The sequence below is a fragment of the Variovorax sp. DXTD-1 genome (genome assembly GCF_003984625.1).
In the GTDB taxonomy this organism is placed as follows: Bacteria; Pseudomonadota; Gammaproteobacteria; order Burkholderiales; family Burkholderiaceae_C; genus Variovorax.
The window spans coordinates 1-48,682 of the sequence record NZ_RWKH01000032.1 but is presented as its reverse complement, the minus strand read 5'-3'; the positions used below and the strand labels follow the sequence as shown (position 1 = coordinate 48,682).

Genomic DNA, 48,682 nt, shown 5'->3' with positions numbered 1-48,682 from the left:
TCTAGCCCTCCTCGCGAATCTGCCGGCCGGTGAGCTTGAGAAAAAGGTCTTCGAGGTTCGCCGGTCGATGAAAGGTGCGCAGCCGGCCGTGGTGCGTCAGCGCATCGAGCAGGCGGCGCGCATCCTGCGTGTAGAAGAACACGGTCTCGCCGCTCACCTCCACACGCGCGGCCATGGTCTTGAGTTCGGGCGACTCGGCCAGCGAGAGCGCGCCGTTGCCGTACACCTCGACCACGTCGGGCTCCAGGTGCTCGGCAATCAGGTCGCGCGGGCGTCCTTCGGCAATCTTGCGGCCATGGTCGAGCACCAGCAGGCGGGAGCACAAGCGCTCGGCCTCGTCCATGAAGTGCGTGGTCAGCAGGATCGACTTGCCCTGTTGCAGCAGCACCTGCAGCCGTTCCCACATCAGGTGGCGGGCCTGCGGGTCGAGCCCGGTGGTGGGCTCGTCGAGCAGCAGCAGCCTCGGGTCGTTCACCAGCGCGCGCGCCAGCGAAAGGCGCCGCCGCATGCCGCCCGACAGTTCGCCGGGCTTTGCGTCGGCCTTGTGCGAAAGCGCCGCGAACTCCAGCAACTGCGGCACGCGCTCGCGCACCTGCGCCTTGCTGAAGCCGAAGTAGCGGCCGTACACCACCAGGTTCTCGGCGCAGCTGAAATCGGGGTCGAGCGTGTCGAACTGCGAGACCACGCCAAGCTGCGCCTTGATGGCCAGCGCGTCGCGCGGCATCTGCAGGCCCAGTGCCGAGATTTCGCCGCCGTCGGGCGTGGTCAGGCCCAGGCACATCCGGATGGTGGTGGTCTTGCCCGCGCCGTTCGGACCGATCACGCCCAGGCACTCGCCTGGCGCGATCTCGAACGACAGGTCGTCGACGACCGTGGTGTTGCCATAGCGCTTGAGGAGATGGCTGGCTTGGAAGAGGGGGGTGGAAGATGAGGAGGATTGCACGCGGCCATTCTGGCCCAGGCGCGTGAAATTTGCCGGCATCGCTTCAACCGATGGCCAAGCCCCGCGCGTTCGTAGCAGCCTGCCGCACTACATCCGCAAACCGTTGAACTCGGCCTTCATCCAGTCGATGAAAGCCCGTGTGCGGGCCGGCAGCAGGCGCGCGCTCGGATAGATCACGCTCACCGGCCGCGGCGGCGGTTCGTAGTCTTCGAGCACCAGCTTCAGGCGCCCTTGCGCCACATACGGCAGCACCTGGTACGAAAAGAAAGTGCCAAAGCCCATGCCCGCCGCGCAAGCTTCCACGGCCGGCGCGAGGTGGTTGAACTCCAAGCGGTTGCTCGGCGTCACGTTCACGGTCTTGCCGCCTTCGTGAAACTGCCATTGCGGCGGCGCGTCGATGCGGCCGCGCACGCAGGGAGCGCCGGCAAGATCGCGCGGATGCCGCGGCGTGCCGTGCTGCGCAAGAAATTCGGGGCTCGCAGCCACCACGCGCCGGATGGTGCCGAGCGTCTGGGCAACCAGCGACGAATCCTGCAGCGGGCTGATGCGGATGCCGATGTCGATGTTTTCTTCCAGCAGGTTCACCGTGCGGTCGTACAGCAGCACGCTGCACCGCACCTTGTCGTAGCGCTTCATGAAGCGCGTGATGGCGGGCCCCACATACATGTGGCCGAACAGCACGGGAGCGGTAATGGTGAGCTGGCCTGCCGGCTCGTGGGCTTCGGCCTTGAGCGCGAGGTCCGCGGCGTCGGCCGCGAGCAGCACTTCGCGCGCGCTCATCAGGTAGTGGCGGCCCTCCTCGGTGAGCGACAGGCGGCGCGTGGTGCGGTGAAAAAGCCGCACACCCAGGTGCGCCTCCAACGCCGCCAGCGAGCGCACCACGGCGGGCAACGAGCTGCCCAACGAGTCGGCGGCGCGGGTGAGGCTGCCCTGTTCGGCAATCTCCACGAGGGTCTGCATGGCTTTGAAGCGGTCCATGGCGCGATTATTAAACCGGAAAACGCAGCAGTGAAATCCTCGAAAGGGTATTCATTCACTTATCGGATTAGAAAAGAATGCAGGCATCCCATAGCCATTCGAGGAAATTCCATGAACGCAAGCACAGCCGCCGCCCGCCTTCCCGCACAGCCCATCAAGCTCTATGGCACGCCGATCTCGGGCCACGTGCACCGTGTGCGGCTCTTTCTCTCGATGCTCGAACTGCCTTTTGAATTCGTCGAACTCGACCTGCGCAAGAAGGCCACGCGCACGCCGGAGTTCCTCGCGCGCAATCCCTTCGGCCAGGTTCCGGTGATCGAAGACGGAGACATCACGCTGGCCGATTCGAATGCGATCCTGGTGTATCTGAACGAGCGCTACGCGGCCGATCCGGTGCGCTGGATGCCGCGGGATCCGGTCGGCGCTGCGCGCGTGCAGCGCTGGTTCTCCGTGGCCGCGGGTCCGCTGGCCTACGGACCGGCCGCGGCCCGAGTCATGGCGCTGTTCGGCCTGCCGGTGGACCCGGCTGAAACAGTGTCGCGCTCCCACTTTCTGCTGTCGGTCATGGAGACACACCTGGAGCGCGAGGCTTTTCTCGCAGGCCCGTCGGTCACGCTGGCCGACCTCTCGAACTATGCCTATGTGGCGCATGCCCCCGAAGGCAGCGTGTCGCTCGAGCCGTATCCGCAGCTGCGTGGTTGGCTCGAGCGCATCGAGGCGCTGCCCGGCTTCGTGCCCATGGTGCGTACGCCCATCGGGCTTGCGGCGGCCGCATGATCGCCGCGCCGTTCCACGCCGGCGAACGCGCGCTGCAAACCCTGGCGGGCTCGCGCGAGGTCATGGCCGCGGCCGGCTCCCGCGTGATTCGCGACTTCATGCCCGACCAGCATCGCGACTTCTTCGCGCAGCTGCCGTTCCTCGTCGTCGGCAGCATCGATGCACGGCTGCAGCCCTGGGCCAGCGTGCTGGCGGCGCCGACTGGCTTCGCGCATTCGCCGGACCCGACGCACTTGCGCATCGACGCGTTGCCTATGGTGGACGATCCACTGGCAGGGCAACTGGTGCAAGGCGCATCACTGGGCCTGCTCGGCATCCAGCCACACACGCGCCGGCGCAATCGCATGAACGGCAATGTCGAGGCGATCGATGCCACCGGCTTCATGGTGGAGGTGCAGCAGAGCTTCGGCAATTGCCCCAAGTACATCCAGGCGCGCGAGCCGTTGTTTGCAGCGGGCCAGGCGGCAGCGCCGGCGCAGCGGCTCGATGGCCTCGATGACGCGGCGCGCGCACTCATTGCACGGGCCGACACCTTCTTCATCGCCTCCGCGTTTCCCCAGCACGCTGCGGACGGCGACGAGGCCGACCCGGCGGCGCAGGGTGTGGATGTATCGCATCGCGGCGGACTGCCGGGCTTCGTCCGCGTCGGTAAAGACGGCGTGCTCACCGTGCCCGACTTCACCGGCAACCGCTTCTTCAATACGCTGGGCAACCTGTCGGTTCATCCGCGCGCGGGGCTGCTGTTCATCGACTTCGAGAACGGTGAACTGCTGCACCTGGCGGCCGCTGCGGAGATCGTGTGGGACGGTCCCGAGGTCGCCGCCTTCGAAGGCGCAGAGCGGCTGCTGCGCCTGCGTGTCGAGCAGGTGTTGCGGCGTCCGGCCGCGCTGCCGTTGCGGTGGGGAGAAGCCGAACTGTCTCCGCACCTGGCCCGCATGGGCCATTGAGTGGACTGAGCGGCATCCGGCATGGCGCCGGCTTGAAGGGACGGGGCTTCAATCGAAGACCGGAATGCGCGCGTTGACCGAAGGCCTGTAGTGCCAGCCGCGCTCGCGCAGTGCGTCCAGGTCGGGTCTTCGCGCAAGCAGCGCTTCGAGCCCGGCGGCCGCGAGCATGCAGGCCAGTGCCTGGCCAGGGCAGGCGTGTACCCCATGTCCGAAGCCGAACATGCGCCGCTGTGCGCGAACCGGCATGAAGCGGTCGGGCTCGGCATTGGCTGCCGGATCGCGGTTGGCGGACGCCAGCACCAGCAGCACCGCATCGCCTGGTGCCAGCGGTACGCCCGCGATGGTGACGGGCTGCGCCACGAAGCGCCGTGTGTTCTGCACCGAGGGATCGTGCCGCGCCGTCTCCTCGACGATGGCATGCAGGCCGTTGCGTGTGCGTGCGATAGCGCGCAACGCGGGCTCTCGCAGCAGGGCGACGAGGCTGTTGCCCAAGAGGCCGGCCGTTGCGTCGCAGGTCTGCGACAGCAGCCCGACCAAGTTGGCGAGCAGGGCGCGCGAGAGCGGAGCACCTACCGCGCTGTCCGCAAGCACGGCCGCAAGCAGTGTGCCGTGCCGCGGCGGCGTGCCCGCGGCCAAGGCCTCGAAGCGCGTCATCAGCGCGCCGGCTGCGCTGCTGGCGCGCTGCAATTGCGCCTCGGTCGACAGCGGCGAGAGGCACGCGACAAAGTCACGCATCCACAGGTCGACCTGAGGCAACGCCTCGGGCGCAAAGCCGAGCAGGTGGGCGACCGCCTGGATGGGCATGGCAAACAAGGTGTCCGACAGCGATTGCTCCGGCACCTGCCGTGCGACCTGCAGCGCCGCGGCATGCGCGGCGCCAAGATCCAGCCCCGCCAGCGCGCGCTGCAGTGCCGGCTTGTGTGCGGCATGCGCCGGACCGTCGTTCATCCGCACCAGGTGGCCGAACACCTCGCCCGCCGGGCTGCCGGCAATCACGCGCGGCACCGGTTCTGCAACCGGGCGCACCCGCAAGGCGCCCGGGGCCATCAGCAGCGCCTCGATGACTTCGGCGCGGCTCGCAATCCAGAGGCGCAGGCTTTCGTTCCACGCAAGCGGCGGCCCTGCCCGCAGGGTTTCGTAGAAGGGATAGGGATCGGCATGCGTGACGGCCGCCACCGGGTCGACGGGCATGGATGGGAGAGAAAGGCTTGGATTCATGCCGCGCAGTGTGCAGTTGCAGTCGCCGGCACACTTCGCCCGCGAACGAAGTGTCGGTTGCGTGGGCGCCTTACGATAAAGGGATGAGCACTAATTCATCGCCCCGCGGAGCGGTGTCCGAAAACGCGGATGTCCAACTCGCTCGCCTGGCCGGCGCCATTGCAGAACCGGCGCGCGCACGCATGCTGAGTTGCCTGATGGACGGCCATGCGCGCACCGCGACCGAGTTGGCCTCGGTGGCTGAAGTGGCCGCATCCACGGCCAGCGCGCACTTGGCGCGGCTGAAGGAAGAGCGGCTGGTCGAACTGCTGGTGCAAGGCAAGCACCGTTACTTCCGCCTGGCCGACGACAACGTGGCCGCCGCACTCGAAAGCCTCATGGTCGTGGCGGGCACGCCGCGCGCCGCGGCGTTCGAGCCGAGCACGCCGAGCCGGCTGCGCACCGCGCGCACCTGCTACGACCACATGGCCGGCACCGCGGGCGTTGCGCTGCACGACCGGCTGCATGCGCAGGGCTGGCTCAGCGGATTGCAGAGCGGGTCGTACGAGCTCACGCCCGAAGGCGCGGTGGCACTGGAGAGCCTGGGTGTGGAGATCGACGCGGTGCGCCGATCGCGGCGGCGCTTTGCCTGCGCCTGCCTCGACTGGAGCGAGCGCCGCCCGCACCTGGGCGGTGCGCTCGGCGCGGCGTGGCTCCAGCTGTCGCTGCGCCGCGGCTGGGTGCGCCAGGCACTCGACAGCCGCGAGCTGGCGCTCACGCCCAGGGCGCTGCGCGAGATGCCGGAGCTCTTCGCCTGAACTCTTTGCCTGAGGCGCCGCGTCAGGCCTTCAGCTTGAGCAGATAGATCATCGGCCCGGCCATGGCCAGGTCCAGCTCGAGGAAGCTCTCGAAGTCCTTGCCGGCCATCCAGAACGAATCCCAGTTGTTGCGCTTGATGGTCTTGTTCCAAACGTCGGCGGTGGTGGCGCGGTGCACGGCTTCGAGCAGCACGGCCTTGCGGTCGGGCGGCACCTTTTTGCCGGTGAGCACGCCGCGCCAGTTGGCCAGGTCGGCGTCCACGCCCTGCTCGCGCACCGACGGAATGCCGAGGAAGGGCCGCTTCGACGACACACCGATCGCGCGCAGCTTGCCGCTCGAGAGACCTTCGCTGAATTCGCTGAAGCCCGAAATGCCCGCCACCGCCTTGCCGGTGATGAGTGCCTCGACCACCTGCGCGCCTCCGGGGTACGGCTGGTAGACCAGGCCCGCGGTGTTGCCGGCCACGCGCGCCAGCATGCCGGCGTACATGTGGTCCACGCCGCCGGCCGAACCGCCGGCGATGATGGTCTTGGCCGCATCGGCGCGCAGCTGTGCGATCAGGTCCTTGGGTGTCTTGATGGGCGAATCGGCCTTGACCGCCACCACTTCGTAGTCGCTGGTGAGGCGCGCCACAGGCGCGACCTGCGCCATGGTGACGGGCGGCTTTTGCAGCGCCACCGCGCCCACCATGACCATGCCGCTCATCAGCAGGGTGTCGGCGTCGGCATCGTATTTCTCGACGTACTTGGCCAGCCCGATGGTGCCGCCCTTGCCGCCGATGTTTTCATAGATCACTTCGCCCGCGGCGCCAGAGGCGACCAGCGCGGCGCCGAGCGCGCGGCCGGTCTGGTCCCAGCCGCCGCCTTCGTTGGCCGGAATGACGATGCGCAGCTTGGAAATGAGCTGCGGCTCGGCGGCGCCCGCCGGGCGGGACCACAGCGCGGCGTGGCCGGCACCCGCAACCGCGGCTGCGCTCGCCATCCATGCATTGAAGTTGCGGCGAGAAAGACTCGCGGGCGACGAACTAGGCATTTCGTTTCCATTTGTTGGCAGAAGTAACCAATGATGTCCGCGAAATGAGTCTGTCACCTGCCTGTCGAAGTAAGTAAAAACCCTAATGAGTGTTAAATATTACTGAAAAGCGACCTCGGCGAAGCTTCGGAGCTTGCGGCTGTGCAGCCGCGTCGACCCCTGCTCGCGAAGGATGTCGATGGCTCGCATGCCAATGCGAAGGTGCTGCTCCACTCGCTCGCGGTAGAAGTGGTTGGCCATGCCCGGCAGCTTGATCTCGCCGTGCAGCGGTTTGTCGCTCACGCACAACAGCGTGCCGTAGGGCACCCGAAAACGGAAGCCGTTGGCGGCGATGGTGGCGCTTTCCATGTCCAGCGCCACCGCACGGCTCTGGCTGAAGCGGCGCTGCGGCTGATTGCCGGGCAGCAGCTCCCAGTTGCGGTTGTCGGTGCTCGCCACCGTGCCGGTGCGCATGATCTTCTTCAGATCGGGCCCGGTGTAGCGGGTGACGTCGGCCACCGCTTTTTCGAGGGCGAGCTGGATTTCGGACAGCGCCGGAATCGGCACCCACAGCGGCAGCTCTTCGTCGAGCACGTGGTCCTCGCGCACGTAGGCGTGGGCCAGCACGTAGTCGCCGAGCTGCTGCGCATTGCGCAGGCCCGCGCAGTGGCCCAGCATCATCCAGGCGTGGGGGCGCAGCACGGCGATGTGGTCGGTAATGGTCTTGGCATTGGCCGGCCCCACGCCGATGTTCACCATGCTGATGCCGCTGCAGTCTTCGCGCACCAGGTGGTAGGCCGGCATTTGCGGCAGGCGCGGGGGCGCGGTGCCCTGGCTGCCGTCGAGCAGGGCGCCAAAGTTGGTGCTCGCGCCCGCGGGCAGGCCGCGGCGGCGCGTGATCACGTTGCCGGGCTCGATGAAGGCGATGTACTCGCTCTTCTCGTCGGCCATGGCCTCGTGGCCCAGCCGCACGAACTCGTCGATGTAGAACTGGTAGTTGGTGAACAGCACGAAATTCTGGAACCACTCGGGCGCCGTGCCGGTGTAGTGCCGCAGGCGGTGCAGCGAATAGTCCACCCGCGCCGCCGTGAAGAGCGACAGCGGCTGCGCTTCGCCGGCCTGCGCTTCGTAGGTGCCGTTGGCAATGCCGTCGTCCATCACGCCCAGGTCGGGCAGGTCGAACACGTCGCGCATGAGTGCGCGCCGCTCGTCGCTCATCGTGCCTTCGATGTGGTCGTTCTCGGCGAAGGAGAAGTGGATGGGAATAGGCTGCGTGCTGGTGCCGACTTCGATCTCGACCTGGTGGTTTTCGAGCAGCAGCCGAAACTGGTCGAGGTAGTAGCGCGAAAAAAGATCGGGCCGCGTCAGCGTGGTTTCATAGCGGCCCGGCCCTGCGACAAAGCCGTAGCTCAGGCCGGCATTGGCCGGCGGCGTGTGGCGCGACACCGTGTGCGTGTGCACCCGCACAAAGGGGTAGCAGGCGCGGACCCGGCCGGGCAATGCCTCGCCGGCGACGAAGCGAAGCATCGATTCCCTCAGGTGCGCAAGGCCGCCTTGGTAGATGGACTTGACCTGGTCCAGCGCCGCGGTGGCGTCGTTGAAGCGGGCGGGAGCAACGAAAGTGGGCATGTGGGGCATGACGGCATTGTGCAATGTCCGTGCGCGCGGGGCCCGGGCGAGAAAGGGGCAAGCGAAGCGATTACCCTCGGCCGATCTCCACAGACATCCCGAAAGGTGAAGCAATGAAGGTCGCAGTGATGGGCGCCGGCGCGGTCGGCTGCTACTACGGTGCCATGCTGGCGCGCGGGGGCCACGAAGTGGTGCTGATCGGGCGGCCGTCGCATGTGGAGGCCGTGCGCGCCAACGGGCTGCGGCTGGAAACCAAGGCTTTCGATGAGCATGTGAGGCTCGACGCAAGCACCGAAGCCAGCGCGGTGCAGGGCGCCGGCCTGGTGCTGTTCTGCGTGAAATCCACCGACACCGAACTGGCCGCGGCGCAGATCGAGCCGCATCTTGCCGCCGATGCGCTGGTGCTCACATTGCAGAACGGCGTCGACAACGACGAGCGCGTGCGCTCGGTGCTGCCGCGCCACGAGGTGGCCGCCGCCGTGGTCTACGTGGCCACCGAGATGGCAGGGCCGGGCCATGTGAAGCACCACGGCCGGGGCGAACTGGTGATCGCGCCGTCGCGCGCCAGCGAGCAGGTGGCGCAGCATCTTGCAGCCGCCGGCGTGCCGACGCAGATCTCCGGCAACGTGCGCGGCGCGCTCTGGGCCAAGCTGGTATTGAACTGTGCGTACAACGCGCTCTCGGCCATCACCCAGCTGCCGTACGGCGAACTCGCAAAAGGCCAAGGCGTGGACGATGTCATTCGCGACGTGGTCGATGAGTGCCTTGCCGTCGCCAAGGCCGAAGGCATCGTCATACCCGGCGATACCGGTGCCGCCGTGCGTGGCATCGTGCAGTCGATGCCCTCGCAATACTCGTCGACCGCACAGGACCTTGCGCGCGGCAAGCCGAGCGAAATAGATCACCTCAACGGCCTTGTGGTGCGGCGCGGCGAGGCGCTGGGCGTGCCCGCGCCGGCGAACCGCGTACTGCTGGTGCTGGTGAAGCTGCTCGAAGGCAAGCAGCAGCAGAGGCCAGGGGCCTAGCCGGGCATCGGTTCGCGCATGGTCACGAACTCTTCGGCCGCCGTGGGGTGGATGCCCACGGTGCCGTCGAAGAGCGCCTTGGTGGCGCCCGCGCGCATGGCGACAGCAAAGCCCTGCACGATTTCGCCCGCATCGGCGCCCACCATGTGCAGGCCGACCACGCGGTCGTTCGACTTCTGCACCACCAGCTTCATGAAGGTGCGCTCGCTTCGGCCGGAGAGCGTGTGGCGCAGCGACTTGAACTCGCTCGAGAACACCGTCACCTCGCCGAACCTGGCGCGCGCATCGATCTCGGTGTAGCCGCAGGTGCCGATGTTCGGGTGCGTGAAGACGGCGGTCGGAATGTATTCGTACTCGAGCTTGCGCTTGCCCTGGCCGAACAGCGCATCGACCACCACCATGGCCTCGGCCAGCGCGACCGGCGTGAGGTGCACGCGGGTGGAAACGTCGCCCACCGCGTAGATCGACGGCACCGAGCTGCGGTAGTTCGCATCGACCGCGATCGCGCCGCGCTTGTCGACAGCAACGCCCGCCGCCTCCAGGCCGAGGCTCTGGGTGTTCGGCACTCGGCCGGTGGCAAAGAGGACCGCGTCGGCCTCGACCTGCTGGCCGCGTGCCAGGGTGACGACCAGCCCGCCCGGGCCGCGCGCAATCGACGCCGCCTCGACGTTGAGCCGCACGTCGATGCCGGCCTTGCCCATTTCGTGTGCGACGAACTGCCGCACGTCGTCGTCGAAGCCGGTGAGCAGGTGCGCGCGGCGATGCAGCTGCGTCACCTTGGCGCCCAGGCCGTTGAAGATGGATGCGAACTCGCAGGCGATGTAGCCGCCGCCCACCACCAGCAGGCGCTTGGGAAATGGGTCGAGGTCGAACATCGCGTCCGAGGTGGCGACGTGCTCGCGCCCCGGAATCTCGGGCACGAAGGGCGTGCCGCCGGTGGCAACGAGCAGGTGGCGCGCGGTGTGGCGCTGGCCGTCGACTTCCACCGTGTGGCCGTCGACCAGCTGGGCCCAGCCCGTGATCAGCCTGACGTCCGAATTTTTCAGCAGCGAGGCATACACGCCGTTGAGCCGCTCGATCTCCTTGGCGCGCTGCGCCTTGAGCTGGCCCCAGTCGAACTGCGGTGCCTCGGGCAGCTTCCACCCGTAGCCCGCGGCTTCCTCGAACGATTCGGCGTAGCCTGCGGCGTAGCTGTAGAGCTTTTTGGGAATGCAGCCGACGTTGACGCAGGTGCCGCCAAGGTCCGCCGCTTCGGCCAAGCCCACGCGCGCGCCGTGCTGCGCCGCCATGCGCGCTGCCCGTACGCCGCCGCTGCCGCCGCCGATGACGAAAAGGTCGAAGTCGAATGTGCGCATGTGAAGGGTGCTCCTTGCCGGCGACTGTAGCCGCCGGCGGGGAGCACCGGTATTCGCGGGTCTTGCGCAGGGCGATGCGCTACCCCCGCGCGCTCGGCGTTCAGCGCTGCTGCGAGTCCGGCGAGGTCATCAGCCTGCGCCGGTCGTCACCGCCGCGCTGGCCGGGTGGAGGTTGGGGCTGGGCTTGCTGGGACGGCGGCGCAAAGCCGCGTTGCTGCTGCATGGCGCGCACCTGCGCCTCCTGGGCCTGCCTCATGGCGTTCTGCTGAGCCTGCTGCTGGGCGAGCGCTTGCTGCTGCATTTGCGCGGCGCGCTGTTGCGTCTCCTGCTGCTGGCGAATCATCTGCTGCTGGGCCAGCGCCTGCTGCGCGGCGCGTTGCTGCTGTTGTTGCAGTTGCATCTGCTGCGCTTGGGCCTGGGCGGCGCGCTGCTGCAGTTCCTGCTGTTGCCGCTGCGCCTGTTGCTGCTGCTGGAGTTGGAGCTGTTGTTGATGCTGCTGTTGCTGCCATTGGTTCTGGTTGGCGCGCTGCTGCCACTCCTGCTGCTGGCGCTGGCCTTGCTGCCGCTGCCATTCCATTTGCTGCTGCTGTTGTTGCTGTGCCGCCTGCTGTTGCGCGGCGCGCTGCTGCATGGCCTGGATGTTCTGCGCCTGCTGCATCTGCTGGACTTGCCGCGCCTGCTCATACTGGAACTCTTGCTGCTGGCGGGCTCGCAGCTGCGGCGGCGGCTGCATTGCGGCGGGCCGGCCGAAGCCGCCGCCAAAGCCATGCATCGGAATGCCGGGCGCCGGTGCAACCGGCACGCGCGCAAAGCGGTCATCGGGCAAGCGCACCAGGTCGCGCCGGCCAAAAGGGCCACGGCCGAAGCGGTCGGCCGGCACCACGGTCACCGCGCCCGGCATCCGCTGGTTGGCATAGAAGTCGTTGCGCATCTCGGCCTGGCGGTTGCGGTAGGCGGCCATGCGGTTGACCCGATCGATGTAGCGAGGGCTCGCGCTATAGGCGGGGCGCCATTGTTCGCCGGGCGCGAGCGGAAACCAGCCCACGCCGCTGCGGCCGTCGCCGATCTGCAGGGTGGCGTTCACGCCGCCACTGCCGCCGCCCACAAAGCCGACCAGCGCGGGCGAATAGACGGGCCGTGCGGTGGTCTGCCCCGGTACCCAGGCCCAGCGCGGACCCACACGCGCCCAGCGGCCGTAGTGGAAGGGTGCAAAGCCCCAAGGCGCGGCATCGACCCAGGTCAGCCCCCAGGGCGCGACGTTCACCCACTGGCCGTCGCGGTAGGGCGCCCAGTCGGCGTCCACGTTGCGCGGGAACCAGACGGCGCCGTAGGAGGGGTCGTTCTGCCAGTCGCCGTAGTTGTCGAGCTGCTGGTAGCCCACGACCTCGCGCGACACGTAGCGCGCGGAAACCGACTGGTCCTCGATGCGGTTGCGCTCGGCCACCCAGGCGTCGAAGCTGCCGTTCTGCGGCGGGAAGCTGTTCACCGCGGCAAGGTCGCGGCCGGACACGGTGAGTTGCTGCCGCGCGCCCAGTGTTTGCGACTGGCCGTTTTCACCATGGAGCGTGGCGCGGCCCGAGGCCACCGCGACCCAGGTGGTGCCGGCGGACGGGTCGGCCGCAATGCGGTATTCGCCGGGGGCGTCGATCACCACGGCGAGGTTGCCGGTGTCCACCTCGACGCGCTGGCCCGAAAGATCGTCGCGCACGCGCAATTGCAGATTGCCCTGGTTCGCGGTGATGCGCACGGTGTCGTCGTCGAGCTCGGAAAATTCAACATGCGTCTGCCCGTCCATCCGCAGTGCCGCCGATCCGATGTGAACCTCGGCGCGCGCATTGCGGTCGGTCCAGAGCCGGTCGCCGCTGGTGATGGGGCGGTTGGGCTGCGCGTCGTACCAGCTGTCTTCGCCGGCCGGCGCAAAGCTCACCGTGCCTTGCTGCAGGTTCAGGCGCGCCACGCGCCCGGGCGGGTCTTGCTGCGCGCCGGCCGCGGCGCCTAGGCACAGCAGCGCCAAGCCGAGCAGCCATCGGTGCAGCGGCCGGTGAAGAAGGGCAAAGGCGGTGCGGTTCATGGTTTGTCTCTGGTTCGCGGGACCGAGTTGAAGCGATGCGCATGTAACGCGCGAGAATGCGCTGCCGCTGTCAGCGCATGCCCCCTGCTTGGTGAAGCGCACGCACATTCCGCAACCGCTTGTAATGAGGGACTCTGCATGAAAAACGACAACAACCCAGGTGCATGGCGCAAAGTGCGCTACCGGAACCATAGCGAATCGTGGGGGATGATGGCGCTCGGCTTCGGTGCGGCGATCTTCCTCGCGGCGCCATGTGCCGAGGCCCAACTGGCGCGCAAGCCCTCTTACTACCAGCAGCAGAACAGCAGCAACGCGGCTCCTGAGGCTGCAGCCGTCCGCCCTGCAGCGCCCGCGTCGCTGCCCATGCTTCGCAGCCGGGGCGATTTCGACGCCCTGGCGCGCGTCTATGACGCCGGCACGCCGATGCAGCTGGCCCACGTGCTCTTCGCCGTCGACCGCCGGGCCAGGCCGGTGCGCACCTACTACATCGACACGCCGCGATTTCAGCTGCATGTTCGCTTCGTGCGCGACACCGGCCTTGCACTTGGCGCAGGCAAGCGCGAAATCGACCGCAACTACCTTGTGCCGGACCGCCGCTTCCTGTTCGGCACGCTGAGCTGGCAGCAGAACATCGGCGCCTTCACCTACGAATTCTGGGAAGGCGACCAGCTCACCCCCGCGCTGCTGCGCCAGGCCGATGCGCAGGTGAAAGCCAGCTTCTTCGCACCGGTCAAGTTCAAGACCAATTCGACGCTGCACGAGCGCATTGCAAAAGAAACCGGCATCGACTTTGTCAGCCAGGAAGCGCTGATCCGCGAGCAGCCCTACATGCCGATGAACCTCGGCACGGCCACGGGCCGGGTGCGCATCGTGGACGAGGCTTCGGGCGCGAATGTGTTGAATGCCCTGCTGCCCGACGACATCGCCGTGCTGCGCCAGGTGCCGATCAGCCTGCCGCCCGTGGCCGGCGTGCTGACCGAGCGGCCTTCGACCGCGCTTTCGCACGTCAACCTGCTGGCCAAGGGCTGGGGCATTCCCAACGCCTATGTGCGCGATGCCGCGGCTGTGCTGCGCGAACACGAAGGCCATTGGGTGGCGCTCAAGGTCGCGGCCTCGGGCTACCAGCTGCGCCGCCTCACGCCCGAGGAGATCGCGGCGCTGCCGACGCGCACTGTGCGCACCGCGGCCATCGGTGCGGTGCCGGGCGGTGCGAAAGCCGCCAGGCCCGACCTGCGCGAAGCCCGCCTGCTGCCGCTCGCGTCTCTTCGCGCGCGCAACAGCGCGCAGTGCGGCTCCAAGGCCGCCAACCTCGGCGCGGTGCTGGCCGCGCGCATTCCGCAGACCACGGTGCCCGACGGCTTCTGCATTCCCTTTGCGCACTACGACCGCTTCATGCGCGCCAATGACCTGGCCGGCCGCATCGCGCGCATGCAGCAGCAACCCGGCTTTGCGAGCGACCCGCAGATCCGGCAGAAGGCGCTGGCACAGCTACGCGATGAGATCGTGCAGTGGCCGGTCGATGCGGCCATCGCGGCCGCGTGGCGCGCCGCTTGGCAGTCGCAGCTGGGGGGCGGCGGCGTGTTCGTGCGCAGCTCGTCCAATTCGGAAGACCTGCCCGGCTTCAGCGGCGCGGGACTCTACAGCACGGTGCCCAACGTGAAGACGGGCGATGCGCTCGAGCTTGCGGTGAAGAAGGTATGGGCCTCGGTGTTCAACCCCGAGGCGTGGGAGGCGCGCAGCGCCGCCGGCTTTGGCGCCGAGTCGGTGGTGATGGGCGTGTTCGTGCAGACCGCCATCGATTCAACCAACGCCGGCGTGATGATCACGCGCGACCCCTTCGACGCCGGGCATCCGCACGTCACCTACATCTCGGCCAAGCGCGGCATCGGCATCCGCGTGGTTGAAGGCAAGCGCGTGGCGGAGCAGGTCATGTATTCGAGCTGGTCCAAGGCCATCCAGGTGCTGAGCCGCTCCGCCGAAGAGACGGCGCTGCAGCTGGACAAGGACGGCGGCGTGAAGGAAGTGCCGGTGGAAGTGGGACGCCATGTGCTCACCGACGAACTGGTGGTGCGCCTCGCGAACGTGGGCGCGGCGGTGAAGCGCACCTTCAACGGCGTTGACCAGGACATCGAATGGGCCACCGTGGGCGACCGCATCGTGCTGCTGCAGGCGCGCCCCTATGTGGAGCGGCGCCGCTGATCCTTGCCGCTTACTTGTACAGCAGCTGCGGCAGCCAGAGCCCGATCTGCGGCCAGATGTACAGCAGCACGATGGCCAGCACCTGGATGCCCATGAAGGGCAGCATGCCCAGGAAGATCTGGTTCAGCGTCACGTGCGGGGGGCTCACGCCCTTCAGGTAGAACGCCGCCATGGCCACCGGGGGGCTCAGGAACGCCGTCTGCAGGTTCATTGCAACCAGCAGGCCGAAGAACAGCGGATCGACGCCGAAGTTGTCGAGCAGCGGAATGAAGATGGGCATGAAGATCACGATGATCTCGGTCCACTCCAGCGGCCAGCCCAGCAGGAAGATGATCACCTGGCTCAGCACCAGGAACTGCACCTTCGTGAGGTTCATGCCCAGCACCCACTCTTCCACCAGTGCCTGCCCGCCAAGCAGCGCGAACGCCGCCGAGAAGATGGCCGATCCCACGAAGAGCCAGCACACCATGGCCGAGGTCTTGGCCGTGAGAAACACCGATTCCTTCAGCACCGACAGGTTGAGCCGCCGGTAGGCCGCCGCCAGCAGCATGCCGCCGAGCGCACCCATGGCCGCCGCCTCGGTCGGCGTTGCCAGCCCCAGCACGATCGAGCCGAGCACCGACAGGATCAGCAGCACCAGTGGGAAGAACGAGGCCAGCAGCATCTTGAAGATCTCGAGCCGCGCAAAACTCAGGAACAGGTAGAACAGCGTGACCAACGCACCGAAGATGGCAAAGGTGACCCACCACCACGTGGGCGCGGGGCGCACCGATGCGCCTTCTGCCACGGGTGCATTGGCGGCCGGCGGTTGCGCCGGAGCCGCTTGGGCCGGCGCGGCAGATTCGGCGGATGCGCCCGGCGGTTCCGAAAGCGGGCCTGAAGAGGGCGCGTCCCCCGACAGCGGCTCCTGCAGCCCGCCCTCGGCCGGTGGTTCCTGCAGGCCTCCGGTGGAAGGCGGCTCCTGCAACCCGCCTGCGCTTTCGGTTTGGGCCGGATTGCCGCTGCGCGTGGCGCCGATCTCCTCGATCTCGTAGCGCGCCTGCGCCTCGACGGTGGTCACGGCCTTGTAGCTGAAGCCGGCGAGCAGCAGAAAGATCACGCCGGGCATGGCAACGATGCCGAGCTGCCGCAGCACGTGCGAGAAAGGCACGTCCGCATTGCGCCGGCCTTTCAGCAGGGCGACCACCGCGTGCGCGGCGGGGCTGTCCGCCAGCCGCTGCGAGAGCGGGGTGAGCGGCACCGCGCGTTCCGCCTGCGACAGCGGCGGTGCCCATTGCGGCTTGAGCCGCGCGATGATGATCACGTACAGCACATAGAGCGAAGCGAGCATCAGTCCCGGAAAGAAGGCTCCCGCATACAGCTGCACCACCGAGACGCCCGCCGTGGCGCCATAGACGATCAGCAGCACCGAAGGCGGAATCAGGATGCCGAGGCAGCCGCCTGCCGTGATGGCGCCCGCCGCCAGCGGCACGCTGTAGCCCGCGCGCAGCATGGCCGGCAGCGCCAGCAGGCCCATCAGCGTGACCACCGCGCCCACGATGCCCGTGGCGGTGGCAAAGATGGTGCAGGTGACCAGCGTGGCCACGGCCAGTGCGCCCGGCAGCCGCGCGAGAGCCAGGTGCAGGCTCTTGAACAGCGACTCGATGAGGTTCGCGCGCTCCACCAGGTAGCCCATGAAGACGAACAGCGGCACCGCAATGAGCACGTCGTTGGCCATGGTCTTGTAGGCGGCCTGCACCATCAAATCGAGCGTGCGGTGCCAGTCGCGGTCGTAGGCCAGCCAGGTGAAGAGCATGCCCATGCCCATCAGCGTGAAAGCCGTGGGAAAGCCCAGCATGATGGCCACCACCACCAGCGAGAGCATCAAGAGGCCCAGGTGGCCGTTGGTGATGGTGTCGGCGCTCACCAGCACCGCGGCCGCGCCGATCACGATCAGCGCCATGAACGAGAGGCCGAACCAGAGTTCGCGGCGGATCATCGCGCGGCCTCCTTGGAAACCACCACGCGGTCGAGCGCGGCAATGTCTTCGTCCTTGACGTTGACCATTTCCTTGAGCTTCTCGACGTCGACCTCTTCCACGTCCTGCTCGCGTGAGGGCCACGCACCGCTCTGGATGCATTGCACGCAGCGGATGATCTCGACCACGCCCTGCAGCAGCAGCGTGAAGCCGGCGAGCGGAATGATGTACTTGAAGGGGTACAGCGGTAGCGGCTCGGCCGAGAAGGTCTGCTCGCGGATGGCGAGCGATTCGCCCGCGTAGATCCAGCCGGCCCAGGTCAGCGCGACGATGCCGGGCAGGAAGAAGATGATGTAGAGCACCAGGTCGACCAGCGCCTGCGTGCGGGGGCGGAAGAAGCCGTAGAGCACGTCGCCGCGCACGTGGCCGTTCTTGGAGAGCGTGTACGCGCCGGCCGTCATGAACATGGCGCCGTACAGCATGATCTGCGCGTCGAGCACCCATGCGTGCGGGTGGTTCAGCACATAGCGCGAAAACACCTCCCAGCTGATGAGCAGCGTGAGCAGCAGCGCGCACCACGCGAAGGTCTTGCCGATCCAGGTCGAGAAACGATCGACGGCCAACAGGAAAGATTGCATCGAAAAGAACTCCTCGCTGCGGCCGGCGCAGCATGGGCGGGCATGAAAAGAGGGCACCCGCCGGGTGCCCTCGCATCACCGGATCGGCGTCAGGACTTCTTGGCCTTCGCGCCGAAGTAATGGTTGTAGGCCATCTTGAAATCGACCGTGTAGTCGTTCTGCCACTGGCCGGCGCGCTCGGCGAAGGCCATCTGCGAGTCGAGCACCTTCTTGAACATCGGGTTCTCGGCGGCCTTCTTGGCAATGGTCTTGTCCCACGACGCAAGCTGTGCGCGCAAGATCGCATCGGGCGTCTTGTAGAACTTGATGCCGGCCTTCTTCAGCTCGATGTAGTCCTGCGAATTGCGCTGGATGGCCTTCCAGCTCATGTCGGCGCTGGACGCCTGCACCGCATAGTCGATGATCGACTTGAGCTCGGCCGGCAGCGCCGCAAGCTTGGTCTTGTTGAAAAGAATCTCGAACTGCTCGCCCGACTGGTGAAAGCTCTGCAGCATGCAGTTCTTCGCCACGTCCGGGAAGCCCAGCACGCGGTCGCTCGAGGCGTTGTTGAACTCGGCAGCATCGATGAGGCCGCGGTCCAGCGCCGGCACGATCTCCCCACCCGGCAGCGGGTTCACGGCCGTGCCCATGTCGGTGAACACGTCGACCGCCAGCCCCACGGTGCGGAACTTCAGCCCCTTCATGTCTTCGACGCGAGCCACCGGCTTCTTGAACCAGCCCAGCGGCTGCGTGGGCATGGGGCCGTAGAGGTAGGACACCACGTCCAGGTTCAGGCTCTTGTAGATTTCCTCGATCAGCGCCTTGCCGCCGCCGTAGTTGTGCCAGGCCAGCACCATGTTGGCGTCCATGCCGTAGCCGGGGCCCGACCCCCAGAGCGCGAGCGCCGAGTTCTTGCCGTACCAGTAGGCCACCACGCCATGGCCGCCGTCGAGCGTGCCCTTGGCAACCGCGTCGAGCAGCTGGAACGCCGGCACCACGGAGCCGGCCGGCAGCACTTCGATCTTCAGGCGGCTGCCCGCCATGTCGTTGACCTTCTTGGCAAAGTCTTGCGCGTATTCATGGAAGATGTCCTTGGCCGGCCAGGTGCTCTGGAAGCGCAGCGACGTGGTCTGCGCCATGCTGACCATGGGCGCCGACATGGCGCCCGCAGCCACGGCCGCGCCCTTGAGAAGGCTGCGGCGGCGGGGTGATTTGCTCTCTGTCATGTTGTCTCTCTCCATACAAGTTCTGACCGAAAAACCCTGCCCACCTTCTTGGCGCTATGTTCGGCAGGCCCGACACGCATCTTTGGCGCGCGGGAATATGCGACAAACAGGGTTTTCACGAACTGGTGAAAAATTCCATCATCCGGCGGGGCTTCGGGGGCGGCGCAAAGGCGCTGTTTTCTGTGTAAAGAGCCCCGTCCATCAAAAGGACTCGAAGACATGACTGAACCCGTTGGGGAAAAGGGCTATGCCGGCGACGTGACGCCCGAGCAGGCCGCACAGTGGATGGCAAGCGGCGAGGCCGTATTGGTCGACGTGCGCAGCGACGCCGAGCGCGAGTGGGTCGGCTACGTACCCGGCGCCGTGCCGCTGGCCTGGAAACAATGGCCGGGCATGACGCTCAACCCGGCCTTCGACGGCGGCATCAGAGCCGCGGGCGAAGACGGCAAGAAGAAGCTGGTGCTGCTGTGCCGCAGCGGTGTGCGCTCCATCGCGGCCGCCAGGCGCGCCGCCGAGCTGGGCCTGGAGGCGTACAACATCCTCGAAGGCTTTGAAGGCAACCCGGACGACAACGGGCACCGCGGGGTGCTTGGCGGCTGGCGCAAGCGCGGGTTGCCCTGGAAGCAGAACTAGGGTTCACCATCAGCGTTTCCCGTTGGCCGGTGCACACGCCCTGAACAACAGCAAAAAGCAAAAGGCCCACCGTCTCCAGTGGGCCTTTCCATTGGTGAGCTGAATCAGCTCAAAGCGCCGGAATCCGCAGCTTCTGCCCCGGATAGATCTTGTCCGGATGGCTCAACATCGGCTTGTTGGCCTCGAAGATCGCGTTGTACTTGTTGGCATCGCCGTAGTACTTCTTCGAAATAGCCGAGAGCGTGTCGCCCTTCACCACATCGTGGTACTGCGCGGGCGCTGCCGCCGGTGCAACCAGGTTGTTGTCGACGCTCGTCACATTGGCGACGTTGCCCGCCGCAAGCCCGGCCTTTTCGCTCGCTTCCTGCGAAGGTGCCTGGCCGGCCAGCGTGACGACGCCCGTCGCGGCCGTGTAGGTCACTTCCAGGCCCGTGAGACCGAGATTTTGCGTCTCGATATAGGTCTTGATGGCAGCCGCAGCCTTGGTGTTCGCGTCCGGCTCGGCAGCCTGGGCCGATGAACCGCCGAACAGCTTTTCTCCTGCTTCCTTGATGAAACTCAGCAAACCCATGGGGTACTCCTTCTGCCGTGGTTGTTGGGAATCGCGACTGTAACGGCGGCAAGTGACCATGGCGCGTAGTCCCTTGCCGCAAGTTCAAGCGGCGGTAAGCGACATAAAGTCGCAATAATCCCGACCATGGCTTCCCCCTTCCTTGCGATCGACATCGGCAACACCCGCCTCAAATGGGCTCTCTACGATGGCGCGCATCCGGGAGCCGCGCTGCAGGCGCACGGTGCCGAGTTTCTCGACCACATCGAGCGGCTCGCCGAAGGCCCCTGGGCCGACCTGCCCGCGCCCGGTGCCATGCTGGGCTGCGTGGTAGCGGGCGATGCGGTGCGCCGCCGCGCCGAGGAACAGATCGAGGAGCGCTTCGAATGCGCCCCGCGCTGGGTCGTGGCGAGCGCAGCCGAAGCCGGCATCGTCAACGGCTACGACCATCCGACGCGACTGGGCGCCGACCGTTGGGTGGCGATGATCGGCGCGCGCCACCGCATGCTGGGCACGGGGCCCGCGCGGCCGATGGTGGTGGTGATGATCGGCACGGCCGTCACGGTGGAGGCCATCGACGCGAGCGGCAAGTTTTTGGGCGGGTTGATCCTGCCGGGCCACGGCATCATGCTGCGCGCGCTCGAATCGGGCACGGCCGGGCTGCACGTGCCCACGGGTGAGGTGCGCGAATTTCCCACCAACACCAGCGACGCGCTCACCAGCGGCGGCACCTACGCCATTGCCGGTGCGGTGGAGCGCATGGTGCAGCACGTGCGCTCGCACTGCGGCGCCGAGCCGGCCTGCTACATGACCGGCGGCGCGGGCTGGAAGATGGCGCCCGTCATGAACGGTGACTTCGAACTCGTCGAAAGCCTCATCATGGACGGCCTGCTGGTGATTGCCAGCGAGCGGGACGGCGGCTGAGCCCTTTTCCCAAAGAACTCAGGGCCGCATCAACGCCTCGGCCACCGCGTGGAACGCGGGCAGCGTGAGCGGGTCGTTCCCCGCATTGGCCGCCACCGGGTGCGCAGCGTAGCGCACGATCACCATCTCGGCCTTCGGATCGACATAGATGCTCTGCCCGTGGATGCCGCGCGCCATGTAGGCGCCGTGCGGGTTGTTCGTCACCCACCACATGTTGCGATATGACCAGCCCGGCAGCAGCGCGTAGCCGGCCTTGGCGAACCTGGCCGTGTCGCCGCCGCGCTGGATGTCTTCGATTACGGCTTTCGGAATGGCCTGCTGCCCGTTGGTCGCACGGCCTCCGTTGCGCATGGTCTCGCCGAAGCGCGCCAGGTCGCGCAGCACGGTGTTGAGCCCGCCGCCGCCCGATTCGGTGCCGATGCGATCGACCATGAAATAGGCGTCCTGCTCCGCGCCGATGCGGCGCCAGATCTTTTCGCTCAGCAGGTCGGCGAGCGGCTGGTTGCTCACGCGGCGCAGGATCCAGGCGAGCACTTCGGCGTTGACTGTCTTGTAGGCAAACGCGGCGTCGTGCGCGCCTTCCTTCTGCAGCGTGGCGAGGAATTCGTAGAACGACTTCGGGCCTGTGTAGTTCGGGCCTTGGGTCAGCATGCCGCCGGCGCGCGCATAGTCCCAGACCTCGGCTTTCGGGTCTGCGTAGTTCTCGGAGTAGCGCACGCCGATGGTCATGTCCATCACCTGGCGCACCGTGGCGTCGCCGTACGCCGTGTCCTTCAGTTCAGGCAGGTATTTGGTGACGGGTGCCGCAGGGTCGAGCTTGCCTTCGTCCGCGAGGATGGCCGCCAGCGTGCCGACGAAGGACTTGGTGATCGACATCGCGATGTGCGGCCGCTCGGGCGTGAGCGCGCCGAAATATTTCTCGTAGACCACTCGGCCGCGATGCATCACCAGGATGCCGTCGGTGTAGGTGCGCGGAATCATCTGCGCGAAGGTCACGGCCTCGCCGGTACTCCCCAGGGGCTTGAACGTGACGGCTTCGATGTCGGTGCGCGGCGCCGCCGGCAACGGGCTGGCCGCGCCGCTGCCGCGCCACACGTTGGCGGTGGGCACTGTTTCGCGCACGTGCGAAAAGCTCCAGCGCGTGCGCGGAAACACGCCGCCGGCCGGGTTGTCGAACGTAATCAGCTTGTCGGCCGGGGGCGGAAAGCCCTTCATCCAGCCCATGGCCTCGACCGAGGTGGCCGCGGGATCGGGAGGCGCGGCGGGCGCGGGCGTCTGGGCGTTCGAAGAGGTGTTCACGGCAATCAGTGTGAAGGCGGCGACGAGCGCCGTGCGTTGGAAGAAGGACATGGGCATGGTGGCTCCGGGGCGGTTCATCTTCAATTTGCTCGTCAACGGCCGCTGAAGCGCGCGGGCCGGCGCTCGACGAACGAACGCACGCCTTCAGCCGCGTCTTCGCTGTTCGACAGTCGCTTCTGCGTTTCGATGAATTCCGATACGGCGGCGAGCGGCCCTTGCTCGACAGCCTTGATCACATTGAGCCGGGTGGCCACCACCGCCAGCGGCGCTTGCGCCGCGATGCGCTGCGCAATGGCCAGCGCCGTGTCGAGCTCCTGCCCGGCCGGCACCACCTTCTGCACGAAGTTGAGGCGATAGGCCTCGGCACTGTCGAACTCGTCGGCCGTGAGCAGGTGCAGCATCGCGTTGCCCATGCCCGCGCGCTCGGCCATGCGCAGCGTGGCGCCGCCCGTGGCCATGATGCCGCGCTGAACTTCCATCTGCGAGAAGCGGCAGTTGTCGGCCGCCACCACGATGTCGGCGCCCAGCATCAGCTCGATGCCCACCGTGAAGCAGATGCCCTTCACCGCCACCACCATCGGCTTGGTACGGCGGCGGTAGCCGGGCAGGCCGAAGTCGTGCGGCTCCACCAGCCCGGCGGGGATCGCCTTTTCGCCGCGTTTCATGTATTCGGTGACCGCCGGCAGGTCCAGGCCCGCTGTGAAGTGATCGCCGAAGGCATGCAGCACGCCCACGCGCAGGTCCGGGTCGTCGTCCAGCCGGGTGTAGGCCTCGGCCAGCTGCCTGAACATCGGCGGCGTCCAGCCGTTGCGCTTGGCGGGGCGGTTGATGCCGATCAGCAGCACATGGTCGATGACCTGCGTGTCGATGCAGCCGTCGGCGGGTGGGGTGGTCGGAGTGATGGGCGTGGCGGTCATGTGCTTGTCTCCTTGTTTTTTTATTCTTGCTGCGCTCAGTAGGTGTACACGCCGCGCCCGGTCTTGCGCCCGAGCTGGCCGGCCGCGACCATCTCCTTCAGCAGCGGGCAGGGGCGGTACTTGGAATCGCCGAACTGCTCCAGGTAGACCTCCATCACGGCCAGGCACACATCCAGGCCGATCATGTCCGCCAGCGCCAGCGGGCCGATCGGCTGGTTGCAGCCCAGCTTCATGCCGGCGTCGATGTCTTCGGCCGTGGCGATGCCTTCGGACAGCACGAAGAAGGCCTCGTTGATCATCGGCACCAGGATGCGGTTGACCACGAAGCCCGGCGCATTCTTCACCGTGATGGGCGACTTGCCCAGCTTCTCGGCCAGCGCCTTCACGGCGTCATGCGTGGCGTCGCTCGTAAGGTAGCCGCGGATCAGCTCTACCAGGGCCATCATCGGCACCGGGTTGAAGAAGTGCATGCCAATGAAGCGGTCGGCGCGCGAAGTGGCGGCCGCCAGTTGCGTGATCGAGATCGACGAGGTGTTCGACGCGATGATCACCTCGGGTGCCAGAAGCTCGTCGACCTGCTTCAGGATCTTGAGCTTGAGCGCGTGGTTCTCGGTGGCGGCTTCGATCACGAGCTGCGCGCTCTTCAGGTCGTCATAGTTGGTCGAGCCCTTGATGAGGGCGAGTGCCGCGGTCTTCTGCTCGGCCGTGAGCTTTTCTTTCTTGATCAGGCGGTCGAGGCTGCCCGAGACGGTGGCCAGGCCCTTGTCGACCGCCGCCTGGGCGATGTCGACCATCACCACATTGACGCCGGCCACCGCGCAGGCCTGCGCAATGCCATTGCCCATCGTTCCGGCGCCGATGATGCCGACGGTCTGGATCGTCATGAGAAAACTCCTTGAATAAAGAAAAAACGGGATAAGGGGCGCGTGGCGCGAAGGGCTGCCACGCTGCAGGAGATCGATTGTGAAGCAGCCCCGCCAGGCCGCTGTTGCCGCGAGTGACACGGCCGCCATCGGGTGGCTTACAGTGCGGCGATCGCTTTTTTCCTTTCTCTTTTTCGACCCGACCATGACCACCCTCGGCACCCCTCTTTCCCCCTCCGCCACCCGCGTGATGCTGCTCGGCTCCGGCGAGCTCGGCAAGGAGGTGCTGATCGCCCTGCAGCGCCTCGGCGTCGAGACCATTGCGGTCGACCGCTACGAGAACGCGCCCGGCCAGCAGGTGGCGCACCATGCGCGCACCATCACCATGAGCGACCCGGAGCAGCTCAAGGCGCTGATCGAGGCCGAGAAGCCCACCCTCGTGGTGCCCGAGATCGAGGCCATTGCCACGCCGATGCTCCAGCAGCTCGAAGACGCGGGCGTGGTGCGCGTGATTCCCACCGCCCGCGCCACCCGCCTCACGATGGACCGCGAGGGCATCCGCCGGCTGGCCGCCGAGACGCTGGGCGTGCCGACCAGCCCCTACAAGTTCTGCGACTCGCTGGCCGAACTGCAGGCGGCCATCGACGCAGGAATTGGCTACCCCTGCATCGTCAAGCCCGTGATGAGCAGCTCCGGCAAGGGCCAGAGCAAGATCGACGGCCCGGCCGACGTGCAGAAGGCCTGGGACTACGCCATGGCCGGCGGCCGCGTGAGCCACGGCCGCGTCATCGTCGAAGGCTTTATCGACTTCGACTACGAGATCACGCTGCTCACCGTTCACGCCAGGGACGCAGCCGGTGCGGTGCAGACGCAGTTCTGCGAACCCATCGGCCATGTGCAGGTGAGCGGCGACTATGTGGAAAGCTGGCAGCCCCACCCCATGGCGCCTGCCGCATTGCAAAAGGCGCAGCAGATTGCGCAGGCCGTGACGGCCGACCTCGGCGGCCAGGGCTTGTTCGGCGTGGAGCTGTTCGTGAAGGGCGACGAGGTCTGGTTCAGCGAAGTGAGCCCGCGCCCGCACGACACCGGCATGGTGACGATGGCCACGCAATGGCAGAACGAGTTCGAGCTGCATGCGCGCGCGATCCTCGGCCTGCCCGTGGACACGTCGCTCAAGAGCCCGGGTGCCAGCGCGGTGATCTACGGCGGTGTCGATGCGACCGGCATTGCGTTCGACGGCGTGGCCGAGGCGCTGCAGGTGCCCGGCAGCGACATCCGGCTGTTCGGCAAGCCCGAGAGCTTTGCCAAGCGCCGCATGGGCGTGGCCCTCGCGCATGCGGGCGATGTGGGCACCGCGCGCGTCAACGCGAAGGAAGCCGCCTCGCGCGTGAAGCCGCGCAAGGCCTGAGCGGCCCGCGCAGGCAGGCAAGCACAGCCAGTTTTCGCAAGCCGGGCCGGAGGCTCGAAGGCATCGTGCGCAGGAGACCGGGCGAACACCGCCCGGCCCACCGGAGACACCATGCCGCACCCCCAGGCCCGCGCCCTGTTCGAAGGCGCCCAGCGCACTGCCGCGCAAGCCGACGCATTGGCGAACGCCGGGACGCGCCGGGCGTTTGCATGAGCCTAGGGAAAGTCCCCGCGCAAATGCATGCCGCGCAGCAGGCCCTCGCCGCTACGATCCTGCCAACGCAGCGCCGGCCATCGGCCGGCAGCGGCCCGATGCAGGAGACAGACAGCATGCAGCGATCGAACACGACGTTGCCAGGCAGCGGCGCCGGGCAGCGCGGAGAGCGCCTGATGTGGCTCACGCACCAGCGCGTGTTCTATGCAGGGCTGCTCGGGGCCGCAGCCGAACGCACCATGGGCGGGTACGGCGTGTATGTGTCGCCCGCCGGCGCACCGCCCAACCGCCTGCGCATCGGCGGCGGCGCATGGCAAACGGGCGAGCTGTTCGTGGTGCCGCCGCAGGTGCCGCACCGCGTTGAAAGCGCACACCCGCTCATCTTCAATCTGCTGATCGAATCGGAGTCGGTCGACCCTGCGCGCCTGCCTGGTTACCTGCAGCACTGCGGCCCGGTCGATGCGCCCGCGTTCGTTCAGCGCATGCGCGGTGCGCACACCCATCTTCTTGCGCTTTCGGGGCGCCAGAGCTTCGAAGGGCTGGAGTTCGATCGCCTGTTCTTCGGCGAGGCGCTCGCGCCGCGCGCACTCGACCCGCGCATCCGCAAGGTCATCGATGCCATCAACGCCGACCCGGCCGCGCCCACTTCGGCCGAAGGCTGCGCGGCTTCGGTGCACCTGTCTTTCTCGCGCTTCCTGCATTTGTTCAAGCAGGAGACGGGCACCGCGTTTCGCGCCTTCCGCGCCTGGAAGCGCGCGCGAAGCCTGTTGCGCTACGTGCGCCAGACCAGCACGCTGACCGACATCGCGCTGGACACCGGCTACCCGGATTCGACGCACTTCAGCCATTCGATCCGCCAGGTCTACGGGCTCAAGCCGAGCGACATCGTCGCCGGCTCGCGCCGTCTTGCGCTGCACGATGCCGCCGGTGGCTACAGGCAGTAGCGCGCAAAAGAAGAGGCCGCATGCAAATACTCCAGCTCCTGCTGTCGGGCATTGCGCAAGGCTGCATCTATGGGCTGATCGCGCTGGGTTTCGTGCTGATCTACAAGGCCACCGAGACCGTGAGCTTTGCGCAGGGCGACCTGATGATGCTCGGCGCTTTCGGTGCCTTTGCCGGCATGTCGCTGTTCGGCATGCCGTTCTGGCTTGCGGCCGTGCTGGCGCTGGTGGCCATGGCGGCTTTCGGCGTGCTGCTGGAGATGGTGGTGATTCGTCCCATCCTCGGGCAGCCGCAGTTCTCCATCGTGATGCTGACCATCGGCATTGCGTACGTGGCGCGCGGGCTCATCACCATGGTGCCGGGCATTGGCACCGACACCCACACGCTGGCCGTTCCGTACAAGGACCAGATCTGGAAGGTGGGGGAGCTGGTGGTCAACCTGGAGCAGCTCGCCATCATCATTGCCACCGCCATCCTCTGCGGGCTGCTGTTTGCGATGTTCCGCTACAGCAAGCTCGGCATTGCCATGCAGGCCTCTTCGCAGAACCAGCTCGCGGCCTACTACATGGGCATTCCGGTGAAGCGGCTCAACGGGTTGGTGTGGGGCCTGGCGGCGGCCGTGGCGGCCATTGCCGGCATGCTGCTCGCGCCCATTACCTTCGTGCACGCGAACATGGGCTTCATCGGGCTCAAGGCTTTTCCGGCCGCGGTGGTGGGCGGGTTCGGCAGCCTGCCGGGCGCCATCGTCGGCGGGTTGGTGATCGGCATCGTCGAATCGTTCGCGGGTTTCTATCTGCCGGACGGCTTCAAGGACACGGCGCCGTACATCGTGGTGCTGCTGATGCTCATGATCAAGCCCAACGGGCTGTTCGGCGAGAAGCTGCGCAAGAAGGTGTAGCTGGACATGCGCTTCATCTTCAAGACCAGCTACGACCAGGACATCCGCCTTGCGCGGCACGGCGGCCATGTGTTCTGGTACGGCCTGCTGGTCGCTTTCCTCATCGTTGCGCCGTGGGCCATCGACGAGTACTGGCTCGCGCAGCTGACCTTCGTGCTGATCTACGGCATCGTCGGATTGGGCTTGATGCTGCTCGCGGGTTTCACAGGGCAGTTTTCCATCGGGCATGCGGCCTTTCTCGGGGCGGGTGCGTACACGCAAGGCGTGCTGACCAACATGGGCGTGCCGTTTCCGATTGCGCTGCTCGCGGCCGCGGCGCTTTCGGCGGCGGTGGGCGTGGTGGTGGCCTTGCCGGCGTTGCGGGTGAAGGGCATCTACCTTGGTATCGCGACGCTGTCGTTCGGCTTCATCGTCGAGGAAGTGTTCGCGCGCTGGGAGAGCGTGACGGGCGGCAACGCGGGGCTGCATGTGAAGTCGCCGCAGCTCTTCGGCTGGTCGCTCGGGTCGGGCAACGGCTTCTACTTCCTGTGCCTGGTGGTGGCGGTGCTCAGCACGCTGGGCATCCTGAATCTGCTGCGCTCACCGACAGGGCGCGCGTTCGTCGCGATTCGCGATTCGGAAATTTCGGCGCAGAGCATGGGCATTCACCTGGCGCGCTACAAGACGATGTCGTTCGCGATCTCGGCCGCGCTAGCGGGGCTGGGCGGTGCGCTGTATGCGCACAAGCTCAGCTTCATTTCGCCGGACCAGTTCAACATCCTGCAGTCCATCGACCTGCTGCTGATGGTGGTGATCGGCGGACTCGGCTCGGTGCACGGTGCGTTCCTGGGAGCGATCTTCCTGATTGCAATGCCGCAGCTGATCTCGATGGGCAAGGACTGGCTTCCGGCTGTGATCGGTCAGGCGCCGGGGCTGCAGGGGCTGGTGTACGGCCTGGTGCTGATCGCGTTTGTGCTGTTCGAGCCGCTGGGGCTGTATGGCCGGTGGCTGAAGATCCGCACCTGGCTGCAGCTCTTTCCGTTCTACCGCCGGGGTTTGTTCAAGCGGCAGAAGTCGTTCACCAAGTCGGACCGGCTGAGATGAGCAGCGCGGACGTCCTTCTTTCTGCCAAGGACCTGAGCGTGCGCTTCGGCGGCGTGCTGGCGGTCAACAAGGTGAGCTTCGATGTGCGGCGCGGCGAGGTGTTCACGCTGATCGGCCCCAACGGCGCGGGCAAGACGACGGTGTTCAACCTGATCAGCCGCATCTACACGCCGACCGTGGGCGAGATCACATGGCATGGCGAGGCCTCGGGCTCGCTCGCGTTGACGCAGCAGGCACCGCACGCGATTGCGGCATTGGGCATTGCGCGCACTTTCCAGAACATCGAACTCTTCGAGCACGCGACGGTCTTGCATAACCTGCTGATCGGCCGCCACACGCATCGGCAGACGGGGTTCTGGAGCGAGATATTCTTTACGCCGGCCACGCGGCGTGCCGAGATTCAGGCGCGCGAGAAGGCGGAGCAGGTGATCGACCTGCTCGACCTGCAGCATTACCGCGATTCGATGGTCGCCGGCTTGCCTTACGGCGTGCGCAAGGTGGTGGAGCTGGCGCGCGCGCTGTGCACCGAGCCGAAACTGCTGTTGCTCGATGAGCCTTCTTCAGGGCTCAACGTCGAAGAGACGGCTGACATGGCGTTCTGGATTCAGGACATTCAGCATGAACTGGGTGTGTCTGTGCTGATGGTGGAGCACGACATGTCTTTGGTCTCGAAGGTCTCGGACCGTGTGCTTGCCATGAACATGGGCGAGGTGTTGGCGACCGGCACGCCGCGTGAGGTGCAGGCTGATTCGCGCGTTGTCGAAGCCTATCTTGGGACTGTGGATGATGTGAGCAGCTTGAGGAGGGTGGCGGCGTGAATGTCCTGTTCGCTGCTTCGTTGGAGACGCCCGGTATGCGGTACGGCGCGGACGCCCCCACTACGCCGGCCCTCCGGGCTCCCTTCCGGTGCTCGCTTTCCGCGGGGTCTCGCCCAAACTCGCTTCGCTCAAACAAGGGCGAGCCCTTATCCGCGGAAAACTGCGCTCCTCAGCGGCGCAGAGGGGGCGCCCACCCCGCACCGCACACCGGGCTCGAGCGGAGGAGGAACCGCCCTGAGCGTGCCCACGGCGTTGGGGCCCCTGCCCCGGGCGGGCCGTTGAGGCGCCGCCGAGCAGCGGAGCGACAGGCGGATCAGGGCTCGCAGCTGTTTGAGCGAAGCGAGTTCTGCGAGACCCCGCCTGTCGTGAGCAGCACAGGGCAGCCCGAAGGGCCGGTGACGTCGGCCCGACGGGGGCAGGGGCCCCAACGCCGTTCCCCGCCCGAAGCACGAGGGGCAACGCCATGACCGACGTCGTCCTCCAGCTGCTCAACGTGGAAAGCGCTTACGGCCCCATCAAGGCAATCCGTGGCGTAAGCCTGAAAGTCAGGCAGGGCGAAATAGTGACCGTCCTGGGATCGAACGGCGCCGGCAAGACAACCATCCTGAAGACGATCTCCGGAATCATCGACCCGAGAAAGGGCAGCATCGAATTCCAGGGCAAGGACATCACCGCCAAGGATCCGGCCTACATCGTGCAGCAAGGCCTGAGTCACGTGCCCGAAGGCCGCGAGGTGTTTCCGCTGCTTTCGGTGAAAGACAACCTGCTGATGGGCGCCTACACCCGTAAGGACCGCGACGGCGTGGCGCGGGACATGGAGAGCGTCTACAGCTACTTTCCCATTTTGCGAGAACGCGCCACGCAGGACGCCGGCCTGCTCTCGGGTGGCCAGCAGCAGATGCTCGCCATTTCGCGCGCCATCATGGCGGCGCCGCATCTCATCTTGCTCGACGAGCCCAGCCTTGGCCTCAGCCCCAAGCTGACGAAGGAGATCTTCGAGATCGTCGTGCGTATCAACCGCGAGCGCGGCACCACCATCTTGCTGGTGGAGCAGAACGCCAACATGGCGCTCAACGCCTCGGACCACGGCTACGTGCTCGAGAACGGCCGCATCGTCATGGAAGACACCTGCGAGCGCCTGCGCGAGAAGGAGGACATCAAGGAGTTTTACCTCGGCGTCAAGGACGAGGGCGTGCGCGGCGAGCGGCGCTGGAAAAAGAAGAAGACCTGGAGATGAGGGCATGAGCACAACAGCCTTGCGCGCTCCCGCCGGCCTCTGGGACCTGGCGCACCTGCAGCCCAAGCCCGGCATCGTGGTGTCCGGCGAGACCATTCCCGCCGTGTTCTGGAAGGCTGTGGAACTGCGTGCCGACAAGGTGTGGATGCGGCAGAAGGAATTCGGCATCTGGCGCGCCTGGACCTGGCGGCAAACCGCCGAGGCCGTGCGCGAAATTGCGGGTGGGCTGCTGGCGCTGGGCTTTGGCCGGGGTGAATGCGCGTCGATTCTTGCCAACACCGTCATCGAATGGGTGCTGTGCGATGTTGCCGTGCTCAGTTGCGGCGGCGTGTCGAACGGCATCTACCCCACGGACGCGGCTTCGCAGGTGCACTATCTTTGCGAGGACTCCCGCACCACCGTGCTCTTCGTGGAAGATGACGAGCAGCTCGACAAGGCACTCGAGGTGCGTGCGCAATTGCCCATGCTGCGCAAGGTCGTCGTGTTCGACATGGACGGCCTGCGGGACCTCGACGACCCGGGCGTCATCAGCCTCGATGCTTTGCGCATGCTCGGCCGTGAGTACCTGCAGGCCCATCCGCAGGCACTGGAGCAGCGCATTGCCGCCTGTCGACCGGAGGACCTGGCCATCCTCGTCTACACATCGGGCACCACCGGCAAGCCCAAGGGCGCGATGCACAGCCACCGCGGGCTGGTGTACACAATGCGGGGCTACAACTCCCTGCTGGCGCAGGGCGAGGGCGACGAGCGCATGTGCTTCTTGCCGCTGTGCCACATCGCCGAGCGCATGGGGGGCGAATACTTCGCGATGTACACCGGCTCGATTCTCAACTTCGTCGAAAACCCTGAGACGGTGCCCGAGAACGTGCGCGAGATTTCGCCCACCGTGTTCACCGCCGTGCCGCGCGTGTGGGAGAAGTTCTATTCCGGCGTGATGATCGCGCTGAAGGAGGCGAGCCGGCTGCAGCAGGCGGCGTACGGCTGGAGCATTGGCGTGGGCCGGCAGATTGCCGAGCGCGTGCTGCAGGGCCAACCCGTGGGCGCGGGGCTGCGCTTCAAGTTTCGCCTGGCGCGCTGGCTGGCGCTGGACAACGTGCGCAAGCTCATCGGGATTCACCGCGCGCGGTTCCTCGTGACCGGCGCGGCACCCATTTCGCCCGATCTCGTGCGCTGGTACCTGGCGCTGGGCGTGCCCATGCTGGAGGTGTGGGGCATGACGGAATCGTGCGGTGCCTCGACTGGCGTGCCCCCGTCGCGGATCATGCCGGGCTCGATCGGGCCGGCCACCAGCTACAACGAGGTTCGGCTCGACCCGCAGACCGGCGAAATACTCGTGCGCGGCCCCAACGTCTTCATGGGGTACCTCAACCTGCCCGAGAAAACGGCCGAAACCATCGACGCCGACGGCTGGCTGCACACCGGCGACGTGGGAACGGTCGACGCGGGAGGGTATTTCCGCATCACCGACCGCATGAAGGACATCATCATCACGGCAGGGGGGAAGAACATCACGCCGAGCGAGCTGGAGAACGAGCTCAAGTTCAGCCCCTACATCACCGACGCAGTGGTGATCGGCGACAAGAAACCGTACCTCACGGTCATCGTCATGATCGACCAGGAGAACGTCGAGAAGTTTGCGCAGGACCACGATGTGCCGTTCAGCAACTACGAAAGCCTGACGCGTGCGCAAGAGGTGCTGGACCTGATCCAGGGCGAGATCGATCGCGTCAACGCCAAGTTTGCGCGAGTCGAGCAGATCAAGAAGTTCTTCCTGCTCGAGACGCAGCTGAGCGCCGAGGACGAGGAGCTCACGCCCACGATGAAGCTCAAGCGCAAGCTGGTGCAGGCCAAGTACGCCGAGCGCATCGAGGCGATGTATCGCTGATTCCTTTTTCGTCAACCCGAGGAGACAACCCCATGAAGCTCAAGACAGTGACGGCCCTGGCGGTGCTGGGCCTGGCAGCAACGCTCGCATCCGCGCAACAGCAACAGGGCGTGAGCAAGGACGAGATCCGCATCGGCACGATTCAGGACTTGTCGGGGCCGCTCGCGGGCTTTGGCAAGCAGGCGCGCAACGGCATGCAGCTGCGCGTGGACGAGCTCAACGAGCAGGGCAACATCCACGGCCGCAAGCTCAAGCTCTTCGTCGAGGACTCGGGCTACGACCCGAAGAAGGCCGTGCTTGCGGCGCAGAAACTGGTCAACCAGGAAAAGATCTTCATCATGGCCGGCCACATTGGCACGGCGCAGAACATGGCGGCCATGCCGGTGCAGTTCGACAAGAACGTCGTCAACTTCATGCCCATTACCGCCGCGCGCGAAATGTACGACCCGTTGCACCGCCTGAAGTATTCGTTCGCGGCCACCTACTACGACCAGATCCGCCTGGCGCTGCCCAAGATGATCAAGGAGAAGGGCGCGAAGAAGGTCTGCACCATCTACCAGGACGACGAGTTCGGGCTCGAGGTGCAGCGCGGCGCCGAGGCGGGCCTGAAGACCGCCGGCATGGAACTGGCCGAGAAAACCTCGTTCAAGCGCGGCGCCACCGACTTCAGCTCGCAGGTCGCAAGGATGAAGGCCGCCAACTGCGACCTGGTGGTGCTCGGCACCATCATCCGCGAGACCATCGGCACCGTGGGCGAGGCGCGCAAGACCGGCTTCAACCCGACCTTCCTGGGCTCGAGTGCGGCGTATACCGACCTGATCCACAAGCTGGGCGGCAAGGCGATGGACGGCATCTACGCCACCATGACGGTGCAGAATCCCTACACCGACGAGCAGTCGCAGCCGCTGCGCTTCTGGGCCAACAAGTACAAGACCAAGTTCAACGAAGACCCGACGGTGTTCTCGGTGTACGGCTACGTCATCATCGATTCGTTCATCAAGGCGGCGCAAAAGGCCGGCCCGAACCTATCGACCGACAGCTTCATCAAGGCCATGGACAGCATGACCTTCGAGCCCGACATGTTCGGCAGCCCCAAGAGCAGCTACACCGCCACCAAGCGCCTGGGCAACGACCAATCGCGCTTGTCCCAGATCAAGGACGGGAAATGGGTCGTCGTGTCTGACTATGTGACACCATAACGGGCACCATGCCCAATTACTGGTTGATGAAATCCGAGCCCGACGAGGTCTCGATCGACGATGCGCTTGCAGCGCCCAACGCCACGGTGGCTTGGACCGGCGTGCGCAACTATCAGGCACGCAACTTCATGCGCGACGGCATGAAGGTCGGCGACGGCGTGCTGTTCTATCACTCGAGCTGCCCGGAGCCCGGCATCGCGGGCATTGCGCGGGTAGCCTCGGGCATCAAGCCCGACCCGACGCAGTTCGACCCGAAGTCTCCGTACTACGACGCGGCCTCGAAGAAGGAAGACCCGCGTTGGCTGCTGGTTGACGTGCAGGCGGTGCGCAAGACGCGGCTCCTCGCGCTGCCCGAGCTGCGCGCCAAGCCCGAACTGGCCGAGCTGGTCGTGCTGCGCAAGGGCAACCGGCTGTCGATCACGCCGGTCGATCCCGCGCATTGGCGCGTCATCGAGAAGATGCTGGCCTGAGCCGGTCAGCCCACGCGCTGGAGAATGGGAAACAGCTTGCCGAGGCCGTCGGCCATGACCTCGACCGCAAGCGCGGCGAGGATCAGGCCCATGAGCCGCGTCATGATGTTGATGCCGGTCTTGCCGAGCACACGCGCGATCGGCTGTGCAAGCGAAAACGCCAGCGCGGTGGCCAGTGCCACCACCACACCGTAGCCGACCAGCAAGCCGAGCTCCCACAGGTGCTGCGTCTTGTCGGCGTAGATCACCACCGTGGATATGGTGGCCGGCCCGGTGAGCAGCGGAATGGTGAGCGGCACCACCGCGATGGACGCGCCCATGGAGGCCTTTACCTCGGTGGCGCGCAGCTCTTCGACGTTGGTCTTGCTCTCCGCCGGCTTGGCATTGAGCATCGACAGCGAGCTCATGAGCAGCAGCAGGCCGCCGCCCACCTGGAAGCTGGCAATCGAAATGCCGAAGAACGCCAGCAGCTGCAGCCCGATCAGCGCGCTGACCGCAATGACCACGAAGGCGCTGAAGGCCGACATGCGCACCGTGTGCCGCCGCTGCGCATCCGAATACCCCTGCGTGTAGTGGATGAAGAAGGGCACGATGGCCAGCGGGTTGACGATGGCCACCAGCGTGACCAGCGGCTTGATCAGGTCCATCGAGGTGCTCATGGCTACCTTCCTCCCGTGACGTCGAGCAAGGCCATGGTGGTGTAGCTGGCCTCGGCGGACAGCAGCCACAGGATGGCACCGGCAATTTCTTCGGCGCTGCCGGTGCGCTGCATCGGCACGGTGGGTGCGAGTTCGAAGGCGCGGTCGGGCATGCCGCCCGATGCATGGATCTCGGTATCGATCAGGCCTGGGCGCACCGCATTGACGCGGATGCCCTCGGCGGCGACCTCCTTGGCCAGGCCGATGGTGAAGGTGTCGATGGCGCCTTTGCTGGCCGCGTAGTCGACGTACTGGTCGGGTGAGCCCAGCCGCGCGGCACCGCTGGAGATGTTGACAATGGCGCCGCCCGAACCGCCGTGCCGGGTGCTCATGCGCCTGACTGCTTCGCGCGCACAGATGAAACTGCCGATCACGTTGATGCGGAACATGCGCTCCAGGCGCGCCACGCTCATTTGCTCGACGCGCGCCTGCACGTCGACCACGCCGGCGTTGTTGACGAGCGCCGTGAGGCGGCCAAGCTTGGCGTCGACCTTCTCGAACATAGCCAGCACCTGGGCCTCGTCGCCCACGTCGGCCTGCACGGCCATGGCGCTGCCGCCGCCCGCGCGGATGACGCGCACCACCTCGTCGGCGGCGAGCGAGTTGTTCGCGTAGTTGACGGCCACCGCGTAGCCGCGCTGCGCCGCCAGCAGGGCCGTGGCGGCGCCGATGCCGCGGCTGCCGCCCGTGATCAAGAGCACCTGGTCCAAAACCCACCTCCTGCAGAGAAACTGCGTGTCAGTTAAAACCGTTGGCCTGGATTACATCATCGAGGGCCAGCGCATGAGCGTGAGCGCTCGCCGGGCCGCCCCAAGCAAGCTTGCACCGGAGGTGCGAAGCACGGAGGTTATTGAATGCACAAGACGATTGACTATTACTTTGCGCCACAGAGCCCGTGGACCTATCTGGGGCATTCCCGGTTTGCCGCGATCGCCGCGGCCGCCGGCGCCACGGTGCGCGTGCGGCCGATCGACCTGGGCAGCGTGTTCCCGGTTTCGGGCGGGCTGCCGCTGGGCAAGCGCGCGCCGCAGCGCCAGGCGTACCGGCTGGTCGACCTCGCACGCTGTTCGCGCCACCTCGGCCTGCCGCTGAACACAAAGCCGAAGTTCTTTCCGGTGGCCAGCGACGACGCGGCCCGGGTCATCATCGCCGTCGACATGCACGACGGCACCGAGGCGGCCATGCGCATGTGTGCCGCGGTGTTCGCGGCCGTGTGGGTGCAGGAGCGCAACATCGGCGACCCGAAGGTGCTCGATTCGCTGGTCGTCGAATGCGGGCTGTCGCCCAAGCGCGCGGAGCAGTCGCAGAGCCAGGCGGTGCAGGAGCGCTACGAGGCCTACACGCAGGAGGCCATCGACATCCAGGTGTTCGGCGCGCCAAGCTACGTGATCGACGGTGAAATCTTCTGGGGGCAGGACCGCCTCGACTTCGTCGAACGGGCGCTGCGCGCGTAACCCGGCCTTCTTTTTTCAGTTGCCATCAAGGAGCAAGACATCATGGGTCAATTCATCGATCTGAAAGCCAAGGACGGCTTCACCTTCCCCGCCTACGTGGCCGAACCCGCCGGCACGCTGCGCGGCGCAGTGGTGGTGGTGCCGGAGATCTTCGGCGTCAACTCGCACATCCGCTCGGTGGCCGACGGTTATGCGGCGGACGGCTACCTGGCGGTGTCGCCCTCGACCTTTCATCGCGTGAAGCCCGGTGTGGAGCTCGGCTACAGTGACGAGGACATGAAGGCCGGCTTCGAACTGAAGACCGCGGTCGAGGCGCTGCCCGCGCCGGGCGTGCTGCAGGACATCGAGGCCGCTGTGGCTTACGCGGCGAAGGCCGGCAAGGTGGGCATCGTCGGTTTTTGCTGGGGCGGCCTCCTGGTGTGGCGCGCCGCCAGCCTGCTCCCCGGGCTTGCCGCCGCGGCGCCGTACTACGGCGGTGGGATGACCACGCCGGAAGAAACGGCGCGCCAGCCCAAGGTGCCGGTGCTGGCGCATTTCGGCAACCAAGACCACTGGATTCCGCTGGACACCATCGAGGGCTTCAGGAAGGCGCATCCAGAAGTTGAAGTTCATGTCTATGAGTCGGGCCACGGCTTCAACTGCGACCAGCGCGGCTCGTACAACGCCGAGGCCGCCAAGCTGGCGCGTGCGCGCACGCTGGAGTTCTTTGCCAAGCACGTCGGCTGAGAGAGCCCGAGCCCGCTCCGGTCTCAAGCGAAGCCCGGCCCATGCCGGGCTTTCTTATTTTTTCTTTTGCGAGCCGGGCCCCTTGCCGACGCGGGTCTGGAGAAAGTCGAGCAAAGCGCGCAGGGCGGCGCTGTTGTGGCGCCGCTGCAAATACGCGGCCGAGAGCCACATGTCCTGGCGCGCATAGCCTTGCAGCACCGGCACCAGTTCACCGTCGTCGATGTGCGACTGCACGAGGATCGAGGGCAGATAGATCACGCCGAAGCCGCGCATCGCAACCCGGATCAGCGGCGCGCCCTCGGTGCAGTCCATGCGGCTTTTCACCGGCACGTCCAGCGGCTGGCCACCGTCTTCGAAGCGCCAGACCGGCTGGGCGCCCAGCCGCGAGTGCGTGAGCGCGTCATGTCCGGCAAGCTCGCTCGGGTGATCGGGCTTGCCATGCTTCTTCCAGTACACGGGCGAGGCGCAGACGACCATTTCCATGAGCATCAGCTTGCGGACGATCAAGTTGTCGTCGGTGACCGGGCCGCTGCGGATGTCGACATCGATGCCTTCCTCGGCGAGATCGACCGCGCGGTTGGTCAGCTGCAGGCTGATGCTCACATCCGGGTAGTAGCGCATGAAGTCGGCCAGCAGGCCCGGAAATTCGCCGTTGCCCATGCCGTGCGGCGCCGAAATGCGCAGTCGGCCGCTGGGCTGCGTGGCGCGCTCCTGCAGTTCGGCCTGCGTGAGCTCCACCATTTCGAGCACCGGGGTGCTGCGCTCCAGCAGCAGTTGCCCGGCATCGGTGAGGCTTACGGAACGCGTGGACCGGTTGAGAAGGCGCACGCCGAAACGTGTTTCGAGTTCGGCCACATACTTGCTGACAGTGGCTTTCGACATGTCGAGCTTCTTGGCCGCATGCGAAAAGCTGCCGTGCGAAGCAACCTCCCGGAAGGTTCTGATCAGATCGAGACTGTCCATGTCAAAGCGCCTATTCTTTCCGTTCCGGGAACGGCATGCGCCGATTTTCCAGCGAACCCGATGAATCGAGTGCATGCCTTCCGGTTGTCATTGTTTCAATAGAGGAAACACGGTGTCTCTGTTCCACGTGTTTTGCAGCCGCAATTCAGTTGGAAACTCGCCGCACAGGTGAGCAACCAGCGAGCCTGGTGGACGAACCATCCAACGAACACAAGGAACTGAAAATGAAGACCTCGCACATCCTCGCCGCTGCAGCCATCGCCGTGCTGGCCGCCACTGGCGCCCAAGCCGAATCCTACGAAGGCGTGAACACCGCCGTCTCGACCAAGAGCCGTGACGAAGTGAACGCCGAAGCCGTGCGCACCGCATCGGCTCCGAACCAGAACGTGACCCGCGGCTCGCGCGGCCCGGAAACCGTTGCCGTGTCGAAGGACCGCGCACTGGTCGAAGCCGAAGCGATTCGCACCGCCTACGCCCCCGACCAGAACGTGACCGGCGGCTCGCGCGTCAACAGCAAGGTCATCTCGACGATGCCCCACCCCATGGACGCACGCGTTCAAGCCCAGCAAGGCTCGGGCGCTGTCGCCAAGTAAGCCAGGCGAATTTGCGGCCCTTGCGGCCAGCAATTAAAAAAGGCCACGCAACTGCGTGGCCTTTTTGCTTTGGAGAACAGGTAGCGCCCGCGCTGCTCAACGCGTACGCGCAAGGTAGCGCTTGCGCCAGAACACCACGACCAGCACCAGCGCAATGACCAGCATCGCGCCCATCGCAATCCAGAACCCGTCCGCCTTGTGCACCAGCGGAATGAATTCGAAGTTCATGCCGAAGATGCCGGCGATGAGATTGAGCGGCAGGAAAATGGCCGTCAGCGCGGTGAGCACCCGCATGATGTCGTTGGCGCGGTGCCCCTGAACGCTGAAGTGCATCTGCACCGCGGTTTCGGCGTTCTGCTCCAGCCGGTGGACGTGGTGCACCACGCGTTCGATGTGTTCGAGCACGTCGCGGCTGCGCACCATGATCAGCTCCTGCTCGCGCTGCTCCGCCTCGTTCTTCGGCGATGGCAGCGTCTCCAGCGAATCGATCCAGTCCTGGATGGCGGCGCGCTGGTCCTCGCAGATTTCGTCCAGGTGGTGCAGCGACTGCCGGGCTTCCATCAGCGCGCCCCAGTTGGTAAAGCGGCTGCGCGGGTCGATCAGCTCGGTTTGCCAATGGTCGAGCTGGCGCGTGAGCTCGCGGCGCATGTCCAGGTAGCCGTCGACGATCTGGTTGATGACGCGCAGCATCAGGTCGGCGGTGCCGGTGGGCACGCGCGCCGAAGTGGCCCGCACGTCGAGCGCCGGGGCGCCCTTGTCGTCCGGCGATCCCGCGGCCAGCAGGCGGGCGGCAAAGGCGTCGCGCACCGCGCCGTCCTCCGGGTGCACCGACAGCAGCACGCGGTCGAACAGCGCAAACCCCACCGGCCGGGTGTCGATCCGGCGCAGCACCGGCGGACCGCGGCGCGACGGCGTGGGAAGGGGCGGCTCGCCGCCCGAGGTGCCCTTGCCGTCGCCCAGCGCCGCCTGGCCCGGCCCGGCCGAAAGGCGCCGGAACACCAGCACGTCGTATTGGGAGGTGTAGTCGTAATGCGAAGGCAACTGGTCGTTGAGCAGGTCGGCCACGTGCAGGTCGACCAACTGCGTGAGGCAGAGTGACTGCAGGATCTGCTGGACTTCGGCCAGCGACGCGCGAAACTCGTCCCGTGTGAGAGAAATCCAGAGATAGCCCTGTGCAGCGCAGGCGCCCGGCACCGTGAGCGGTGCCAGCGCCGGATGCTCGCTCACCTGGGAGCGGTTGATTTCGAAGATGCGCATGGGCCCGCCCTGTTGCTCTCTTTTTGGAATACCGATCGGCCCGCGCTGCGGGCGCAAGGGTGCGAGCTATTGTTTTTGTAGCAAGCGCGCGGCGTCAAGTGCAAAGTAGGTGAGCACGCCATCGGCGCCCGCGCGCTTGAAGGCGAGCAGGCTTTCGAGCACGACCGCGTCGTGGTCGAGCCAGCCGTTCTGTGCGGCGGCCTTGAGCATCGCGTATTCGCCGCTCACCTGATAGGCGAAGGTGGGCACGTGGAACTCGTCCTTCACGCGGCGCACGATGTCCAGGTACGGCATGCCGGGCTTCACCATCACCATGTCGGCGCCTTCGGCGATGTCGAGTGCCACCTCGCGCAACGCCTCGTCGCTGTTGCCCGGGTCCATCTGGTAGACCTTCTTGTTGCTCTTGCCGAGCGTGGCGGCCGAGCCCACGGCGTCGCGGAACGGGCCATAGAAGGCGCTGGCGTACTTGGCGCTGTAGGCCATGATCCGGGTGTGAACGTCGCCGCGGGCCTCCAGCGCGGTACGGATGGCGCCGATGCGCCCGTCCATCATGTCGCTGGGCGCCACGATGTCGACGCCCGCCTGTGACTGTGTGAGCGCCTGCTTCGACAGAACTTCAACGGTGGCGTCATTGATGATGTAGCCGGTGTCATCGAGCAGGCCGTCCTGCCCGTGGCTGGTGTAGGGGTCGAGCGCCACGTCGGTCATCACGCCAAGCTCCGGAAAGCGCGCCTTGAGCGCGGCGACCACGCGCGGAATGAGCCCGTCGGGGTTGAACGCCTCGTCGCCGCCGGGCGTCTTGAGACCCGCATCGATCACCGGAAAAAGCGCCATCACCGGAATGCCGGCCGCCACGCACTGCTCCGCCACGGGCAGCAGCAGATCGAGGCTCAGGCGCTCCACGCCCGGCATCGAAGACACGGCCTCGCGCTTTTTTTCACCTTCCTGTACGAACACGGGGTAGATGAGGTCGTGCGCCGTCAACGCATGCTCCCTGACCAGGTTGCGGGTGAAAGTATCGCGGCGCAAGCGGCGGGGCCGGCCGGCCGGGTACATGGCGTAGGAGGGGGAAGGGCGCGTCATAAGCCGAAAATTGTGCCTGATGCGTGAAACTCCGGCAGGGCGTGGTTGCGGCAGTTGTCTGATAACACGACAAATTAGTAGCTCGAAGGTTCTCTTTTTTCTGTAAAAATGTCAAAGAAAGTGGCTGAGTCGCTTGAAACCTTGTTTCGTCTTTGTTAAATTCTGAAGCGGGCGGCTTGCCGCTCCCCGCTTTTCCTCCCTGAGCGGGTGCCTTGATGTGTGACAGCAAAAGGGCTTCCCAGCCCGGCGTGAAGACGTCGGGCTTTTTTTTGCCTGTCGTTGGCATCGGGTCGGGAGGCCAAGGCCGGTGCATGGCGCAGTCGGCCACTAAACTGCCTCCATGCTCTGGGTCAAATCTCTTCACATCGTCTTCATTGCCAGCTGGTTCGCGGGGCTGTTCTACCTTCCGCGGATCTTCGTCAACCTGGCGATGGTGCCGCCAGAGTCCGTCGCAGAGCGTGAGCGCCTGCTGCTGATGGCGCGCAAGCTGTTGCGCTTCACCACTTTCCTGGCCGTGCCGGCCCTGGGCTTCGGTTTGTGGCTCTGGCTGGGCTATGGCATCGGGCGGGGCCCCGGCAACGGCTGGATGCATGCCAAGCTGGCGCTGGTGCTGGTAGCCATCGGCTATCACCATGGCTGCGCGGTGCTGCTGCGGCGTTTCATCGCGGGCGGCAACCGGCGCAACGACCGCTGGTATCGCTGGTTCAATGAACTGCCCGTCCTGCTGCTGCTCGGCATCGTGGTGCTGGTGGTGGTCAAGCCGTTCTGAGCCCGGTGTCCACGGTGGAGAAGCAGCACAAGTCCGCCGCGCTGCCTCTTGCGCTCGCCTATGCGGCGCTGATCGTCTATGCCAGCCTGTATCCGTTTGCCGACTGGCGCGACCAGGGCATTGCGCCCTGGGCGTATCTGTCGGCCTCATGGCCCAAATACTGGACCGGCTTCGATTTCGCGGTCAATGTCGCCGGCTACGTTCCGTTCGGCTTTCTGTGCGCGCTGGCCGTGCTGCGTACGCGGCAGGACGCCAGCGGCTGGCGCGCCATGCTGCGCGCCACCGCGGCCGGCGCGGCGCTGGCCTTTGCGATGGAGACGCTGCAAAGCTACCTTCCGGCGCGCATTCCTTCCAATGTGGACCTGGGCCTGAACACCTCCGGCGCGCTTCTGGGCGCCATGCTGGCCGCGGGGCTCGAGCGCCTGGGGGCGGTGGCGCACTGGAGCCGTACGCGCTCCCAGTGGTTCGTCGACGATGCGCGCGGCGCACTGGTGCTGCTGGCGCTGTGGCCGTTCGCGCTGCTGTTTCCGGCGGCGGTGACGTTCGGCCTCGGCCAGGTGTTCGAGCGGTTGGAGGTCGCCATCTCCGAGTGGCTGCTCGACACGCCTTTCATCGACTGGATGCCGCTGCGCCAGTTCGAACTCGAGCCGCTGGTGCCTGCGGCCGAACTGCTGTGCGTGATGCTCGGCGCACTGGTGCCGTGCCTGCTGGCTTTCCTGGTGACGCGCACGGTCGCACGGCGCGCCGTGCTGCTGCCGCTCACGCTGCTGGCGGGCATGGGCGCGTCGGCGCTGTCGGCGGCGCTGAGCTATGGGCCCGAGCACGCCTGGGCCTGGCTGGGCCTGCCGGTGCAGGTGGGCATTGCGACGGCTCTTGTCGCAGGCGTGCTGTTGCTGGGCGCGCCGCGCCGGCTGTGCGCGGCGTTGCTGCTGGTGGGGCTTGTCATTCAACTGAGCCTGTTGAACCAGGCGCCCGAGAGCGCGTATTTCGCGCAGACGCTGGCCACCTGGGAGCAGGGGCGCTTCATCCGCTTTCACGGCCTGGCGCAGTGGCTGGGTTGGCTCTGGCCTTTTGCGGTGCTTGCCTATGTGGTGGCCGCGCTGTCTCGGCGAAGCAAGGCCGCAACCTGACGCTGCCGGCGGGCGTCACTAAAATCTACCGATGCCCAGTTCCACCTCTGCCGCGCCGCGCGGCTACTACGGCCGCCACATCTTCTTTTGCCTGAACGAGCGCAAGAACGGGGAAGACAGCTGCGCCCTGCACAACGCCCAGCAGGGCTTCGACCGCTGCAAGGCCAAGGTCAAGGAAGCGGGGCTGGCCGGGCCGGGCAAGGTGCGGGTCAACAAGGCGGGTTGCCTTGACCGTTGCGCCGGTGGGCCGGTGGCGGTGGTTTACCCCGAAGCAGTCTGGTACACCTTTGTCGATACCGACGACATCGATGAAATCGTCGAATCGCATCTGAAGAATGGCGAAGTCGTCGAGCGGCTCTTGCTGCCTCCCGATGTGGGCCGCTGAACTTTCTCGAAAATTCCGCGCTCGTACCGTGCGCCCAGCGCGCCGCAGCCGCGCAGTCCTGATCCTTGCACCATGAACTCCCAGACCGAAAAAATCCGTCTCCAAGGCGCCGCCGGCATCATCGAGGTCCAGCGCGATCTGCCGGCCGACGCTCCGCGCGGCATTGCGGTCATCGCCCATCCCCATCCGCTGTTCGGCGGCACCATGGACAACAAGGTGGTGCAGACCCTGGCGCGTGCTTTCGTCGCCTGCGGCTGGACGGCGGTGCGCTTCAACTTCCGAGGCGTGGGCGCGAGCGAAGGTGCGCACGACGAAGGCCGCGGCGAGTGCGAGGACATGCTGGGCGTGGTGAGCCAGCTGGCCGCCGAGGGGCCGTTGGCCATTGCAGGCTTTTCGTTCGGCGCTTTCGTTGCAAGCTGCGCGGCCGAAAAGCTCTGGGCTTCGCGCGACGTGCGGCAACTCGTGCTGGTGGGAACGGCTGCTTCCCGGTTCTCGGTAGCCACGCTTCCGGCCGAGGCGCACGAGCGCACATTGGTGGTTCACGGCGAGGCCGATGACACGGTGCCGCTCGCGGCTGTCATGGACTGGGCGCGGCCGCAGTCACTTCCTGTCACGGTTGTCCCCGGGGGCGGCCATTTCTTTCACGGACAATTGCCGCTGCTCAAAAGCTTGGTCGTCCGCCATCTGCGCGCGGGCGCCGCATGAAAGCCCTGCGGGCTTGTTTTCGTTTTCTCCAATTTTTCCCATGAATCGTTTTCTTGACGCATTTCGCGCGCTGGTGCTCGCCGCCGCCGCATCGGTTTGCATGATTGCCGCTGCCCAGGTGCCGGCGCCGCCGGAAATTGCCGCGCGCAGCTACCTGCTGCTCGATGTCACCGCCAACCAGATCCTCGCGCAGAAGGACATTGACAGCCCCGTCGAGCCGGCCTCGCTCACCAAGCTGATGTCGGCCTACATCGTGTTCGACGCGCTGCGCGCCAAGAAGATCACGCTGAACCAGACCTTTCCGGTCAGCCAGCGCGCCTGGAAGATGCCCGGTTCGCGCATGTTCATCGATCCCAAGATGCAGGTGCCGGTCGAAGACCTGATCAAGGGACTGATCGTGCAGTCGGGCAACGACGCTACCGTGGCGCTGGCCGAAGGCGTGGGCGGCACCGTGGAACACTTCGTCGAGCTCATGAACGCCCAGGCCAAGGCGCTGGGCATGAAGAACACCACCTACAAGAACCCCGAAGGCCTGACCGCGCCCGGCCACACCACCACGGCCCGTGACCTGAGCATTCTCGCGACGCGCCTGGTGCGCGACTTCCCGGAAGAAGCCAAGTACTACGCCATCAAGAAGTACCGCTACCCGGGCACGCCCTCCACCAACGACACCAACCGCAACCTGTTGCTGTTTCGCGACCCGACCGTGGACGGCCTGAAGACCGGCCATACGGACGCAGCCGGCTATTGCATGATTGCCACCGCCAAGCGCGATTTCCCCAATCTGACCGGGGGGCGCCGCCTGCTGTCGATCGTGCTGGGCACCTCGGGCGAGACCGTGCGTGCCAACGAGTCGCAGAAGCTGCTGAACTGGGGCTACACCGCCTACGACGCCGTTCGCCTGTTCGACGCCGGCCAGCCGGTCGCCACGCCGGCGGTCTGGAAGGGCAAGGCCAACACGCTCAAGCTTGGCCGGCCTGAAGCCATCGTGGTTGCGGTACCGGCCGGTACCGCCAGCAAGATCAAGACCCAGGTGGCGCGCCCCGAACCGCTGGTGGCGCCGTTCACCAAGTTCCAGCCCGTGGGTTCGCTCAAGGTGACCCTGGACGACCAGCCCCTGGCCGACGTTCCGCTGGTGGCGCTGGAAGGCGTCGAGCAGGCGGGTGTCTTCGGCCGCGCCTGGGACGCCGTGCGGCTCTGGATCAAGTGATTTTGCGCGCCTCCGCGCTCTTCGTTTGCCGGTAACCGAGGCGACTGCTATACTCGTGGGCTTTTCGGAATTTTCCGAAGGGTTTCACGTTTTCGTTATTCCCGGCTTCCTTGCCTTGCGTCACGTCAAGGACAAGGGCGGTTCACAGCCAAAAGCCGGGTTGTTTTGGGACTAATTCATTCATGCCAACCATCAATCAACTGGTGCGTCAGGGTCGAACGGTCGAAAAGATCAATTCGAAGAGCCCTGCGATGCAGAACTCGCCGCAACGCCGCGGTGTCTGCACCCGCGTCTACACCACGACGCCAAAGAAGCCCAATTCGGCGCTTCGTAAAGTTGCCAAGGTCCGTCTGACCAATGGCTTCGAAGTCATTTCCTACATCGGCGGCGAAGGCCACAACCTGCAAGAACACAGCGTCGTGCTGGTTCGCGGCGGTCGTGTCAAGGACTTGCCCGGTGTTCGCTACCACATCGTGCGCGGTTCGCTCGACTTGCAAGGCGTGAAAGACCGCAAGCAGTCGCGCTCCAAGTACGGCGCGAAGCGTCCCAAGAAGGCTTAAGCCTTCCTGTCGTAAGAAACAAACAATGGTGTTCGGTTGCCTTGGCGGGCACATCGAACGAAGTGACCCACTGTCGGGTCGAGTAAGTGAGAGTCCGGAATGGCTCTCGCGGTGCCGGAAACGGTGCCAACTGAAGCAAAGAGGTTAGTAACATGCCACGTCGTCGCGAAGTCCCCAAACGTGAAATCCTGCCGGATCCCAAGTACGGCAATGTCGAGCTGTCGAAATTCATGAACGTGATCATGGAAGGCGGCAAGAAGGCGATCGCCGAGCGCATCATCTATGGCGCGCTCGACTTCATCGAAAAGAAGAACCCCGACAAGGACCCGCTCGAAGCTTTCACCGTTGCCATCAACAACGTGAAGCCGATGGTCGAAGTCAAGTCGCGCCGCGTCGGCGGTGCCAACTACCAGGTGCCGGTCGAAGTGCGTCCGGTGCGCCGCCTGGCGCTCTCGATGCGCTGGATCAAGGAAGCCGCTCGCAAGCGCGGCGAAAAGTCGATGGCCCTGCGTTTGGCCAACGAACTGATGGAAGCCACGGAAGGCCGTGGCGGCGCCATGAAGAAGCGCGACGAAGTGCACCGCATGGCAGAAGCCAACCGCGCTTTCAGCCACTTCCGCTTCTAAAAATCAAACTTCGCTTGGGCGTTGGGTATTGAGTGTCGGGCGACGTCGCCCGTACTCAAGGCCCAGCGCTCAACGCATTTAACCCGAAAGTAAATCATGTCCCGCAAGACCCCCATCGAGCGCTACCGCAACATCGGCATCTCCGCGCACATCGACGCCGGCAAGACCACGACGACCGAGCGCATCCTGTTCTACACCGGTGTGAATCACAAGATCGGTGAAGTGCACGATGGCGCCGCCACGATGGACTGGATGGAGCAAGAGCAAGAGCGTGGCATCACGATCACCTCGGCTGCCACCACCTGCTTCTGGAAGGGCATGGCCGGCAAGTTCGACGAACACCGCATCAACATCATCGATACCCCTGGCCACGTGGACTTCACCATTGAAGTCGAGCGCTCGATGCGCGTGCTGGACGGTGCCGTGATGGTGTATGACGCCGTTGGCGGCGTGCAGCCCCAGTCGGAAACCGTCTGGCGCCAAGCCAACAAGTACAAGGTTCCGCGCCTCGCGTTCGTCAACAAGATGGACCGCACCGGCGCCGACTTCCTGCGCGTGCGCCAGATGATGGTCGACCGCCTGAAGGCCAACCCCGTCGTGATCCAGATCCCGATCGGTGCCGAAGAGCACTTCCAGGGCATCGTCGACCTCGTGAAGATGAAGGCCATCATCTGGGACGAAGACAAGGGCGTGACGTTCCAGTACGGCGAGATCCCCGCCAACCTGACCGACGTCTGCAACGATTACCGCGAAAAGCTCGTCGAGGCGGCTGCCGAAGCCAGCGAAGAGCTGATGAACAAGTACCTCGAAGGCGGCGAGCTGAGCGAGGAAGAAATCAAGAAGGCCATTCGCCAGCGCACCATCGCCGGCGAGATCCAGCCGATGCTGTGCGGCTCGGCCTTCAAGAACAAGGGCGTGCAAGCCATGCTCGACGCCGTCGTCGAGTACATGCCCGCACCGACCGACATTCCCCCCGTCAACGGCCTGGACGAAGACGAAGCGCCTGTCGTTCGCAAGGCTGACGACAACGAGAAGTTCTCGGCTCTGGCATTCAAGCTGATGACCGACCCGTTCGTGGGCCAGTTGACCTTCGTGCGCGTCTATTCGGGCGTGCTGACCAAGGGCGACAGCGTCTACAACCCGGTTCGCGGCAAGAAGGAGCGCATCGGCCGTATCGTGCAGATGCACGCCAACAACCGCGAAGAAGTCAACGAAATCCGCGCCGGCGACATCGCCGCATGCGTGGGCCTGAAGGAAGTCACCACGGGCGAAACCCTGTGCGACCCGTCGGCCATCGTGACGCTCGAGCGCATGGTGTTCCCTGAGTCGGTGATCTCGCAGGCCGTTGAGCCCAAGACCAAGGCCGACCAGGAAAAGATGGGCATCGCCCTGCAGCGTCTCGCTCAGGAAGACCCGTCGTTCCGCGTCAAGACCGACGAAGAATCGGGCCAGACCATCATTGCCGGCATGGGCGAGCTCCACCTCGAAATCATCGTGGACCGCATGAAGCGCGAGTTCGGCGTGGAAGCCAACGTGGGCAAGCCGCAAGTGGCCTACCGCGAAACCATCCGCAAGACCGTGGAAGAAGCCGAAGGCAAGTTCGTTCGCCAGTCGGGCGGCAAGGGCCAGTACGGCCACGTCGTGCTCAAGCTCGAGCCGCAGGAAGCCGGCAAGGGCTTCGAATTCGTCGACGCCATCAAGGGCGGTGTGGTTCCTCGCGAATACATTCCCGCGGTGGAAAAGGGCGTTGTGGAAGCGCTGACGCAAGGTGTGCTGGCGGGCTACCCCGTCGTGGACGTCAAGGTCACGCTGCACTTCGGTTCGTACCACGACGTGGACTCGAACGAAATGGCGTTCAAGATGGCCGCCATCTTCGGTTTCAAGGAAGGCGCCCGCAAGGCCAACCCGGTCATCCTCGAGCCGATGATGGCCGTGGAAGTCGAAACGCCCGAAGACTACGCCGGCAACGTGATGGGCGACCTGTCCTCACGCCGCGGCATGGTGCAGGGCATGGACGACATGGTTGGTGGCGGCAAGGCCATCAAGGCCGAAGTGCCGCTGTCGGAAATGTTCGGCTACTCGACCACGCTGCGCTCGATGTCGCAAGGCCGCGCCACGTACACGATGGAGTTCAAGCACTACGCTGAAGCTCCGCGCAACGTTGCCGAAGCCATCGTGGCTGCTCGCGCTAAGTAAGTTTTCAAGAATGTCGGGTGACGCACGGCGCCGCCCAACTTGTCTGCGATCCGGTGCCGCCCTGTTCCCGTGCGGGGCGAACCAGCAATCGGATGCAGACATAAAACCAATACACGGGAATGCTCTTTCAAGGATTGAAAAATGGCAAAAGGTAAATTCACCCGCACCAAGCCGCACGTGAACGTGGGCACGATCGGTCACGTTGACCACGGCAAGACCACGCTGACGGCTGCGATC

Annotated in this window: 47 protein-coding genes; 28 read left to right on the top strand and 19 right to left on the bottom strand. The window is 65.9% G+C overall.

Annotation, left to right across the window (positions count from 1 at the left end):
- Position 1: 1 nt before the first annotated feature.
- Positions 2 to 982 carry an ATP-binding cassette domain-containing protein gene (locus EJI00_RS23530; protein ID WP_185868194.1) on the bottom strand — a complete coding sequence of 327 codons (981 nt, stop codon included), beginning with the start codon at positions 980 to 982 and terminating at the stop codon, positions 2 to 4.
- A 48-nt stretch (positions 983 to 1,030) separates the two neighbouring features.
- Entirely contained in the window at positions 1,031 to 1,921 is an 891-nt protein-coding gene (locus EJI00_RS23525; protein WP_126749891.1) for a LysR family transcriptional regulator, read from the bottom strand.
- 111 nt (positions 1,922 to 2,032) lie between these two features.
- Between EJI00_RS23525 and EJI00_RS23520 the strand changes: the two genes are divergently transcribed.
- Together EJI00_RS23520 and EJI00_RS23515 are read left to right on the top strand one after the other, a co-directional pair.
- The gene (locus EJI00_RS23520; RefSeq protein ID WP_126749890.1) at positions 2,033 to 2,698 is read left to right on the top strand and encodes a glutathione S-transferase family protein; all 666 of its coding nucleotides are present in this window, start codon (positions 2,033 to 2,035) and stop codon (positions 2,696 to 2,698) included.
- Positions 2,695 to 3,645, top strand: coding sequence for a pyridoxamine 5'-phosphate oxidase family protein (locus EJI00_RS23515; RefSeq protein WP_126749889.1), 951 nt, complete (start codon positions 2,695 to 2,697; stop codon positions 3,643 to 3,645). The genes EJI00_RS23520 and EJI00_RS23515 overlap by 4 nt, the downstream gene beginning before the upstream one ends.
- A gap of 48 nt (positions 3,646 to 3,693) precedes the next feature.
- On the opposite strand, the gene EJI00_RS23510 is transcribed toward EJI00_RS23515, so the two are convergent.
- Complete coding sequence (locus EJI00_RS23510; protein WP_126749888.1) at positions 3,694 to 4,836, bottom strand: cytochrome P450; 1,143 nt, start codon at positions 4,834 to 4,836, stop codon at positions 3,694 to 3,696.
- 110 nt (positions 4,837 to 4,946) lie between these two features.
- On the opposite strand from EJI00_RS23510, the gene EJI00_RS23505 reads away from it, so the two are divergent.
- Positions 4,947 to 5,660: an ArsR/SmtB family transcription factor gene (locus tag EJI00_RS23505; RefSeq protein ID WP_126749887.1), complete on the top strand. Its 714-nt coding sequence runs from the start codon at positions 4,947 to 4,949 to the stop codon at positions 5,658 to 5,660.
- Between the two features lie 22 nt (positions 5,661 to 5,682).
- On the opposite strand, the gene EJI00_RS23500 is transcribed toward EJI00_RS23505, so the two are convergent.
- Both EJI00_RS23500 and EJI00_RS23495 read right to left on the bottom strand, forming a co-directional pair.
- Complete coding sequence (locus EJI00_RS23500; protein WP_185868193.1) at positions 5,683 to 6,693, bottom strand: tripartite tricarboxylate transporter substrate binding protein; 1,011 nt, start codon at positions 6,691 to 6,693, stop codon at positions 5,683 to 5,685.
- 99 nt (positions 6,694 to 6,792) lie between these two features.
- On the bottom strand, positions 6,793 to 8,310 hold the full coding sequence (locus EJI00_RS23495) for an AMP nucleosidase (RefSeq protein WP_126749886.1): 1,518 nt from the start codon (positions 8,308 to 8,310) through the stop codon (positions 6,793 to 6,795).
- Positions 8,311 to 8,414: 104 nt separating this feature from the next.
- On the opposite strand from EJI00_RS23495, the gene EJI00_RS23490 reads away from it, so the two are divergent.
- Entirely contained in the window at positions 8,415 to 9,326 is a 912-nt protein-coding gene (locus EJI00_RS23490; protein ID WP_126749885.1) for a ketopantoate reductase family protein, read from the top strand.
- Here EJI00_RS23490 and gorA read toward each other — a convergent pair.
- Together gorA and EJI00_RS23480 are read right to left on the bottom strand one after the other, a co-directional pair.
- A complete protein-coding gene (gene gorA / locus EJI00_RS23485) occupies positions 9,323 to 10,681 on the bottom strand; it encodes a glutathione-disulfide reductase (protein WP_126749884.1) in 1,359 nt (452 codons plus the stop codon). The genes EJI00_RS23490 and gorA overlap by 4 nt on opposite strands.
- A gap of 100 nt (positions 10,682 to 10,781) precedes the next feature.
- A complete protein-coding gene (locus tag EJI00_RS23480) occupies positions 10,782 to 12,752 on the bottom strand; it encodes a DUF6600 domain-containing protein (RefSeq protein ID WP_126749883.1) in 1,971 nt (656 codons plus the stop codon).
- Positions 12,753 to 12,890: 138 nt separating this feature from the next.
- Here EJI00_RS23480 and EJI00_RS23475 point away from each other — a divergent pair, with 138 nt between their 5' ends.
- Positions 12,891 to 14,951: a PEP/pyruvate-binding domain-containing protein gene (locus EJI00_RS23475; RefSeq protein WP_126749882.1), complete on the top strand. Its 2,061-nt coding sequence runs from the start codon at positions 12,891 to 12,893 to the stop codon at positions 14,949 to 14,951.
- 10 nt (positions 14,952 to 14,961) lie between these two features.
- On the opposite strand, the gene EJI00_RS23470 is transcribed toward EJI00_RS23475, so the two are convergent.
- From EJI00_RS23470 to EJI00_RS23460, 3 genes are all read right to left on the bottom strand, one after another.
- Complete coding sequence (locus EJI00_RS23470) at positions 14,962 to 16,929, bottom strand: TRAP transporter large permease subunit (RefSeq protein WP_126749881.1); 1,968 nt, start codon at positions 16,927 to 16,929, stop codon at positions 14,962 to 14,964.
- Positions 16,926 to 17,546 (bottom strand): TRAP transporter small permease subunit, encoded by a 621-nt coding sequence (locus EJI00_RS23465; protein ID WP_126749880.1) that lies wholly within the window; start codon positions 17,544 to 17,546, stop codon positions 16,926 to 16,928. Before EJI00_RS23465 ends, EJI00_RS23470 begins: the two co-directional genes overlap by 4 nt.
- 89 nt (positions 17,547 to 17,635) lie before the next feature.
- Positions 17,636 to 18,751 (bottom strand): TRAP transporter substrate-binding protein, encoded by a 1,116-nt coding sequence (locus EJI00_RS23460; protein ID WP_126749879.1) that lies wholly within the window; start codon positions 18,749 to 18,751, stop codon positions 17,636 to 17,638.
- A 219-nt stretch (positions 18,752 to 18,970) separates the two neighbouring features.
- Here EJI00_RS23460 and EJI00_RS23455 point away from each other — a divergent pair, with 219 nt between their 5' ends.
- Positions 18,971 to 19,384 (top strand): rhodanese-like domain-containing protein, encoded by a 414-nt coding sequence (locus EJI00_RS23455; RefSeq protein WP_126749878.1) that lies wholly within the window; start codon positions 18,971 to 18,973, stop codon positions 19,382 to 19,384.
- A gap of 109 nt (positions 19,385 to 19,493) precedes the next feature.
- Here the strand turns inward: EJI00_RS23455 and lysM are convergent, their stop codons facing one another.
- Positions 19,494 to 19,955: a peptidoglycan-binding protein LysM gene (lysM, locus tag EJI00_RS23450; protein ID WP_126749877.1), complete on the bottom strand. Its 462-nt coding sequence runs from the start codon at positions 19,953 to 19,955 to the stop codon at positions 19,494 to 19,496.
- A 126-nt stretch (positions 19,956 to 20,081) separates the two neighbouring features.
- On the opposite strand from lysM, the gene EJI00_RS23445 reads away from it, so the two are divergent.
- Entirely contained in the window at positions 20,082 to 20,858 is a 777-nt protein-coding gene (locus EJI00_RS23445; protein WP_126749876.1) for a type III pantothenate kinase, read from the top strand.
- Positions 20,859 to 20,876: 18 nt separating this feature from the next.
- Here EJI00_RS23445 and EJI00_RS23440 read toward each other — a convergent pair whose 3' ends face one another.
- Genes EJI00_RS23440 through EJI00_RS23430 form a run of 3 tightly spaced genes read right to left on the bottom strand, consistent with a single transcriptional unit; the run spans position 20,877 to position 23,958 of the window.
- Positions 20,877 to 22,214, bottom strand: a complete 1,338-nt coding sequence (locus EJI00_RS23440; RefSeq protein WP_126749875.1) for a serine hydrolase domain-containing protein — start codon at positions 22,212 to 22,214, stop codon at positions 20,877 to 20,879.
- Positions 22,215 to 22,249: 35 nt separating this feature from the next.
- Positions 22,250 to 23,074 carry a crotonase/enoyl-CoA hydratase family protein gene (locus EJI00_RS23435; protein WP_126749874.1) on the bottom strand — a complete coding sequence of 275 codons (825 nt, stop codon included), beginning with the start codon at positions 23,072 to 23,074 and terminating at the stop codon, positions 22,250 to 22,252.
- A 35-nt stretch (positions 23,075 to 23,109) separates the two neighbouring features.
- Complete coding sequence (locus EJI00_RS23430) at positions 23,110 to 23,958, bottom strand: 3-hydroxybutyryl-CoA dehydrogenase (protein ID WP_126749873.1); 849 nt, start codon at positions 23,956 to 23,958, stop codon at positions 23,110 to 23,112.
- A 184-nt stretch (positions 23,959 to 24,142) separates the two neighbouring features.
- Between EJI00_RS23430 and purT the strand changes: the two genes are divergently transcribed.
- The 9 genes from purT (at position 24,143) to EJI00_RS23385 (ending at position 34,090) form a co-directional block, all read left to right on the top strand.
- A complete protein-coding gene (gene purT / locus EJI00_RS23425) occupies positions 24,143 to 25,345 on the top strand; it encodes a formate-dependent phosphoribosylglycinamide formyltransferase (protein ID WP_126749872.1) in 1,203 nt (400 codons plus the stop codon).
- A 329-nt stretch (positions 25,346 to 25,674) separates the two neighbouring features.
- Positions 25,675 to 26,502, top strand: a complete 828-nt coding sequence (locus tag EJI00_RS23420) for a helix-turn-helix domain-containing protein (RefSeq protein WP_126749871.1) — start codon at positions 25,675 to 25,677, stop codon at positions 26,500 to 26,502.
- 20 nt (positions 26,503 to 26,522) lie between these two features.
- On the top strand, positions 26,523 to 27,398 hold the full coding sequence (locus EJI00_RS23415; protein WP_126749870.1) for a branched-chain amino acid ABC transporter permease: 876 nt from the start codon (positions 26,523 to 26,525) through the stop codon (positions 27,396 to 27,398).
- A gap of 6 nt (positions 27,399 to 27,404) precedes the next feature.
- Positions 27,405 to 28,481, top strand: a complete 1,077-nt coding sequence (locus tag EJI00_RS23410) for a branched-chain amino acid ABC transporter permease (protein ID WP_126749869.1) — start codon at positions 27,405 to 27,407, stop codon at positions 28,479 to 28,481.
- Positions 28,478 to 29,299: an ABC transporter ATP-binding protein gene (locus tag EJI00_RS23405; protein WP_126749868.1), complete on the top strand. Its 822-nt coding sequence runs from the start codon at positions 28,478 to 28,480 to the stop codon at positions 29,297 to 29,299. The genes EJI00_RS23410 and EJI00_RS23405 overlap by 4 nt, the downstream gene beginning before the upstream one ends.
- Before the next feature lie 463 nt (positions 29,300 to 29,762).
- Complete coding sequence (locus EJI00_RS23400; RefSeq protein ID WP_126749867.1) at positions 29,763 to 30,536, top strand: ABC transporter ATP-binding protein; 774 nt, start codon at positions 29,763 to 29,765, stop codon at positions 30,534 to 30,536.
- A 4-nt stretch (positions 30,537 to 30,540) separates the two neighbouring features.
- Positions 30,541 to 32,421, top strand: a complete 1,881-nt coding sequence (locus EJI00_RS23395) for an AMP-dependent synthetase/ligase (RefSeq protein ID WP_126749866.1) — start codon at positions 30,541 to 30,543, stop codon at positions 32,419 to 32,421.
- Positions 32,422 to 32,453: 32 nt separating this feature from the next.
- Entirely contained in the window at positions 32,454 to 33,620 is a 1,167-nt protein-coding gene (locus EJI00_RS23390) for an ABC transporter substrate-binding protein (protein WP_126749865.1), read from the top strand.
- Positions 33,621 to 33,628: 8 nt separating this feature from the next.
- A complete protein-coding gene (locus tag EJI00_RS23385; RefSeq protein ID WP_126749864.1) occupies positions 33,629 to 34,090 on the top strand; it encodes an EVE domain-containing protein in 462 nt (153 codons plus the stop codon).
- Positions 34,091 to 34,095: 5 nt separating this feature from the next.
- Here the strand turns inward: EJI00_RS23385 and EJI00_RS23380 are convergent, their stop codons facing one another.
- Together EJI00_RS23380 and EJI00_RS23375 are read right to left on the bottom strand one after the other, a co-directional pair.
- Positions 34,096 to 34,749 (bottom strand): MarC family protein, encoded by a 654-nt coding sequence (locus EJI00_RS23380; RefSeq protein WP_015867683.1) that lies wholly within the window; start codon positions 34,747 to 34,749, stop codon positions 34,096 to 34,098.
- Between the two features lie 2 nt (positions 34,750 to 34,751).
- Complete coding sequence (locus tag EJI00_RS23375) at positions 34,752 to 35,498, bottom strand: SDR family oxidoreductase (RefSeq protein ID WP_126749863.1); 747 nt, start codon at positions 35,496 to 35,498, stop codon at positions 34,752 to 34,754.
- 144 nt (positions 35,499 to 35,642) lie between these two features.
- Between EJI00_RS23375 and EJI00_RS23370 the strand changes: the two genes are divergently transcribed.
- Entirely contained in the window at positions 35,643 to 36,242 is a 600-nt protein-coding gene (locus tag EJI00_RS23370; protein ID WP_126749862.1) for a 2-hydroxychromene-2-carboxylate isomerase, read from the top strand.
- Positions 36,243 to 36,284: 42 nt separating this feature from the next.
- Positions 36,285 to 36,968 (top strand): dienelactone hydrolase family protein, encoded by a 684-nt coding sequence (locus tag EJI00_RS23365; protein WP_126749861.1) that lies wholly within the window; start codon positions 36,285 to 36,287, stop codon positions 36,966 to 36,968.
- A gap of 54 nt (positions 36,969 to 37,022) precedes the next feature.
- On the opposite strand, the gene EJI00_RS23360 is transcribed toward EJI00_RS23365, so the two are convergent.
- Positions 37,023 to 37,931, bottom strand: coding sequence for a LysR family transcriptional regulator (locus EJI00_RS23360; protein ID WP_126749860.1), 909 nt, complete (start codon positions 37,929 to 37,931; stop codon positions 37,023 to 37,025).
- A gap of 224 nt (positions 37,932 to 38,155) precedes the next feature.
- Between EJI00_RS23360 and EJI00_RS23355 the strand changes: the two genes are divergently transcribed.
- Positions 38,156 to 38,524, top strand: a complete 369-nt coding sequence (locus EJI00_RS23355) for a DUF4148 domain-containing protein (protein WP_126749859.1) — start codon at positions 38,156 to 38,158, stop codon at positions 38,522 to 38,524.
- 96 nt (positions 38,525 to 38,620) lie between these two features.
- On the opposite strand, the gene EJI00_RS23350 is transcribed toward EJI00_RS23355, so the two are convergent.
- Complete coding sequence (locus tag EJI00_RS23350; protein ID WP_126749858.1) at positions 38,621 to 39,781, bottom strand: magnesium transporter CorA family protein; 1,161 nt, start codon at positions 39,779 to 39,781, stop codon at positions 38,621 to 38,623.
- 66 nt (positions 39,782 to 39,847) lie between these two features.
- Positions 39,848 to 40,837, bottom strand: coding sequence for a porphobilinogen synthase (hemB, locus tag EJI00_RS23345; RefSeq protein WP_126749894.1), 990 nt, complete (start codon positions 40,835 to 40,837; stop codon positions 39,848 to 39,850).
- Between the two features lie 367 nt (positions 40,838 to 41,204).
- Here hemB and EJI00_RS23340 point away from each other — a divergent pair, with 367 nt between their 5' ends.
- From EJI00_RS23340 to EJI00_RS23300, 9 genes are all read left to right on the top strand, one after another.
- Entirely contained in the window at positions 41,205 to 41,633 is a 429-nt protein-coding gene (locus EJI00_RS23340; RefSeq protein WP_126749857.1) for a CopD family protein, read from the top strand.
- Between the two features lie 14 nt (positions 41,634 to 41,647).
- Positions 41,648 to 42,763, top strand: coding sequence for a VanZ family protein (locus EJI00_RS23335; RefSeq protein ID WP_126749893.1), 1,116 nt, complete (start codon positions 41,648 to 41,650; stop codon positions 42,761 to 42,763).
- Positions 42,764 to 42,794: 31 nt separating this feature from the next.
- Positions 42,795 to 43,148: a (2Fe-2S) ferredoxin domain-containing protein gene (locus EJI00_RS23330; protein ID WP_126749856.1), complete on the top strand. Its 354-nt coding sequence runs from the start codon at positions 42,795 to 42,797 to the stop codon at positions 43,146 to 43,148.
- 72 nt (positions 43,149 to 43,220) lie between these two features.
- Complete coding sequence (locus tag EJI00_RS23325; RefSeq protein WP_126749855.1) at positions 43,221 to 43,853, top strand: alpha/beta hydrolase; 633 nt, start codon at positions 43,221 to 43,223, stop codon at positions 43,851 to 43,853.
- Between the two features lie 40 nt (positions 43,854 to 43,893).
- Positions 43,894 to 45,063: a D-alanyl-D-alanine carboxypeptidase family protein gene (locus EJI00_RS23320; RefSeq protein ID WP_126749854.1), complete on the top strand. Its 1,170-nt coding sequence runs from the start codon at positions 43,894 to 43,896 to the stop codon at positions 45,061 to 45,063.
- Positions 45,064 to 45,245: 182 nt separating this feature from the next.
- Positions 45,246 to 45,623 (top strand): 30S ribosomal protein S12, encoded by a 378-nt coding sequence (rpsL, locus tag EJI00_RS23315; RefSeq protein ID WP_013543948.1) that lies wholly within the window; start codon positions 45,246 to 45,248, stop codon positions 45,621 to 45,623.
- Between the two features lie 152 nt (positions 45,624 to 45,775).
- The gene (rpsG, locus tag EJI00_RS23310) at positions 45,776 to 46,249 is read left to right on the top strand and encodes a 30S ribosomal protein S7 (protein WP_013543947.1); all 474 of its coding nucleotides are present in this window, start codon (positions 45,776 to 45,778) and stop codon (positions 46,247 to 46,249) included.
- A 96-nt stretch (positions 46,250 to 46,345) separates the two neighbouring features.
- Positions 46,346 to 48,445: an elongation factor G gene (fusA, locus tag EJI00_RS23305; protein ID WP_126749853.1), complete on the top strand. Its 2,100-nt coding sequence runs from the start codon at positions 46,346 to 46,348 to the stop codon at positions 48,443 to 48,445.
- A gap of 141 nt (positions 48,446 to 48,586) precedes the next feature.
- The coding region (locus EJI00_RS23300) for a GTP-binding protein (RefSeq protein ID WP_260590808.1) at positions 48,587 to 48,682 on the top strand (96 nt) is incomplete at its 3' end.

Coding starts and splice junctions, on each gene's coding strand:
- EJI00_RS23390 (WP_126749865.1), top strand. CDS start 32,454: ATGAAGCTCAAGACAGTGACGGCCCTGGCGGTGCTGGGCCTGGCAGCA.
- EJI00_RS23350 (WP_126749858.1), bottom strand. CDS start 39,781: ATGCGCATCTTCGAAATCAACCGCTCCCAGGTGAGCGAGCATCCGGCG.
- gorA (WP_126749884.1), bottom strand. CDS start 10,681: ATGCGCACATTCGACTTCGACCTTTTCGTCATCGGCGGCGGCAGCGGC.
- EJI00_RS23515 (WP_126749889.1), top strand. CDS start 2,695: ATGATCGCCGCGCCGTTCCACGCCGGCGAACGCGCGCTGCAAACCCTG.
- EJI00_RS23365 (WP_126749861.1), top strand. CDS start 36,285: ATGGGTCAATTCATCGATCTGAAAGCCAAGGACGGCTTCACCTTCCCC.
- EJI00_RS23325 (WP_126749855.1), top strand. CDS start 43,221: ATGAACTCCCAGACCGAAAAAATCCGTCTCCAAGGCGCCGCCGGCATC.
- EJI00_RS23435 (WP_126749874.1), bottom strand. CDS start 23,074: ATGACCGCCACGCCCATCACTCCGACCACCCCACCCGCCGACGGCTGC.
- EJI00_RS23395 (WP_126749866.1), top strand. CDS start 30,541: ATGAGCACAACAGCCTTGCGCGCTCCCGCCGGCCTCTGGGACCTGGCG.
- EJI00_RS23490 (WP_126749885.1), top strand. CDS start 8,415: ATGAAGGTCGCAGTGATGGGCGCCGGCGCGGTCGGCTGCTACTACGGT.
- EJI00_RS23370 (WP_126749862.1), top strand. CDS start 35,643: ATGCACAAGACGATTGACTATTACTTTGCGCCACAGAGCCCGTGGACC.
- EJI00_RS23440 (WP_126749875.1), bottom strand. CDS start 22,214: ATGCCCATGTCCTTCTTCCAACGCACGGCGCTCGTCGCCGCCTTCACA.
- EJI00_RS23530 (WP_185868194.1), bottom strand. CDS start 982: ATGCCGGCAAATTTCACGCGCCTGGGCCAGAATGGCCGCGTGCAATCC.
- EJI00_RS23385 (WP_126749864.1), top strand. CDS start 33,629: ATGCCCAATTACTGGTTGATGAAATCCGAGCCCGACGAGGTCTCGATC.
- rpsG (WP_013543947.1), top strand. CDS start 45,776: ATGCCACGTCGTCGCGAAGTCCCCAAACGTGAAATCCTGCCGGATCCC.
- EJI00_RS23445 (WP_126749876.1), top strand. CDS start 20,082: ATGGCTTCCCCCTTCCTTGCGATCGACATCGGCAACACCCGCCTCAAA.
- EJI00_RS23455 (WP_126749878.1), top strand. CDS start 18,971: ATGACTGAACCCGTTGGGGAAAAGGGCTATGCCGGCGACGTGACGCCC.
- EJI00_RS23480 (WP_126749883.1), bottom strand. CDS start 12,752: ATGAACCGCACCGCCTTTGCCCTTCTTCACCGGCCGCTGCACCGATGG.
- EJI00_RS23405 (WP_126749868.1), top strand. CDS start 28,478: ATGAGCAGCGCGGACGTCCTTCTTTCTGCCAAGGACCTGAGCGTGCGC.
- rpsL (WP_013543948.1), top strand. CDS start 45,246: ATGCCAACCATCAATCAACTGGTGCGTCAGGGTCGAACGGTCGAAAAG.
- EJI00_RS23465 (WP_126749880.1), bottom strand. CDS start 17,546: ATGCAATCTTTCCTGTTGGCCGTCGATCGTTTCTCGACCTGGATCGGC.
- EJI00_RS23355 (WP_126749859.1), top strand. CDS start 38,156: ATGAAGACCTCGCACATCCTCGCCGCTGCAGCCATCGCCGTGCTGGCC.
- EJI00_RS23510 (WP_126749888.1), bottom strand. CDS start 4,836: ATGCCCGTCGACCCGGTGGCGGCCGTCACGCATGCCGATCCCTATCCC.
- EJI00_RS23525 (WP_126749891.1), bottom strand. CDS start 1,921: ATGGACCGCTTCAAAGCCATGCAGACCCTCGTGGAGATTGCCGAACAG.
- EJI00_RS23400 (WP_126749867.1), top strand. CDS start 29,763: ATGACCGACGTCGTCCTCCAGCTGCTCAACGTGGAAAGCGCTTACGGC.
- fusA (WP_126749853.1), top strand. CDS start 46,346: ATGTCCCGCAAGACCCCCATCGAGCGCTACCGCAACATCGGCATCTCC.
- EJI00_RS23505 (WP_126749887.1), top strand. CDS start 4,947: ATGAGCACTAATTCATCGCCCCGCGGAGCGGTGTCCGAAAACGCGGAT.
- purT (WP_126749872.1), top strand. CDS start 24,143: ATGACCACCCTCGGCACCCCTCTTTCCCCCTCCGCCACCCGCGTGATG.
- EJI00_RS23460 (WP_126749879.1), bottom strand. CDS start 18,751: ATGACAGAGAGCAAATCACCCCGCCGCCGCAGCCTTCTCAAGGGCGCG.
- EJI00_RS23500 (WP_185868193.1), bottom strand. CDS start 6,693: ATGCCTAGTTCGTCGCCCGCGAGTCTTTCTCGCCGCAACTTCAATGCA.
- EJI00_RS23360 (WP_126749860.1), bottom strand. CDS start 37,931: ATGGACAGTCTCGATCTGATCAGAACCTTCCGGGAGGTTGCTTCGCAC.
- EJI00_RS23495 (WP_126749886.1), bottom strand. CDS start 8,310: ATGCCCCACATGCCCACTTTCGTTGCTCCCGCCCGCTTCAACGACGCC.
- EJI00_RS23380 (WP_015867683.1), bottom strand. CDS start 34,749: ATGAGCACCTCGATGGACCTGATCAAGCCGCTGGTCACGCTGGTGGCC.
- EJI00_RS23415 (WP_126749870.1), top strand. CDS start 26,523: ATGCAAATACTCCAGCTCCTGCTGTCGGGCATTGCGCAAGGCTGCATC.
- EJI00_RS23420 (WP_126749871.1), top strand. CDS start 25,675: ATGCAGCGATCGAACACGACGTTGCCAGGCAGCGGCGCCGGGCAGCGC.
- EJI00_RS23430 (WP_126749873.1), bottom strand. CDS start 23,958: ATGACGATCCAGACCGTCGGCATCATCGGCGCCGGAACGATGGGCAAT.
- EJI00_RS23330 (WP_126749856.1), top strand. CDS start 42,795: ATGCCCAGTTCCACCTCTGCCGCGCCGCGCGGCTACTACGGCCGCCAC.
- EJI00_RS23340 (WP_126749857.1), top strand. CDS start 41,205: ATGCTCTGGGTCAAATCTCTTCACATCGTCTTCATTGCCAGCTGGTTC.
- EJI00_RS23470 (WP_126749881.1), bottom strand. CDS start 16,929: ATGATCCGCCGCGAACTCTGGTTCGGCCTCTCGTTCATGGCGCTGATC.
- EJI00_RS23520 (WP_126749890.1), top strand. CDS start 2,033: ATGAACGCAAGCACAGCCGCCGCCCGCCTTCCCGCACAGCCCATCAAG.
- hemB (WP_126749894.1), bottom strand. CDS start 40,837: ATGTACCCGGCCGGCCGGCCCCGCCGCTTGCGCCGCGATACTTTCACC.
- lysM (WP_126749877.1), bottom strand. CDS start 19,955: ATGGGTTTGCTGAGTTTCATCAAGGAAGCAGGAGAAAAGCTGTTCGGC.
- EJI00_RS23320 (WP_126749854.1), top strand. CDS start 43,894: ATGAATCGTTTTCTTGACGCATTTCGCGCGCTGGTGCTCGCCGCCGCC.
- EJI00_RS23410 (WP_126749869.1), top strand. CDS start 27,405: ATGCGCTTCATCTTCAAGACCAGCTACGACCAGGACATCCGCCTTGCG.
- EJI00_RS23475 (WP_126749882.1), top strand. CDS start 12,891: ATGAAAAACGACAACAACCCAGGTGCATGGCGCAAAGTGCGCTACCGG.